This is a genomic window from Mesorhizobium sp. CA6, assembly GCF_020165035.1.
GTDB lineage: Bacteria > Pseudomonadota > Alphaproteobacteria > Rhizobiales > Rhizobiaceae > Mesorhizobium.
On sequence record NZ_JAIUHI010000028.1, the window covers coordinates 1 to 47,869 of the forward strand.

Below are 47,869 nucleotides of genomic sequence, written 5' to 3' on the forward strand. Positions count from 1 at the left end.
AACCGGAGCGGAGCGTACTTAAAGTACGTGAGCACCGGAAGCGCAGGAAGCCGCCATTTGCAGGCCGGCCTCACCTGGCCCTAGGCGGCCCCACTCCCCCATGGGCCATGAAACGCCCCCTCTTCCCCGATGCGCTCGAAGCCGTGCGCGCCGAAGAAGTCACGCTGCGCCTGGATCAGGTTCGAGGTGCCGCGTCCTTGGCGGTAGCTGTCGAAATAGGCGAGCGCCGACGACAGCGCCGGCACCGGCGAGCCGGCTTCGGAGGCGCGCGCCACGATGCGCCTCAGCGACGGATGCGCCTCCTTCATCATGGCGATGAAGGCCGGCGCCATCAGCAGATTGGTGGAAGCGCCGCCTGAACCGAAGGCCTCGGCCATCGTGTCCAGCATCTGCGAGCGGATGATGCAGCCGGCGCGCCAGATCTTGGCGATGGTCGGCATGGGCAGGTTCCAGTTGAATTCCTTGGAGGCGCCGCTCATGACCGCGAAGCCTTGGGCGTAAGCCGCGATCTTGCCGGCGAACAAGGCCAGCTCCAGATCCTTGAGCAGCGCAGCCTTGTCGCCGGAAATCTTTTCGACGCCGATATTGCCGTAGGCCTTTTCCGCCGCCTGCCGCTCATCCTTGATCGAGGACAGCACGCGCGCCGCGACCGCCGCCTCGATCGCCGTCGCCGGAATGCCGAGCTGCTGCGCTTCGATGACCGACCATTTGCCGGTGCCCTTCTGCCCGGCACGGTCGAGGATGATGTCGGCAACCGGCTTGCCGGTCTTGGGATCGTCGGCGGCGAGAACTTTTGCGGTGATCTCGATCAGGTAGGAGTTGAGCCGGCCCTTATTCCATTCTTCGAAGACCTTGCCGATCTCCTTCGGCGCCATGCCGAGGCCGTCGCGCAAGATGCCGTAGATCTCGGCGATCATCTGCATGTCGGCATATTCGATGCCGTTGTGGATGGTCTTGACGAAATGGCCGGCGCCGTCGGTGCCGAGCCAGGCGGCGCAGGGCTCGTCCTTGAACTTGGCCGAGATCGCCGTCAGCACTTTCTCGACGCGCTTCCAGGACTCCTCGGTGCCGCCGACCATGATCGAGGGGCCGTGCCGCGCGCCCTCCTCGCCGCCCGACACGCCCATGCCGATGAAGGTCAGGCCCGAGCCGGACAGCTCCGAGAAGCGGCGCATCGTGTCGCGGAAATTGGCGTTGCCGGCATCGATGACGATGTCGTTGTGAGAGAGCACACCGCGCAGCGCCGCGATCTGCTCGTCGACCGGCTTGCCGGCCAGCACCATGATGATGATCGGCCGCGGGGGCCGGATCGCGGCGGCGAGCTCCTCCAGGCTGTAGCAGGGAACGACCATGCCCTTCAGCGAACCGGCACTCTCGACAAAGGCGTCGGTGCGCGATGCCGTGCGGTTGAAGACGGCGATGCGGTGCCCGTGCTCGGCGATGTTGAGCGCCAGGTTGGAACCCATCGTGCCAAGGCCGATCAGGCCGATTTCGGCTTTTTCCATCGTTTCTTCCCTGCGTTCGGATGCTTGTTGTGGGTTGCGTCCTGGAGAACGCCTTTCCCAGATGAATGACGGGCCTTGGCGGCTGCGTCAACCGTCTCGCCGAATTGTGTCGAGATCGGTGAGACCGAGGGTGAAGACTGAGGGCGAATGGTGAATGGTGAATAGTGAAATGGACAGGCGAACGCCGTCGCGACGCGGAAACGAAAATCGCCTGCTATTCACCATTCACCATTCACTATTCACCATTCACTCTCAATTTCACTCTGCGCGAATATTAATTGGTGCCTCGATCTTCACCACCTCGAAGTCCGAAACGAGGATATCGAGCCGGGCGTCCCAGCGGCCCGGCAGCGGGATGACGAGATTGTCGATACGCCAGGTGCCGTCGCCGGATTTTCTCGCCGGCCGCTTGATCGGCTCGATGCCGGAATCCGGCTTCGACAGCACCAGCGTCACCTCCTTGGCGTCGAGCGGCCCGAATTCGCCGGTCATGATCATCATCGAAGCGGCAACCTCGCCGGCATGGCCCGGCGTGATGCCGAGATCGGCCATCGCCTTCAGCGTGTGGATGTGGATCGAAACCGGTTGCGCGGCGGCGATCGCCAACGCGCGTGGCGGCGGGGTGAAGCGCCAGCCGGCGGCGACGCCGAAAATGGCGAGCGCGATCAGCATCTCGATGCCGATCGAGCGCACCATCCGCCGCTGCACCTCGGTGTCGCCGGCCACGGCGGGCGCTGTCAACGTCCAGCGATTGATGGAGGCCAACGTGAACAGGAAGAGCAGCAGGGTGAGCTTTAGCAGCAGCAGCCGGCCATAGGCGGTATGGATCAACGCTGCCGGCTGCTGCACCTGGATGATCGCCAGCATGATGCCGCTGGCGGCAAGGACAGCCACGACCGGCAGGATCGCGCGCGAGAAGCGCCGCAGAAAGACTTTCGCTTCCGCCGGCTGCTGCCGCAGCGCGAGGCCGAGCGGCGCCAGCGCACCCGCCCAGAAGGCGATCGCGGTGCCGTGCAGGAATACCAGCGGCCGCGTCAGCCATTGCGGTTCGGCGGCGCTGGCGTGACCGCTCGCGGCAAGGGCCGCGCCAACACCGAGCAGTGCTACGGACGCCGCCAGCTTGCGCAAGCCCGACGGTCCGGCAAGAGAAAGCAAAGCCAAGCCGAGCGCGATCAGGCCGAGCAGCACCGTCCAGACGAAGCTCGTCTCGAGCGCGGTCTTCCAGACAGCCGGTGTCGCAAACCGGGCGAGCGGCGCGCCGAGCGCATCCAGCCCCTGCAGGCCGAGCGAAAGCGGCGCTCCGACGAGACCGATAAGAAGCGCCGCGATGACGAAGCGTCGGCCGCGGCGCCGGTCCTCGGCGAGCCAGGCAAGTGCGAACGCGCCGCCGATGCCGAGAAAAAGTCCGGCATAGAGAAACAGCTTGCCGAGCCAGATCGCTACCCGCAGCGTCCAGTCGACGGCCTCACCCGCCACTGGTGCCGCGCTTGGCGCGCCCATGGAAAACAGCGCCGAGCCGCCGACCGGATGACCATCGACCGAAACGACTCGCCAACTCAGCACATGCGTGCCGAATTTGAGCGCTTCGGGATTGTCGATCTCGACGGTCTGGTCCTTGAGGCGGAAGGATGTCAGCGCAAGCTGTGAGCCGTCCGGCCGCACAAGCGTCAGCACCAGCGGCGAGACGGGCTCGCTGAAGGTCAGCGAGAATTTGCCGGGACTTTGCGTCAGCACGGCGCCGTCAGGCGGGTCGGTCGCGACCAGCGCGGCATGCGCCAAAGCGCGGCCGGGCACGACGAGCAGCGCCATCGCCACGAGCATTGCCGCCAGCCAGACAAGCGAGCCGGCAAGCATGCGGTTCATCGAGGAAGGCAGTGCTGCGTTCATGCCGTCATAACTGGAAATGTTGGCGCATCCCGAGGGAGCGCGCCAACAGAGATCATTTCTTCGGCAGCAATTTGATGCCGGGCGCAGGCGTTTCCAAGGCGTCCTCGTCCTGGCCGGCCGCCGGGATCTCGATCCAGCGCTCGGCCGCGTCGCCGCATTCCTGCACCACCGGGAAATAGAGCATCTGGCCGGCCGGCAGATCGGCCGCCAGCGAGGCGCGGAAGACGAATTCGTCATAGAATTCGTCCGGCAGATTGCCGCCGCTCCAGTCGATTTCCTTCACGCCGGTGGTCAAGGCCTCGCCATAGAGCTGGTAGGATTTCTCGTATTTGCCCTTCTTGACCTGCAGCGTCCAGCCGGGCTTGGGCATCGGCTTCACCGCGATGACGCCTTCGGGGATCTGCACACGCACCGCGGTCGTTGCCTTGCCCTCGCAGCCATGCGGCACGCGCAAGACGGCCTTGTAGGTCGAGCCGACGGCCGCTTCCTGCGTTTCGAGCGTGATGTGGGCGAGCGCGGCGTTGGTCCCGAGCGCGCAAAGCGCGCCCGCCGCCAAAACATACTTCTTCATGAATTGTGCCTCTGATTTCGAATTGGCGGATTATTCGGCGTGATCCATGTCCCCCATATCGCCACTGCCCGTCTCGCCCATGCCTTCGACGGCGAACTCGACGGTGACGCTGCCGGCCTTCTCGAAGGTCAGCGTCGCGGGAAATTTCTCGCCCTGCTTCGGCTGCCGCTTCAGGCCGGTGAACATCAGGTGATAAGCGCCCGGCTTCAGCGCGACCTTGCCGCCGGCCGGGATCTCCAGCCCGCCCTCGACCGGCCGCATAGTCATGACGCCGTCCTTGACGCCCATCTCATGCAGTTCGGCCTTTTCGGAGATGTCGGAGGAGATCGACAGCAGCCGGTCCGGCGCGCTGCCGTTGTTGATCACGGTGAAATAGCCGCCGGCCACCTTGGCACCCGGCGGCGTCGCCCGCGACCAGGGATGCTCGATCTCGAGATCGCCGACCTTGAAATCATGCGCCAAGGCGGCGGGAATGCAGGCCAAGAGAAGAAAAAGGCTGAGCACGGCAAGGCCAACGCGCAGTTGGAGGTGAAACGGCGGCGCGCCGCGAAGGGCGAAGGCTTGCGCCTTGGGAAGAAGATTGGACATGGTTGCTCCACGAGTACGGGATCGCGCCGGAATGCGGCCGCGAACAGTGTGATCTTTGGATGAATAGGCCTGCGGAAGGTTCCGCGGATCAGACCATCGCCGGCGGCGCGCGCGGATTAGCCGGAGAGCGGTCGCGGGCGAAATCCTGGTGCCGGAAGGCCGGAAGCTGGAAGGCGACGGCCTCGAAAAGCTGGGTCCTGGCCAGGGCGCCGGCCTCCGGCGGCGGCATATGCGCCGCCGAAACCATGTTGCAGCCGAGCGAGCAGCAGGCCGGCAGATGTTGTTGGTGGGGATCGCCGCCGGGGAGTTTTACAGCCCCTTCATGCGTGCAGATGACGTTGCCGAAGGCGTCGACCTGCGAAGGCGCGCCGAAGGCGAAAGCGCCGAGAGAGGACTGAAGCAATAGAAGCAGCGCCGCGACGAACGCGGCCGGCATGCTCCATCGTCTCAGCCGGATATCCAACGCAAAGCCTCTCCCGGAAACGCGTCGACGGTAGCACGGGGAATGCGCGCGGGAAATCGGCAAAACCGCGCTGCGGCAACGCGGCGCGACGCGCTTGTTTTTATGCATGTCGTTGTCCCAAAACCGCTGCACGCTTCTGGACGACATGCGTGAGGGTCTGTCGAGATTCAGGTCAGGTACGTGAGCACCGGAAGCGCAGGAAGCCGCCCTTCGCAGGCCGGCATCACCTGAATCTCGACAGACCCTAGGCGGGCTGCATCTGCCGCCCTTCGGGAATTGAGGTCAGCAGCGTCTGGCGCGCCGACTTCAGGTGCTTGCGACAGGCGGCGTCCACCTTGCCGGGATCGCGCGATTTCAGCGCCGCGATATAGGCGAGATGCTCCTGGATAGCGACCTCGTTGCGCTGGCGCTCCTCAGCCTTGTTCCACTGATAGTGGTAATGGAAGATCATCGCGATGACATCGTAGAAGTCGACGATGAAGCGATTGTGCGAGGCGCGGTGGATCAGCCGGTGGAAGCGCTCGTCGAGCTCGGAGAATTCGTTGAAGCGCGTGGCGATCTCGCTGGCGAGCTGGCGATGCTCGAGCTCCAGCCGGTCAAGATCGGCCCATACGGCGCTATCTTCCGGCAGCGCGGCGAAAGCCGCCGCCGAACGCAGCTCGAAAATCTCGCGGATCTCGGTCAGCTCCAGCGCGAAGGCGCGTGTGAAACCCTTCAGCACCCAGTGGCTGTTGCGCCGCTTCTCGATCAGCCCGAAGCGCGAGAAGCGGATCAGGAATTCGCGCACGCTGGTGGTGCCGACGCCGATCTCGCGCGCCAGCTCCAGCTCGTTGATCTGCATGCCGGCTTCGGCGCCTCCCGCAAGCAGACGCCGCATGAAAGAGCGCTCGATGATCTCGGCCAGCGAGTCGGTCTCCTCCTCGGGGAAGAAGTCCTCGGACCGCGGCGCCCTGAGCACGGTCTTATTACGCTTGTTCCAGTCGATAAGCCCGGTTTCTTCCATGCGCGCAAGGATGCTGCGCACCGTGGTGCGGCTGACGCCGAGCAGCGTGCCGAGCTCAGGCTCCGACGGCAGGCTCTTGGTCTCGTCGAGCAACCTGAGGCAGCGGTTGAAGGCGTCCTTGTAGACATTGTTGCTTTTCGACATGCCCCGTATCCCCCAACGCTTGCGGCGGCCTGCCGGAAACGCGATATGATCGGTGTTCCTAGAGCAGTTCAGCGTTTCTCGGAATCGCCGAACTGCGCTAAATCTTTGTTTCTGCGCAATTCCGGACGGAAAGCCGCTACGCCCTTTTCCTGGAATTGCTCTGGCGCAAGCCTCCGAAAAGCGGAACGCTTTTCGCCGGCTTGCCAAACGGGCGGCGCGGGCGTCCAAAAGACGAGCGCCAACCGAGCGAAAAAACAATTGACGCAAAATTGTTTTTTCCCGATAAAAGACATTACCTTTAAACGGGCGCAAGTCAATCCGCCCGCATTCCCAGGATCACCCAGGACAGCCGCCCGTGAACGTTGCAAACACCATCCTTCTCTCACCCTCCGATAATGTCGCCGTTGCCAACGGGCGCATCGAGATTGGAACGCCATTGCCGGGCGGCGCAACCGCGACTGCCGTGATCGAGCCGGGCCACAAGGTGGCGATCAAGCCGATCCCAGCGGGCGAAGCGGTTGTGAAATACGCCCAGGCGATCGGCCGCGCCACGCAAGACATTGCGCCCGGCGAGCATGTTCATTCGCACAATCTGGTTTTCGAGAGCGGCCGCTTGCCGGTGGTGCCGCCGAGCGAGGCCGAGCATGCCACCGAGGCCGACCGCAAGCGCACCTTCATGGGCTACCGCCGCGCCGATGGGCGCTCCGGCACGCGCAACTTCATCGGCATCATCGCCAGCGTCAATTGCTCGTCGACCGTCTGCCACGCCATTGCGGACGAAGCCAACCGCACACTTCTGCCGAAATATCCCGGCATCGACGGCTTCGTGCCGATCGTGCACGGCCAGGGCTGCGGCATGAGCGCCACCGGCGACGGCATGATGGTTCTGCACCGCACTTTAGCCGGCTATGCGCGCCATCCGAATTTCGGCGGCGTGCTAATGGTGGGCCTGGGCTGCGAGGTCAACCAACTCACGCTTTACGGCCAGAAGGGCGTGGCCGCGGGAAAGCGGCATTTCAACATCCAGGAAGCCGGCGGCTCGCGCAAATCGGTCGAGCGCGCGATGGGCGTTCTGGCCGAGATCGCCGAGGAAGTGGGCCAGCTGCAGCGTGAGCCGATCCCGGTCTCGGAGATCGTCGTCGGGCTGCAATGCGGCGGCTCGGACGGCATGTCCGGCATCACGGCAAATCCGGCATTGGGCGCCGCCGTCGATATCCTGGCAGACTGCGGCGGCATCGGCATCTTGTCGGAGACCACCGAGATCTACGGCGCCGAGCATCTGCTGGCCTACCGCGCCGCCTCGCCCGAGATCGCCGCCAAGCTTGACGGCTTTGTGAAGTGGTGGGAGGACCATACCGCCAAGCACGGCGCCTCGATCGACAACAATCCCTCGCCCGGCAACAAGCGCGGTGGCCTGACCACGATCCTCGAGAAATCACTGGGCGCGGTCGCCAAGGGCGGCCAGACGCCGCTCAACGGCGTTTTCGGCTATGCCGAGAAAGTCTCGGGCAGCGGCCTGGTGTTCATGGACACGCCCGGCTACGATCCGGTTTCGGCCACCGGCCAGGTCGCCGGCGGCGCCAATGTCATCGTCTTCACCACCGGCCGCGGCTCCTGCTTTGGCTGCCGGCCGACGCCGTCGATCAAGGTCGCCACCAATTCGACCATGTATCACCAGATGGAAGAGGACATGGACGTCAATTGCGGGGTTATAGCCTCGGGCGAGAAGACCATCGCCGGCATGGGCCGCGAGATCTTCGAGCTGATCATCGAGACGGCGTCCGGCCGCAAGACCAAGAGCGAGGCGTTCGGCTACGGCGACAACGAATTCGTGCCGTGGCACCTCGGCGCGACGCTTTAATCAAAGGCCGTTATCGCGTCGGAAGCGCCACCGACAACAGGAGGCGACCTTCACTACCGTGCAGGCTTTTTCTATGGAATAAATATTCCATGTTGACAGAATTATGAAATTATTGTTCCATGCGGATAAGGAGGAACGGGAGCATCCGAGCACTGCCAGGGACGAGCCGAACGGACCCTAGCCCGCGTCGCGCACGGCAGCAGACATCGCTTGCATCGGTCACGGCAATGCTCTATCAAAAAACGGTATCTGTTTTTTATTGATAAAGTTCTGTTTGGGCCGCGCCTATCCAGATGGAGCTTCCGCAACCTTCACCAGGCGACTTAGGGAGGAACCTAATGAAATTCGTGACCAGCCTTCTCAACCGCCGCGCCTTCGTGGCTTTGGCCGCCGCTTCGATGCTCGCCGGCGCGATGCATTCCGCGCCCGCCTCGGCGGCCGACGTGACCATTCCGATCATCGTCAAGGATACCACATCCTTCTACTGGCAGATCGTTCTGGCCGGCGCCCGCAAGGCCGGCAAGGATCTCGGCGTCAACGTGCCGGAACTCGGCGCCCAGGCCGAAACCGACGTCAACGGCCAGATCTCGATCCTGGAAAACGCCGTCGCCAGCAACCCGGCGGCCGTCGTCATCTCGCCGACCGAGTTCAAGGCGCTCGGCAAGCCGATCGACGAGGCTGCCTCCAAGGTCAAGGTCATCGGCATCGACTCCGGCGCCGATTCCAAGGCCTTCACCTCCTTCCTGACCACCGACAACGTGCAGGGCGGCCGCGTCGCCGCTGACGGCCTCGCCGCCGCAATCGGCGCCGCCAACGGCGGCAAGGTGGAAGGCAAAGTCGCGCTGATCACGGCACTTCCCGGCGCCGGCTCGCTCGAGCAGCGCAAGCAAGGCTTCATCGAACAGATCAAGGCCAAGTATCCGGGCCTCGAGCTTGTCGCCGACAAATATGCCGACGGCCAGGCCACCACCGGCCTCAACATCGCGACCGACCTGATCACCGCCAATCCGGACCTCAAGGGCATCTTCGCCTCGAACCTGATCATGGCGCAGGGCGTCGGCCAGGCGATCGCCGAAAACAATCTCGGCGGCAAGGTGGCGCTGATCGGCTTCGACAGCGACGAAAAGCTGATCAAGTTCCTCAATGACGGCGTCATCTCGGGCCTGGTCGTCCAGGATCCGTACCGGATGGGCTATGACGGCATCAAGACCGCCTTGGCCGCCTCGAAGGGCGAGAAGGTCGAGGCCAATGTCGACACCGGCGCGAACCTCGTCACCAAAGACAACATGAAGGATCCCAAGATCGACGCGCTGCTCAACCCGAAGCTCAAGTGAGCAGCGTCGCGACAGTCGTTTCCGGGGCCTCGCGCCCCGGAAACATCCATCGGGGCGATTTGGAAATTCGCCGGCCCGATTTAGGCTCCGCCTTCAAGATGCGCGCCAGACGCATCGCTGCGTACCCAATGGTTGAGGCCAATCTGGGAGGATTGTCATGACGTCGACGGCGCAGGAATTGCATCCGGCCCCCACGCTGGAACCGGGCAGGACGATCCTCGAGCTCAACGGCCTGGAAAAGCGCTACCCCGGCACGCATGCGCTGAAACCTGTGCATCTTGCCTTCAAGGCAGGCGAGATCCACGCGATCGTCGGCGAGAACGGCGCCGGCAAGTCGACCCTGATAAAACTCCTGACCGGCGTCATGCCGCGCACCTCCGGCGAGGTGATCTGGGAAGGCAAGCCGACCGCCTTGGCCACGCCGCATGAGGCGATGGCGCTGGGCATCAACGCCGTCCACCAGGAGGTGGTGCTCTGCCGCCATCTCACCGTCGCCGCCAACATGTTCCTCGGCGAGGAGGAGTCACGCTTCGGCCTCCTGCAGCAGCGCGCCATGGTCAAGGACGCGCAGAAGATCATCGACGGGTTGGGCTTCGACTTGCCGGCGCATGTCATGCTTGGCGATCTCACCATCGGCCAGCAGCAGCTGATCGCCGCCGCCCGCGCTACGGTGCGCGGCACGAAATTTCTGATCTTCGACGAACCGACCGCTTACCTCACCCGCAAGGAGGCCGACCAGCTCTTCAAGCTGATCCGCCGGCTCAAAGGCGAAGGCGTCACCATCATTTATATCAGCCACCGCATGGAGGAAGTGTTCGAGCTCGCCGACCGCGTTTCCGTGCTGCGCGACGGCACTCTGGTCGGCACCCGCAACATTGCCGAGACCGACGAGCCCGAACTGGTCAAGCTGATGATCAACCGCTCGATCGAGCAGATCTACCACAAGGAACATTTCACCCCCGGCGCCACGATTGTCGAGACGAGGAACCTTTCGGGCAAAGGCTTCGAGAATGTCTCGGTGACCGTCCGCGCCGGCGAGATCGTCGGCCTCTACGGCCTGATCGGTGCCGGCCGCAGCGAGTTCGTCACCACGCTTTACGGCCGCCACAGGAAGTCGGCCGGCCAGATTCTCTGGCAAGGCAAGGAGGTCCAGGTCAACTCCGAGCACGATGCGATCCGGCTCGGCATGGCGCTGGCGCCGGAAAGCCGCCGCGACCAGGGTCTGTGCCTCAATTTGCCGGTCGGCATCAACCTCAACCTGCCTATCTACAAGCGCATCTCCAGCAATTTTCTGATCTCCGGCGCCAAGGAGAAGGCCGAGGCCGACCGCCAGATCGCCGACCTGCGCATCAAGACGCCGACGCGCCATGCGCTCGCCTCCAGCCTGTCGGGCGGCAACCAGCAGAAGATCGTCATCGGCAAATGGCTGGCGCATGGCGCCAAGCTGTTCATCTTCGACGAGCCGACGGTGGGCGTCGATGTCGGCACCAAGGCCGAGATCTACCGCCTGTTCTCGACGCTCCTGTCCAAGGGCGCCGGCATCATCCTGATCTCGTCCTATCTGCCGGAAGTCTACGAGCTTGCAGACACGCTGCACGTGTTCCGGCGCGGCAAGCTGGTCGCGACCCACGGTTTCCGCACCGCCAGCCACGAGGACATTTTGGGTCAGGCACTGGCCGAGAAACAAGAAAAGTCGGGAGGACAAAAATGAGCACCGAGGCGATCCCCGCCGAAAAACCCAAGCGCAATTTCAACGCCCTCTTCGGCCTGACGCTGCTTGGCCTTCTGCTCCTGATGTGGATCGTGCTGGCCGTCGCCACGCCGTCCTTCGCCACGACGCTCAACATCACCAACCTTCTGCGTCAGGGCTCGCTGATCGCCATCCTCGCCGTCGGCCAGACTTTCGTCATCATCACCGGCGGCATCGATCTGTCGGTCGGCGCGGTGGTCGGCTTCACCACCGTCATTGTCGCGCTTTTGATCAACGCCGGCTGGCCGATCTGGGCCGCGGTGCTGATCACGCTGCTGGTGGGCGTCGCCATCGGCCTCTTCCACGGCTTCGGCATCGTCAAGATGGGCCTGCCGCCCTTCATCATCACCTTGGCCACCATGACCTCGCTGCGCGGCATCGGCCTCCTGATGACGAACGGCAACTCGATCTCCATCAACAGCGACTCGTTCCAGGCTTTCTCGCGCGGCTCGCTCGCGGGCATTCCCTACCTGTTCTGGATGGTGATCCTGGTCGCCATCCCGTCCTACGTGTTCCTGCACCATACGCGCTGGGGCCGCTACCTGTTCTCGGTCGGCTCCAACGCCGAGGCCGCGCGCCTGTCCGGCGTCAACGTGCCGCGAACCATCTTCATGGCCTACATCCTGTCCGGCCTGCTTGCCGCCATCGTCGGCGTGCTCCTGGCCTCGCGCATCGGCATCGGCAACCCGACGCAGGGCGACACTTATGAGCTGCAGGCCATCGCCTCGTCGGTGATCGGCGGCACCTCGCTGTTTGGCGCCATCGGCTCCGTGCACGGTCCGCTGATCGGCTCCTTCATCCTTTCGACCATCAACAACGGCGCCAACCTGCTCAACGTCAACACCTTCTGGCAGCGCGTCATCACCGGCCTGCTGATCATCGTCATCGTCTACTTCGACGGCCTGCGTCGTCGCGGCAAATGACTCCTACGTGAAACTAACGCGCCGGCCCCGCTCGAGCGGCGCCGGCGCTCTTTGCCTGGATTTGCGATATGAAAGCCGTTGTCTGCCGTTCGCCCGGCGAGCTTGTCCTCGAAGACCGCGCCGGGCCCGGCGCACCGCCGCCCGGCTGGGCGCGCGTTGCGGTCAGCCATGTCGGCATCTGCGGAACCGACTACCACATCTTCGAAGGCAAGCACCCGTTTCTGGCCTATCCGCGCATCATGGGCCATGAGGTTGCCGGCACGATCGTCGAGAAGGGCGAAGGCGTCGAGATCAGCGTCGGCGAGCCGGTCGTCATCAATCCCTATCTTTCATGCGGCAAATGCATTGCCTGCCGGCGCGGCAAGCCGAACTGCTGCGTGAAGATCGAGGTGCTGGGCGTCCATCGCGACGGCGCCATGTGCGACGAAATCCTGGTGCCGGCGCAGAACCTCTACCCGACGAACGGCCTGTCGCTGGCCGACGCCGCGGCGGTGGAATTCCTGGCCATCGGCGCGCATGCGGTACGCCGATCGCTCGGGCTGCCCGGCCAGCGCACGCTGGTCATCGGCGCCGGCCCGATCGGCCTCGGCACGGCGATCTTCGCGCGCATTGCCGGGCTGGATGTCAGCCTGCTCGACATGAGCGCCGAACGTCTCGGCTTCGCCGAGAAGCAGCTCGGCTTTGCCCCGCTGGACAGCTCGAAGAGGCCGGCTGCCGAGCTGGTCCAACAGGCAACAGCCGGCGAAGGGTTCGACCTCGTGTTCGACGCGACCGGCAACACCCAGTCCGTGCAGTCGGCCTTCGCCCATGTCGCGCATGGCGGCACGCTGGTGCTGGTCAGCGTCGTCAAGGACGACATCACCTTCTCCGACCCTGAATTCCATAAGCGCGAGATGATGCTGGTCGGCAGCCGCAACGCGCTGAAGGCCGATTTCGACCATGTCGCAGATTCGATCCGCAACGGCGCTGTGCCGTTGAACAAGCTCGTCACCCATCGCACCACGCTCGCCGGAACGCCGCGCGACCTTGCCCGATGGACGCACGAGAAGTCGGGACTGATCAAGGCGGTCATAGAGGTCGGGTGATAACATGACAGGCGGTGAACTCAGCCCGAATTGACGGAGCGCCGCACAGGTCGACCCCCGCTCCGTCTCGGCTTCGCCGAGCCACCTCTCCCCCGGTCGACGGGGGAGAGGAAGAGTGCGAGCCTTGCAGCCAACGCTCTTCAACCGGACACACTGCTTCTCCGGTCGCCAGCGTGCTCCTTTCCTCTCCCTCCGGAGGGGGGAGAGGTGGCTCGGCGAAGCCGAGACGGAGTGGGGGAAGGCGAGCCTCAAACGCCAAGCCGCTGACAAGTAAGCGACCTGACATCAGCGTGAAGCAGATCAATCACGGTCTCGTATAAAACCGGCACTCCCTACAACACCGACAACTTCAGCTCCACCCGCTCCGCGGGAAAGCGCGATTCCGCGAATTGGATCGGCTCACCGTCGAGCGTGACGTTGACGGCGACGGTGACCAGCACGATCGCGCCGGGCTGCAGATCGAGGGCTGCAAGATCGTCTGCGTCGGCATGGCGCGCCGACAGCACGGTCGAATGCCGCAGATAATCGTTGATGCCGAAGCGCTTCAGTGAGGCGGTGATCGATCCCGTTTCCGCCATTGCCGCCTCGATTCCGGCGAAGCGCTTGGCATCGAACCAGGTCGTCGCGCGCGACACCGCATGACCGTCGGCCTCGCCGCGCGTCTCCAGGCGGATGACGGCAGCGCCTTTGGCGATGCCCAGCGCCTCGGCGATGCGCCGGCCGGCCGGCTCGGTCGACGACGACAGCAGCGCGATATGTCGCTCGCTCGTCTGCCCCTGCAGCCCGGTCGAGAAGCGCGTGCGCGCGCCGATCGGATAGGACAGCCGCTTGCGCGACAACACGAAGGTGCCGCGTCCCTGCTCGGCCCTCAGCACGCCTTCCTGCACCAGTGCTGCAATGGCGCTGCGCACCGTGTGGCGGTTGACGCCATAGCGCTCGGCCAGCGCGACTTCAGGCGGCAGCGCCGCATTCTCGGCGAAATCGCCATTGGCGATCGCCTGCAGAATCCTGTCGGCGATCTGCCGCCATAGCGATACGCCGTTGCGCCTCTCGATGCTGCTTGCCAGCCCGGTCATTTCCCCGCCCCCAACGTCATCACCCCTAACTTTTGCACCCGTTGTCATCCACCCGTCATGGACTCCCGATACCAAGTGAGTATAATTTGTATAGTTGTCTATATCAATAGACAAATTTCTCTATGCGAGGAGCGATGCCATGCGAGGACAGGAAGCGCGCGAGCAGGCCGGGCGGAAAGCCTTGATGGCGACGCTGGCGCATGCCGCGGCCGACGAGATCGCCCGCCTGTGGAACGAGTCGGGCCTGCCCTCCGAAGCCGAGCTTTTGCGCGGCCCCGAAACCGGACTGGTGACGGTGCGCGGGCGGATCGGCGGCGGTGGCGCACCGTTCAATGTCGGCGAAGCGACGGTCACCCGCGCCACGGTGCGTCTGCCCTCCGGCCAGGTCGGCCACTCCTATGCGCTCGGCCGCGACAAGGGAAAAGCCAAGCTAGCGGCGATCGCCGACGCGCTGTGGCGGGACCCGGCGCACCGCGAAGCGGTCGAGACAAAGCTCGCCGCGCCCTTGCGCGCAGCGCTTGCCGCGGCGCGCGAGACAAAGCGCGTCGAAACAGCGGCCACGAAAGTGGATTTCTTCACCATGGTGCGCGGAGAAGACTGATGGATATCGCCACGCAATCGATCGATGGCGGCTTCGCAGAGCCGGTCTTCAACGCCCAGGCGGTGTTCCGCGCCATCATGGACGCGATGGCCCGCCCCGGCACCGTCCAGAACCTGCGGCAGCTCGCTCGCCCGCCGGTGCCGCTGTCGGCGACGGCCGGCGCCGTGGCGCTCTCGCTCTGCGACAACGACACGCCGGTCTGGCTCGACCCGCCGCTGCAGACGGAAGCCGCGGTCAAGGCCTGGCTCGGCTTTCACACCGGCGCGCCCTCGGCAAACACGCCGGCCGACGCACATTTCGCCCTGATCGCCAATCCGAAGGAGATGGCGGCGCTCGATGGTTTTGCGCAAGGCACGCAAGAATATCCCGACCGCTCGACGACGCTGATCCTCTTGGTCGACGATCTTGCCTCGGGCCCGTCGCTGCTGCTCGAAGGTCCGGGGATCGAAAAGACGTCGATGATCGCGCCTCCCGGCATGCCGCGCCATTTCGTCGAGCAGTGGAAGCAGAACACCCAGCGTTTCCCGCGCGGCGTCGACATCATTCTGGCGGCGCCCGGCAGCCTCGCCTGCCTGCCGCGCACCACCCGCATCAAGACGATGGAGGCATGACATGTATGTCGCGGTGAAAGGCGGCGAAGCCGCCATTGCCAATGCGCATCGCCTGCTTGCCGACCGCCGCCGCGGCGACCGCTCGGTACCGGCGCTGCGCCTCGACCAGATCGTCGAGCAGCTGGCGCTCGGCGTCGACCGGGTGATGAGCGAAGGCTCGCTCTATGATCGCGAGCTCGCGGCTCTCGCCGTTACCCAGGCGCGCGGCGATATGATCGAGGCGATCTTTCTGGTGCGCGCCTACCGCACCACGCTGCCGCGCTTCGGCTACACCAATCCGGTCGACACCGGCGCCATGCAGGTCGAGCGTCGTGTCTCGGCCACCTACAAGGACCTGCCGGGCGGCCAGGTGCTCGGCCCGACCTTCGACTATACGCACCGCCTGCTCGATCCAGAGCTTGCCGCCGGCGCCGAGGTCGAGATACCGGCGCAGCGTCTGGCCGAGCCGGAGGCCATGCCGCGCGTTTCGGCGATCCTCGCCCATGAAGGCCTGATCGAAGCCGATGGCGAGATGCCGCTTGACCACGTGCCCGGCGACATCACGCGCGAGCCGCTGCAATTCCCGATGGCGCGCGACATCCGCCTGCAGGCGTTGTCGCGCGGCGACGAAGGTTTTCTGCTGGCGCTCGGCTATTCGACGCAGCGCGGCTACGCCCGCAACCATCCCTTTGTCGGCGAGATACGCATCGGCGAGGTCGAGCTGGAGCTCGACGTGCCGGAGCTGCCCTTCGCCGTGCCGCTCGGCTCCATCCGCGTCACCGAATGCCAGATGGTCAACCAGTTCAAGGGCTCGGCCAAGGCGCCGCCGCAGTTCACGCGCGGCTACGGCCTGGTCTTCGGCCAGAGCGAGCGCAAGGCGATGGCGATGGCGCTGTGCGACCGGGCGCTGCGCGCCACGGAGCTTGGCGAGGATGTCGTCGCCGCCGCGCAGGACGAGGAATTCGTCATCTCGCATTCCGACAATGTCCAGGCCACCGGTTTCGTCGAGCATCTGAAGCTGCCGCATTATGTCGACTTCCAGGCCGAGCTCGGCCTGGTTCGCCGCATGCGCGCCGAATACGAAGCGCGGGAAAACGAGGACAAGGCCGCCGAGGAGAAGCGCGAGGCGGCGGAATGACTTCAGTGTCCGCTACCGGAATGCCCGCCGCCGTCGAAGCCGCCAGTATAGTCGCCGCCACCGAAGGACTCGCCGTACGGAGGTTCCCTTGGCGCGGGGAGAACCATTTTCCGCAGCGCAAAGGTCGCGAAGCCGGCGAACACCAGCAGCAGCACGCCAAGATGCAACCAACCGGTAGAGTCCATTCGGGCGTCCTTCCGCGTCTTGGGCGCCAATTTCATAGCAGAGAGCGGACGTGATCGCCATGACCGACATCGCCACCTACAACGTCGCCTATCTCGATGAGCAGACCAAGCGGATGATCCGGCGCGCCATCCTGAAGGGCATCGCCATTCCCGGCTATCAGGTGCCCTTTGCCTCGCGCGAGATGCCGATGCCTTATGGCTGGGGCACCGGCGGCGTCCAGGTCACCGCCTCGATCATCGGTCCGGATGACGTGCTGAAAGTCATCGACCAGGGCGCCGACGACACCACCAACGCCGTTTCGATCCGCGCTTTCTTCAGGAAAGTCGCCAATGTCGCTGTCACCACCGACACGGCAACCGCCACCATCATCCAGACCCGGCACCGCATCCCCGAGCATCCGCTGACGGCAGGACAGGTGCTAGTCTTCCAAGTGCCGATCCCCGAGCCGCTGCGCTTCCTCGAGCCGCGCGAGACCGAGACGCGCAAGATGCACGCGCTGGAGGAATACGGCCTCATGCATGTGAAGCTCTATGAGGACATCGCCAGGCACGGCCGCATCGCCACCACCTACGCCTATCCGGTCAAGGTCGAAGGCCGCTACGTGATGGATCCTTCGCCGACGCCGAAATTCGACAATCCGAAGATGCACCGCTCGCCGGCTTTGCAATTGTTCGGCGCCGGCCGCGAGAAGCGCATCTATGCGGTGCCGCCCTTCACCGACGTCGTCAGCCTCGACTTCGAGGACCATCCCTTCGAGGTGCAGACCTTCGACCAGCCCTGCGCGCTCTGCGGCGCCGGGAATGTCTATCTCGACGAGGTCATCCTCGACGACCATGGCGGCCACATGTTCGTCTGCTCCGATACCGACCACTGCGAGAAGCGGCGAGCCGACGGCCATCACGGCCACCTTGCTCCCGAGACCCACCTAGCCTCTGAAAAAACGGAGCCGGCCGAATGACCGACGAACCGCTGCTGCGCGTTTCAGCGCTGTCCAAATTTTACGGCTCGCGCGTCGGCTGCGAGAACGTCACCTTCGATCTGTGGCCAGGCGAGGTGCTGGCGGTGGTTGGCGAGTCCGGCTCCGGCAAGACGACGCTGCTCAACTGCCTGTCGACCCGCCTGCTGCCCTCCTCCGGCACGGCCAGCTACCGCATGCGCGACGGCCAATGGCGCGAGCTCTACCGCATGAGCGAGGCCGAGCGCCGCTTCCTGATGCGCACCGACTGGGGCTTCGTCCACCAGAACCCGGCGGACGGCCTGCGCATGACGGTGTCGGCCGGTGCCAATGTCGGCGAGCGGCTGATGGCGGTTGGCGACCGCCACTACGGCAGGATCCGCGCCACCGCCGTCGACTGGCTGTCGCGCGTCGAGATCGACGAGGACCGCATCGACGACGAGCCGCGCGCCTTTTCCGGCGGTATGCGCCAGCGCCTGCAGATCGCCCGCAACCTGGTCACCGGGCCGCGCCTTGTGTTCATGGACGAGCCGACCGGCGGTCTCGACGTCTCGGTGCAGGCGCGCCTGCTCGATCTATTGCGCGGGCTGGTCACCGATCTCGGGCTGGCGGCGATCGTCGTCACCCACGACCTCGCCGTGGCGCGGCTTCTGTCGCAGCGCATGATGGTGATGAAAGACGGCCGCGTCGTCGAAAGCGGCCTTACCGACCGCGTGCTCGACGATCCGCGCGCGCCTTATACCCAGCTTCTCGTTTCTTCCATCCTGCAGGTGTGATGATGGCCACTCCTCTCGTTGTCTCCGATGTCGCCAAAAGCTTCACCATGCATCTGCGCGACGGCGTCACGCTGCCGGTGGTGACGGGTGTCTCCTTCTCGATCCGCGCCGGCGAATGCGCGGTGCTTGGCGGTCCGTCGGGTGCCGGAAAAAGCTCGATCCTGAAGATGCTCTACGGCAACTACGCGGTCGATGAAGGCCAGATCATCGTTCAGCACGGGGGCGGGTTGATCGACCTCGCCTCCGCCAGCCCGCGCACCGTGCTTTCCGTGCGCCGCCATACCATCGGCTATGTCAGCCAGTTCCTGCGTACCGTGCCGCGTGTCTCCGCGCTCGACGTCGTCGCCGAGCCGCTGGTCGAGCGCGGCGAGGACAGGGAAAGCGCGCGGACGAGAGCGCGTGCCCTGTTGGCGCAGCTCAACCTGCCGGAAAAGCTCTGGGCCTTGCCGCCCGCGACCTTCTCCGGCGGCGAGCAGCAGCGCGTCAACATCGCGCGCGGCTTCATCACCGAGCATCCGATCCTGCTGCTCGACGAGCCGACCGCCTCGCTCGACGCGAAGAACCGCGATGTCGTGGTCGAGCTCATCGCCGCCAAGAAGGCGGCGGGGGTCGCCCTGCTCGGCATTTTCCACGACCTCGATGTGCGCGAGGCTGTCGCCGACCGCGTCATCGACGTCACCGCCTTCGCCGCCGGAAAGATCGCCGCATGAAGAAGCTTTCGGAGGCGCCGCTGATCCATCCGACGGCGCAGGTCGAGAACTCGACGCTCGGCCGCTGGACCGAGATCGCCGAGCGCAGCCGCGTCGCCGAATGCGAGCTCGGCGACTATTCCTACATGATGCAGGACTGCGCCGTGTGGTGCGCGACCATCGGCAAGTTCTCCAACATCGCGGCAAGCGTGCGCATCAATGCCACCAATCACCCGACATGGCGGCCGACGCTGCACCACTTCACCTACCGCGCCTCCGATTATTGGGACGACGCCGAGCATGAAAGCGAGTTCTTCGCCGAGCGCCGCGCCAGGCGCGTCACGATCGGCCACGACACCTGGCTCGGCCATGGCTCGACCATCCTGCCCGGCGTCACCGTCGGCGATGGCGCGGCGGTCGGCGCGGGCGCCGTGGTGTCGAAGGATGTCGCGCCCTACACAATCGTCGGCGGCGTGCCGGCGAAGCCGATCCGCGAGCGCTTCGACCGCCGCACCGCCGAGCGCTACCAGGCTTTAGCCTGGTGGGACTGGGACCATGCAAGGCTGCGCGCTGCGCTCGACGATTTCCGCGAGCTGTCGGCGGAGGCGTTCCTGGAGAAGCATGGCGGCTAGGCGCGGTGAATGGTGAATGGTCAATAGTGAATGCAACGAAGCCCTTCTCACCATTCACCATTCACCATTCACCATTCACCATTCACCATTCACCATTCATCATTCACACCGTTGACACATGACTCGGACAGGACGCCATCTCCCCAAGGAGATCGCGATGCTCGCCACAGTCAGACCCTCGCTCGCCGGATTTTTCGAAGGCACCAACCCGACGGCGCCGGTGCATCTCGGCACCCGTTACGATACCTCGGGCAACTTCCTCCCCGAGCCCGGCAACACGGTCGTCAGTCACCTCGTCGGCGGCTCGCCTTCGCAAGCTGCGATCATCGAGGTGCGCGAGCGCATCCGCGCCATGCCGGACGCGGACCGCCTCGCCTTCACGCCGGTCTCAAGCCTGCACATGACACTGTTCCAGGGCATCATCGAATACCGGCGCCGGCTCCCCTACTGGCCCTCCGACGTGCCGCTCGACACCAACATCGACGACATGACCCGCCTCTATCTGCAGCGCCTGGAGGGCTTTGAGGCCTGCCCTCCGTTTCGTATCAAGACCATCGGCGTTACGCCAAACGGCCTTACGGTTGCCGGTGCTTCCACTGAGGACGAGCGCATCCTGCGCCTGTGGCGCAACGCGCTGTCGGTGCCGTTCGGCTACCGCCATCCGGACCACGACGCTTATGTCTTCCACATCACCTTCGCCTATCAGATCCGCCGTCTAGCCGACGAGCGAGCCGCAGCCTGGCAGGATCTGTTCGATGACTGCCTGTCGTTCCTCGAACGCGAGGCTCCTGTGATCGAGCTCGAGCCTCCGGCCTTCTGCAGCTTCAAGGACATGAAGCATTTCGAGGAATTGCTGGTGCTTGGTTGAATCTCCAAGCCTGTGGGACGTAACAAAACTGACATCAATCCGACACCCCAGCTTCATCGGCCTGCGCTAGCGAAGGTTAACAGACCTGCAAAAGCGCGACGGACTGGAGTTTTGGTATGTCAGCATCATCGGCCACGCTTGAGATCCGCGGCGTAACCCGACGATTTGGCAAGAACACCGCCGTCAGCGATATCAACATCTCGATCCCGCGCGGCCAGATGGTCGGCATCATCGGCCGTTCCGGCGCCGGTAAGTCGACGCTTTTGCGCATGATCAACCGTCTCATCGATCCGAGCCAGGGGTCGATTTTTTTTGAGGGCGCGGAGGTTTCCAGCCTGCAGGGCTCGCCGCTGCGGCGCTGGCAGCGCGACTGCGCCATGATCTTCCAGCAGTTCAACCTCGTGCCACGTCTCGACGTGCTGACCAACGTGCTGCTCGGGCGCCTCAACCATCGCTCGACGATTTCCAATCTGCTCGGCATGTTCACGCGCACCGAATGCGCCGAGGCCGTGGCCGCGCTCGAGCGCCTCGACATCGCCCGCACCGCGCTGCAGCCGGCCGGCACGCTGTCGGGCGGCCAGCAGCAGCGCGTGGCGATCGCCCGCGCCATGATGCAGCAGCCGAAGGTGATTCTGGCAGACGAGCCGATCGCCTCGCTCGACCCGCTCAACGCCAAGGTGGTGATGGATTCGCTGCGCGACATCAATCTGCGCGAAGGCATCACCGTCGTCACCAACCTGCACACGCTGGACACGGCGCGCGCCTATTGCACCCGTATCATCGGCATGGCCGCCGGCAAGGTCGTCTTCGACGGCGCTCCGGAAGACCTCGACCGCGATGCCGTGCGCACGGTCTATGGCGCCGATGCCAGCGGCGCCGAGATCTCGGAAGCCATCACGTCGACCGCCGTGACCATCAAGCCGAAGATCACCGCATCCGCCGGACCGCTCGAACCAGCCTTTCCTGGCTACTGAATCCACCGTCCCGGCCCCAGCCGGTGCGGGCAAATCGTGGACTTCAGCAGAGCAACCCGGATCGCCCGCCAGCGTCAAAGGCAAGACTTGAAAAATCAGAACGCCGCCGGCGCGCAGCCGGAGCAACAGGAGAGAGACAAAATGTTCAGGAAGATGGTTTTTGGGGCGGTTTCGCTGCTCGCCATGGCGGCCAGCGCCGCGCATGCCGCTGATATCAAGGAATTCCGCGTCGGCATCCTCGGCGGTGAGAACGAGACCGACCGCCTGCGCAACTACCAGTGCCTCGCCGATCACCTGAAGTCGGAATTCGGCTTCGAAAAGGTGTCGCTGTTCCCGGCCGCCGACTATGACGGCGTTATCCAGGGCCTGCTCGGCGGCACGCTCGACTTCGCCGAGCTCGGCGCGTCCGGTTACGCAAGCGTCTATCTCAAGGACCCGAAGGCGGTCACGCCGATCCTCACCACCAAGCAGACCGACGGCTCGACCGGCTATTATTCGATCGGCCTGGCGCTGAAGTCTTCCGGCATCACCGACATCAAGTCGGCCAAGGGCAAGAAGCTCGGCTATGCCGATCCGGATTCGACCTCCGGCTATCTGATCCCGCTGACCCAGATTCCGAAGGACACCGGCGCTTCCAACGAAACCTACTTCGCCTCCACACAGTTCAACGGCGGCCATGAGAACAACGTGCTGGCTGTGCGCGACGGCAAGGTCGACGTGGCGGTGGACGATTCCTCCGGCATCGGCGATTTCAAGAACGGCTACACCTCCGGCACCTTCCACAAGGAAGTCGCCAAGGGCGCCGTCGACCCGAACGACTTCGTCGAAGTGTGGCGCTCGGGCCTGATCCCGAACGGCCCGCTGGTTGTCCGCACCGCGCTCGGCGACGAGATGACCGCCAAGCTCACCGCTTTCTTCACCGCGCTGCCGGCCAAGGACAAGGCCTGCTTCGAAGGCGTCGAGGGTGGTGATTTCACCGGCTACGTCCCGGTGAAGCCTGACTTCTACAGCGTCATCGTCGAAGCCCGCAAAGCCGCCATCGGCGGTTAAAGGCATCAGGAAAAAGGGCGGCGTTCGAAACGCCGCCCTTTTTGCATGTCCCGATCATGACATCAGCGACACTCCATTCCGACGCCACCCGCCAGCAGGCCGATGCCTGGCGGCGCCAGACATCGCTGCGCCGTTTCTACACCGCGCTTGGCGTCGGCCTGCTGCTTGTCGCCATGTGCGCGACCATGTGGTTCGCCGACGAGGCCAATGCCGGCCATTTCTTCGACCGGCTGCCACACATCCTCGATTTCCTGAGTTGGCTGGTCCCGAAAGACTGGAACGATGTCTGGCGCGCCCTGTTCGACATCGCCTCGCCCAACGACAAGGGCACGCAGGAATTCAATTTCCCGCTTGGCCGCGTCTACATCTGGGGCGGCTTCTACATCCCTGAATATTTCGAGCTGATGCTCACCACGGTGAACGTGGCGCTGGTCTCGACCTTCATCGGCTTCGTCTTCGCCGTTCCCTTCTCCTTCATCGCCGCGCGCAACCTGACGCCGAGCCCGGTCCTGCGGCTCATCGTCAAGCGCTTCATGGAATTGCTGCGCGCCTTCCCCGAAATCGTCATTGCCGGCCTGTTCGCAGCCATCGTCTCGATCGGCCCGGTCGCCGCCATCATCGCCATCGGCCTGCATTCGATCGGCGCGCTGGGCAAGCTGTTCTACGAGATCAACGAGAACATCGACATGCGCGCGGAAGAGGGCCTGCGTGCTGTCGGCGCCAACTGGTTCGAACGCGTGCGCTTCGCCGACCTGCCGCAGGTGTTGCCCAATTTCATGTCCTATACGCTGCTCAGGATCGAGATCAACGTGCGCATCTCGACCATCATGGGCGCTGTCGGCGGCGGCGGCATCGGCGAGGAGCTGAAGCTTTCCATTTCACGCGGCTTCGGCGCCAAGACGCTGGCGCTGGTGCTCCTGCTCTTCGTCACCATCTTCCTGGTCGACCAGTTCTCCGCCTGGCTGCGCCGCAAGCTCGTCGGCGAGCAGGCCTTCCTGATGAGCGCTTGAAATGGCCGCCATAACCGCCTCCGAACTGAGCGCCATCGAAGGCCGCCATCCGCAGATATTCCAGCGGCCGGCCTATAAGCGTTTCTGGCCGCTGCTGCTGATCGCCGGCACCGTGCTCTATCTCGCCTATGCCTTGTGGTTCTTCAGCCTGCCGCAGGTGCTGCGCGAGTCGCATTGGGAACGCCTGCCGCTCTTCCTGTCGCAATGGATCAGCTACGACCTGCAGCCGGAATTCCGGCTCGACCAGCCCGAGATCACGCCGAAATATCCGCGCTTCTCGGCGCTCGGCGAGCATCCTGATCCCGACTGGGTGATCAAGAATCCGGACGGCACCTTCACCGTCCTGATCGACGGCCGGGACAAGTCCGTCACCTTCGACAAGACAAGGGCAACGATCGTCGCCAACGGCCAGACGGTGCCGGTATCGCTCACCGGCGGCAAGCCGGTGGTTACAGGTCCGGTGCCCGACTGGGTGACCGTCCATGACGATGAGATCGTCGCCAAGATGGGCTTTGTCGGCGAGGTGCGCGTCACCGTCGATCGCGTCAAGGTGCGCAAGCGCTTCCTCGGCTGGGCAAATTTCGTCTTCGACACCCGCTCGCCCTTCTTCGGCAAATCGGCCGGCGAGGTCATCTCGCTCATCGCCTCCGGGCCAGAGCTCAAGCCAGGCACCTCGAACCTCGCTTTGGCCGCCGACAACATCTGGAACAACGCGCAGTGGCAGCATGGCGATGTCTGGACGAAGCTCCTGCAGACCATCGTCATGGCCTTCCTCGGCACGCTGCTTGGCGGCATCGTCGCCTTCCCGCTTGCCTTCTTCGCCGCCCGCAACATCACGCCGAGCGGGCTGCTCAGCCAGGTGCTGAAGCGCTTCTTTGATTTCATGCGCTCGGTCGACATGCTGATCTGGGCGCTGTTCTTCACCCGCGCCTTCGGCCCCGGACCGCTGGCCGGCAGCGCCGCGATCTTCTTCACCGAGATCGGCACATTGGGCAAAACCTATTCCGAGGCGCTGGAGAACATCGACGACAAGCCGCGCGAAGGGGTGCTTTCAACCGGCGCCAACGGCTTGCTGGTGCAGCGCTACGGCGTGCTGCCGGAAGTGGTGCCGGTCTTCATCAGCCAGACGCTCTACCAGTGGGAATCGAACACCCGAGGCGCCACCATCATCGGCGCCGTCGGCGCCGGCGGCATCGGCCTGAAACTATGGGAAGCGATGCGCACCAATTCGAACTGGGCCAACGTCTTCTACATGGTGCTGCTGACGCTGCTCGTCGTCTTCATCTTCGACAATATCTCGAACTTCCTGCGCCGCAGGCTGAGCCGCACGCTGCACGATTACAATCGGCTGCAGGCTACGCAGGGGTAACCTTGTGGCGCAGAAGCGCAAGCATCGTCTCGCCTGCGCCAAAGGTCGACCCCCACTCCGTCGAGCTTCGCTCGACACCTCTCCCCCGATCGACGGGGTAGAGGAAAGGCGCCAAGCTGTCCGATCCGCGCCTGTCGTCGAAGGCCGAGGCTTTTTCCTCTCCCGGCGCCAACAGGCTTCCTTTCCTCTCCCTCCGGAGGGGGGAGAGGTGGCTCGGCGAAGCCGAGACGAAGTGGGGGAACCACCTGGCAACCGCTGCCACGGCAAATAGAAAATGGATCAGGCGCAGGGCCCCTAAGCCGCCTTCTTCCACCGGTCCCTGATATGCCTGTACCCCTCGCGATAAACCGCCTCCGGGCTTTCCGCGAAATCCCGCCACACCTTGGTCGCCGCAGCCAGATCCTTCAGTGAGCGCCCGAACGATTCGATCGTCAGCCAGTCGTCATAGCCGCTCTTGCGGATGGCGGAGAACGTCTCCTTCCACGGGATGTTGCCGCGCCCCGGCACGCCACGATCATTCTCCGAAATGTGGATATGGACAACGTTCCGGCGATGCTTTGTATAGGCGCCGATCGGGTCGGCCTCCTCTATATTGGCATGGAACGTGTCGTACATCGCCTTGATGTGCGGCCGGTCGATCGCGTCGATGTGTTCGCACAGGTCGGCCATGGTGTTGACGAGATAGCATTCGAAGCGGTTGAGCGCTTCGAGCCCGATGGTCACGCCCTTCTTGCCGGCATAGTCGCCGATCGCGCGTTGCGAGGCGACCGAGCGCTTCTTTTCGGCGATAGTCGGCCCGCTGCCGGAAAAGGCGCCGAGCGTCGAATGCAGCGGGCCGCTGAGCGTGTCCGCGCCGAGCGCGGCGCTGCAGTCGATCGCCCATTTCATGTAGTCGATGCCGGCCTTGCGCGTCGCGACGTCCGGCGAGATCAGGTTCATCGCCGGATCGCCCATGGCCGAGACCGCGGTGCGCTCCAGGCCGATGCGGTCGAGCATCTCGCCCAACTTCTTGTAGTCGTCGGGCATCCCGACGAAGACGGGTATCTCGACGCCGTCGAAGCCGGTCGCCTTGATGTCTTTCAACAGCGCCTCGTGCTTCCTCGAGACGCTGGTGGTCCACAAGAACATGCACATGCCGATTTTCATCGACACCCCCTCCCCGCTTGCAGCCAGCCATTTGCGTTGGCGGGCCACACTCCCCCTCATCCGGCCGCTCCGCGGCCACCTTCTCCCCGAGGGGAGAAGAGGTCGGCGCCGGCGTTGCTTGTCTCCTCTCCCCTCGGGGAGAGGTCGGATTGCCCCGAATTGCCTTCGCAATTCGGCTGGCAATCCGGGGGACTCGCTTGGACGACGCAGCCGTCCCTACAGCTTCGTCCAGGCCCCGTTTTTCTTCGACGACTTCACGCAAGCCTCGATGAAGGCCATGCCTTCGACGCCGTCGGCGACAGTCGGGAAGACCACATCCTTAGCCGGCTTGCCGCCTTTCCGGCGCGCCGCTCGGATGGCGCGGGCCGCTTCCTGGTAGATGTTGGCAAAACCTTCGAGATAGCCCTCCGGATGGCCCGACGGCACGCGGCTGACGCGCGCGGCCACTGGCATCGCGCCCGCGCCGGCACGCGTCAAAAGCTGCTTCGGCTGGCCGAACGGCGTGTACCAGAGATAGTTCGGGTCTGCCTGCACCCATTCCAGCCCGCCCTTGGTGCCGTAGATGCGCAGCTTCAGCCCGTTCTCGTGGCCGGGCGCCACCTGGCTGGCCCAGATCATGCCCTTGGCCGGATGCTTGTTGCCGACCGGCTTGAAGCGCAGCATCACGTTGACATTGTCGTCGAGCTGGCGCCCCGGCACGAAGGCGTCGAGATCGGCTGAGAGCGTATCGAGCTCAAGTCCCGAGACGAAGCGAGCCAGGTTATAGGCATGCGTGCCGATGTCGCCGAGCGCGCCGCCGGCGCCGGCCTGCTTGGGGTCGGAGCGCCAGGAGGCCTGCTTCTGGCCGGTGGCGGCAAGGTCCTCGGTCAGCCAGTCCTGCGGATATTCCGACTGCACGATGCGGATATCGCCGAGCATGCCCTTGGCCACCATCTCGCGTGCCTGCCGGATCATCGGATAGGCGGTGTAATTGTGGGTCAGCACGAACACCTTGCCGGTCTTTTCGACAAGGGCGGCAAGCTTCTTCGCCTCGGCCAGCGACGTCGCCAGCGGCTTGTCGCAGATGACATGGATGCCCGCCTCTAGGAAGGCTTTCGCCGCCGGCACATGCACGTTGTTCGGCGTCACGATCGCCACCGCCTCGATGCCGTCTGGACGCTTGGCTTCGGCCTTGGCCATCTCGGCATAGGAGCCGTAGCTGCGCGCGGGATCGAGCCCGAGTTCTTCGGCCGATGCCTTGGCCCGCGCCGGATCCGACGACAGCGCGCCGGCCACCAGCACGAAGTCGTTGTCCATGCGCGCCGCGATGCGATGCACCGCGCCGATGAAGGCGCCCTGCCCGCCGCCCACCATGCCATAGCGGATCGGGCCGCCTCCCGCTTCCGATTTCGATGCGCCGACCATTCTTGTCCTCTCTCTTTAGTTCCTCACCCTCCCCCTTGTAGGGAGGGTCGACGCGCAGCGTCGGGGTGGGGTGTAAGAGTCCGCTGCGACTTGGGATTCAACCCCACCCGGACCTGCGGTCCGAACCTCCTCAAGGGGAGCTGCAGTCAAATCCCCATCATCGCCCGCAGCAGCTTTTTATCGGTCGTGCCGGCGGCGAAATCGTCGAAGGCCTTCTCGGTCACCCGGATGATGTGGTGCTGGATGAAAGGCGCGCCTTCTGCGGCGCCGTCCTCGGGATGTTTCAGGCAGCATTCCCATTCCAGCACCGCCCAGGAATCGTAATTGTACTGGGTGAGCTTGGAGAAGATGCCGCTGAAATCCACCTGCCCGTCGCCCAGCGAGCGGAAGCGCCCTGCACGGTTCACCCAGCCCTGGTAGCCGGAATAGACGCCTTGCCGCCCGGTCGGGTTGAACTCGGCGTCCTTGACGTGGAAGGCCTTGATCCGCTCGTGGTAGATGTCGATGAACTCGAGATAGTCGAGCTGCTGCAAAAGGAAGTGCGACGGGTCGTAGTTGATGTTGCAGCGCTTGTGGCCGCCGACCGCGTCGAGGAACATCTCGAAGGTGGCGCCGTCGAACACGTCCTCCGAGGGATGGATCTCGTAGCCGACATCGACCCCATTGTCTTCATAGACGTCGAGGATCGGCTTCCAGCGCTTGCCGAGTTCGCCGAAGGCTTCCTCGATGAGGCCGGCCGGGCGCTGCGGGAACGGATAAAGGTAAGGGAAAGCGAGCGAGCCGGTGAACGACACCGAGGCGTTCAGCCCGAGATTGCGCGATGCCTTGGCGCCGAACTTCATCTGCTCGACAGCCCATTGTTGCCGTGCCGTGGGATTGTTGTGCACCGATGGCGGCGCAAATCCATCCATCTGCGCGTCATAGGCGGGATGCACCGCGACCAGTTGCCCCTGCAGATGCGTCGACAATTCGGTGATCTCGACGCCTGCATCCGCGCAGACGCCTTTCACCTCGTCGCAATACGCCTTCGACGACGCCGCCTTCTCGAGGTCGAACAGGCGCGCGTCCCAGGTCGGGATCTGCACGCCCTTGTAGCCCAGCCCCGCTGCCCATTTGGTGATGGAACCCAGCGAATTGAATGGCGCGGCGTCGCCCGCGAACTGCGCCAGAAACAGGCCGGGGCCCTTCATCGTCGTCGGCATCGGCATCCTCCCTCGTTTGTTTTCGCGACCAAGCATAGCGCCTATTGAAATGAGGGCCAGCCTGTTTGGTCAACCCTGTCGGCGTCTATGCATTGCGCCATTCTGGTATTACCAAATCCCGGAATTCGGTCAAGCGGCCTAAAACCGCGGAGGTGAGCCGAGCTTGCAAACAGATAAGTGGAATTACCACGTAAAATCAGACTATTGCTCGGCTGATAGAGCTTCAGCCGCCCACTTGTTGCCGTGCATGAAAATTTGCTGTAGAGGTCATGGAGGGCCCAATTGGTCGAACCAGTTTCGAGGAAAATGCTGGCAACGCCTTGGGGAGGAATCATACGCCCGCCTCTACTGGAGGCGTCGCGGGGTAGAATGTGACAGGCGAATTCTGGGAAGGATAGACCATGCATCTTTCGACTCACAATTGGATGCGGGCGGAACCGCTGGAGGTGACGCTCAAGCGCATCAAGAAATTCGGCTACGAATCGATCGAGATTTCCGGCGAACCCGAGCAGTACAAGACCAAGGAGACGCGCGCGCTCCTGAAGGAGCACGGCATCCGCTGCTGGGGCTCGGTGACTCTGATGCTCGGCGAGCGCAATCTCGCCGCCAGGGACCAGGGCCAGCGCGAGCGGTCCGTCCAATACGTCAAGGACGTGCTCACCATGGTCAGCGAGCTCGATGGCGAGATCATCACGCTGGTGCCCGCGACCGTCGGCAAGGTCGTGCCGGACGGCACCGAGGCGGAGGAATGGGGCTGGGTGGTCGATGCCACGCGCGAATGTTTCAGCCATGCCAAGAAGGTCGGCGTCAGGATCGCCGTTGAGCCGCTCAACCGCTTCGAGACCTACCTCTTCAACCGCGGCGCCCAGGCGCTGGCGCTCGCCGATGCGGTGAGCCCCGAATGCGGCGTCTGCCTCGACGCCTACCATATCCACATGGAGGAATTTAACGTCTATGACGCGATCCGTCAGGTCGGAAAGCGCCTGTTCGATTTCCATGTCGCTGACAACAACCGCTTCGCAGCCGGCCTTGGCCAGATCGACTGGCCGAAGATCGTGCGCACGTTGAAGGAAGTCGGCTATGACGGCGCGCTGACCAACGAGTTCGTCGCGCCCGTCGACCGCACGCCGGCGGCGCCCTATCCGGAGATGGTCGAGCGCAATCCGGTCGACATCTCGCCCGAGCAGCTCAAATTCATCCAGGACCACGGCTCCAGCGTGCTCACGGAAAAATTCTACACCGACCAGATGCGCATCACCGCCGAAACGCTGCTGCCGCTGATCAAGTAGAAACCTGTCCCTTCCACCCGGCGGGCGGAGGGGCCGAAGGGAAAACATGCGCATCAAGAGCGTCCAGGCCTGGTGGGTTCGTATCCCGATCGAAGTCGCGAAGCAGCATCGCAGCGACTTCGGCCAGGTGACGACGTTCGACGCCGCCATTCTGCGCATCGAGACCGCTGACGGCCTTGTCGGCTGGGGCGAGGGCAAGAACGCCGCCGGCAGCGCCGGCAGCTATGGCGCGCTCGTCCATATGCTTAACCACGAGATCGGCCCGCAGCTGATCGGTTGCGATCCGGCCGACATCGGCATCATCTGGGAAATGCTCTATAACGGCGTGCGGCATGAGACGGCGGCGCATGCCGGCCATGCCATGCCGCAGCTGGCGCGGCGCGGCATGAGCGTGGCGGCGATCAGCGCCGTCGACATCGCGCTCTGGGACATCCTCGGCAAGTCGCTGGGGCAGCCGGTGTGGCGGCTGCTCGGTGGCCGCAAGGTCGAGCGCATGCAGGCCTATGCCTCGGGCGGCTGGGCCTCAGCCGACGCCATCGGCGAGCAGTTGACATCCTACATCGCCAAGGGCGGCTTCAAGGCGCTGAAGATGCGCATCGGCGCCATGGACGGCGCCCCACATGTCTCGGCCGCGCGCGTGCGCGCCGCAAGGCAGGCGATCGGGCCGGATGTCGATCTGATGGTCGACGCGCACGGCACCTATACCGTCGCCGAGGCCAAGCGCTTCATCAACCTCACCGCCGATCTAGACCTTGCCTGGTTCGAGGAACCGGTGACCGCCGACGATAAGCCGGGCATGGCCGACGTGCGCGCCTCGGGATCGACGCCGATCGCCACCGGCGAAAGCGAGGCGACGCGCTATGCCTTCCGCGATCTGGCTGTGCTGAAGTCGGCCGACATCTTCCAGCCGGATCCCGCCTTCTGCGGCGGCATCAGCGAGGCGATGAAGATCGGCACCATCGCCAGCGCCTTCAATCTGCGCTTCGCGCCGCATCTATGGGCCGGCGCGCCCTGCTTCTTTGCCGGGCTGCATGTGTGTGCCGCCTCACCCGCCAGCTTCACCATTGAATATTCGCTCGGCGCCAACCCGATGATCCACGACCTCGTCGAGGAGACTGTCGAGGCGAAGGACGGTATGATAGCGATCCCTGAAAAGCCTGGATTGGGATTCACCATCTCCGAGCGATTCCTGGAGGCGCACGCGCAACGTATTTGACGATGAAAGAAAAGAACCTTCTCGCGGAACTCGCCGCCTATCTCTTTTCCAACTCGGACAAGGAGTCCGGCCGCACGCCCTCCGAGCGAGAGCTGGCGGAACATTTCGGCGTCAGCCGCGGCCAGATCCGCGAGGCGCTCGCCATCCTCGAGGCCATGCGTATCGTCGAGCGGCGCGCCAAATCCGGCATCTATATCGACACCAAGCAGGCGAGCGTGGAAGCGCTGGCGCTGTTCGCCCGCGCCGGCCTGCCGCTCGATCCGGTGCAGATCTACGAGACCGTCGAGCTGCGCAAGATCCACGAGATCAAGGCGGCCGAGCTTGCCTGCTCGCGCGCCACCGAGGAGAACTTCGAGCGCCTGCGCGAGATCCTGAAGGCTTCCGAAGAGCGCATCGCCGCCGGCGAAGGCCTCGCCAAGGAAGACCGCGAGTTTCACCTCGAGATCGTGCGCGCGACCAAGAACAGCGTCTTCCACAACATCTGCAGCGTCTATTACCTGATGGGCGAGCAGCGCCTGCCGATCTATTTCAACGATCCCGAACGCTCGGTGCGCTCGCATGCCGAGCATATCCAGATCTACGAAGCGCTGCTGCGCCGCGACGGCAACCTCGCCCAGGCCCTGATGAATGCCCATTTGCAGGGCGCCGAGAGCTACTGGAAGGGGATCATCGAAGGCCGCGGAATGGAGCCGAAAAGCGCGGCGCTCGAGAAGGCTTGAGCAATTCCAGGAAGGTGTGGACGGTCAGGTTCGGCACCTTTGCCGAAGCCTATCGTCCGAAACTGCGTGAACCTACAGAGACAGGGCAGTTCTCCGGTCCGTGAAACGGGGAAATGCCCTTGAGCATTTTGCATCCAGACGTTTAGCTTGGCATCGCACAAATGCGGAAATGGAACCCATGCGCAAGATCCTGTCGACGTATCCGCTGCACCCACGCGCCACGGCGATGCTGGCCGGCGCCGGGCGGCTTGCGATCGCTTCCGCGCTCGATCCCAAGACGCTGACCGCTGAGGCCCGCGACGCCGACATCGTCATCGTGCGCGCGCCGCTGCCGCCGGAGCTGTTTGCGGGTGCTTCGACCCTGCGCGCAGCGATCCGCCACGGCGCCGGGCTGGACATGATCCCGGTCGAGGCCGCGACCGCCGCCGGCGTGCTGGTGGCGAACGTGCCCGCCGTCAACGCCCGCTCGGTCGCCGAGCATGTGATGTTCACCGCCCTTGCGCTGCTGCGGCGCTTCCGCGTGATGGACCGCGACCTGCGCGCCAAGGGCTGGCTTGCCGGCCGCGAGCACGCCAACTCGACCAGCGAGCTGGCCGGCAAGACGATCGGAATCGTCGGCCTCGGCGCAGTCGGCCAGGCCGTCGGCCACATCGCCGCGCACGGCTTCGACCTCAATGTCGTGGCGACCACGCGCAGCCTGCGTCCGGCGCCCGAGCGTGTCGGCTTCCTGTCGATCGACGCGCTGGTCGAGCAAAGCGACATCGTCGTGCTCTGCTGTCCGCTGACGCAGGAGACGCGCGGCCTCATCAGTCGCGAGCGCATTGCCCGCATGAAACCCAACACGCTGCTGATCAATGTCTCGCGCGGCCCGGTGGTGGATGATGAGGCGCTGATCGAAGCCCTGCGTGCCGGCCGCATCGGCGGCGCTGCGCTCGACGTTTTTGCGACCCAACCGCTGCCGCCGAACCATCCCTATTTCGGCTTCGACAACGTCATCGTCACCCCGCATATGGCCGGCATCACCGAGGAATCGATGATGCGCATGGGTGTCGGCGCCGCCGGCGAGGCCTTGCTGGTGCTCGCCGGCAAGCTGCCCGTCAATCTGCGCAATCCGGAAGTTATCGAGCACTATCGCCGGCGTTTTCCGGTCGGCGAATAGTTCCGCGGCGAGCATCGCGACGGCGTAGACCTGAGATGCGGGCCAGCCTTTCCGGACTTGCATCCTGATGGCCTGCGCAGTCACCGGCCAAGCAAAGCCTCGACCGCGGCGGCAACGCGCAGCAGATGTCTGTCATGCCCGTGCTTGCCCACCAGCATCAATCCGGCCGGCAGGTTCGTGCCGGGCATCAGCAGCGAGATCGCGCAAAGGTCGAACTGGTTGGCGACCTGCGTGTTGCGCAAGAGCAGTCCTTCCGTCTTGTCGCGCAGAGCTTCGTCGCCGGCCATGGCGGAGATGGACGGCGCGACCATCGGCACGGTCGGCAATGCCAGAACATCGACCGTCTCCAGCCGTTCCGCCATGGCCGCCACAAGCTCGGCGCGCCGGCGGATCGTCCGGATGTAGGCCGAGGCAGGGACAGCCAGCGCGCGCGCCAATGGCCCGGTGACATGCGGATCGACCGGCACAGAGGCGCCGCCCGCCAGCCAATCGGCATGCACCTCCGCGCCTTCCATGGACGCGATCGTCCCGCGCCTGGTTGCTGCGCGCATCTCGGCGATAAGATCGTCGATGGACAAATCGGCGGCGCGGGGGCCGGCTCGTCCGATCCTGTCGATGCAGGCCTCGAAAGCTTCGGCGACCTTCGCCTGCGTTTCGCCGAACAAGACGCCGCGTGGAATGCCGACGCGCAGGCCGGCGAGCGAAACCGGCTGAAGCGCCACCGGCTCTTCCCCCGCCATGATCGCATCGGCGATCGCGCAATCGGCGACGCTGCGGGCAAGCGGACCGATCGAATCCAGCGTCATCGACAGCGGAAAGGCGCCCGTCAAAGGCACGCGCCGCGCCGTCGGCTTGAAGCCGACGACGCCGTTGAGCGAGGCGGGGATGCGCACCGAGCCGCCGGTGTCCGAACCGATCGAGATGTCGCTTGTGCCCTCGCCGACCGCAACGCCGGCTCCAGATGACGAGCCGCCCGGGATCAGGCCGACATCGGCAGCGTTGCCCGGTGTGCCGTGATGCGGATTGTCGCCGATCGCGGTGAAGGCGAACTCGGTCATGTTGGTCTTGCCGAGGATGACCGCGCCCGCCTGGCGCAGTCTTTGCACGATCGCTGCGTCCCGCGCCGCCGGTTCGGCGCTGGCGCGGATCAGCGATCCGGCCCTCGTCGGCTCCCCGGCGACGTCGAACAGATCTTTGATCGAAACGATGCGCCCGTCGAGCGGCCCAAGGCTGACGCCGGCCTTGCGGCGGGCATCGGACGCATCGGCTGCTGCCCGCGCGGCCTCGGCATAGAGCTTCGTAAAGACCTTCTCGTCGGCCGCCCGATTGGCAAGACGTGACAGGATGATTTCAAGACGGTCGCGGATGGATTGCATTTTCGATGTCGGGCCTTGCAAAATTGCAACGTCTTTTAAGCGTGCGGCCTGGTCTTGGCCGGCGAAGAGATAACCCGGCAAGTGTGCCTTTGCACCCTGCCAGCGATGGAAAGATGCTGATGCTGTACAAAGGCAGCTGCCACTGCGGCAAGGTGGCGTTCGAGGTCGAAGGCGAGCTCGGCATGGCCGTGCGCTGCAATTGCTCGATCTGCTCACGCAAGGGCGCGCTTTTGTGGGCCGTGCCGCATGAAAAGCTCAATCTGGTCGCCTGGGGCGACGACCTCGGCCGCTACACCTTCGGCAAGGCTCAAATCGCGCACCGCTTCTGCCGCACATGCGGCATGCACCCCTTTGCCGAGGACGTCGGCCAGGGCAACGAACGGTCGGCCTATGTCAACATCAACTGCCTTGACGATGTTGATATCACCGCAATCGAGGTGTTCGAGTTCGACGGCCGCTCGGCTTGAAGCCAATTAACGGCCCGACGCTCCTGAGAGCCGCCGGGCCGATGCTCGCAAGGGCGAGCGGGCTGGCCTATTCTGCGGCCGGCTTGGGCCCCATCAGGAAGGCCGCCAGCAAGGTCGCCGGCTAAGTCCGACTTCTATCCGGCGTGCCGCAGACTCACACCGCTGCCTTTATCGAACATCACCACCTTGTCGGGGTTCCAGGCAAAGCGCACCGGCTCTTCGATAGCCACGTCGGTCCTGGCCGGCACCGTGGCCCGCAGCATCGTGTCGCCGACCCTGAGCGTCAGGATCTTTTCCACGCCATGGTTCTCGACATCGTGCACGCGTGCCTCGACCGGAGCCCCGCTCTCCAGATAGACGTCCTCCGGACGGATGCCGAAGACGAGCGGGCGACCGTCGGCCGCGCCGCTCGTCCTGCCCCCGCCAAAGCTCTTGGCGCCAATTGTGAGCGGCAGTTCGAAATTCACCGGCGCCATCACCGCGCGGTCGTTGACCAGCCTGCCGTCGATGAGGTTCATCGGCGGCGAGCCGACGAAGCTCGCGACATAGGTGTCGCGCGGATTGTTGTAGATCTCATGCGGCGTGCCCGTCTGCACGATGCGGCCATGGTTGAGCACGCCGACCTTGTCGCCCATCGACATAGCCTCGATCTGGTCATGCGTGACGAACAGGAACGTGGCGCCGAGTTGCATCTGAAGGTTCTTCAGCTCCGTGCGCAGCGCTTCGCGCAGCTTGGCGTCGAGCGCCGAGAGCGGCTCGTCCATCAGGAACACGCGCGGCTTGCGCACGATCGCTCGGCCGATCGAGACGCGCTGCATCTCGCCGCCGGAAAGCCGGTCGGTCTTGCGGTCGAGCAGATGTTCGATCCTGAGCGTGCGGGCGGCGCGCGCGACACGGTCCTTGATCTCGGCATCCGGCAGCCGGCGGATCTTCGGCTTCAGCGGAAATTCGAGGTTCTGCCGCACAGTGTAGCGCGGATAAAGCGAATATTGCTGCAGCACCAGCGCGACGTCGCGCTCGGCCGCGCCCCAGTCGGCGACGTCGACGCCGTCGATGAGAACCTGCCCCTCGGTCGGCTTATCCAGTCCGGCGATCAGGCGTAGCGTCGTCGTCTTGCCGGCGCCGGTCTCACCAAGCAGCACGAAGAACTCGCCGTCGGCTATGTCGAGGTTCAGACCCGTCAGCGCGGTGTGGCTGCCGTATTTCTTGGTGATGTTCTTCAGTTCGATATGGGCCATTACAGCCTTACTCCCAGCGACTTGCCGCTTGCCGTGTCGAAAAAGTGCGCCTGCTCGGGATCGATGCGGACATGGACTTTCTCACCGGGGCCCGAGACGTAGCCCGCCTTGGTGCGGGCGCGCAGCATCGTGGAGCCGAGCCTGAGATCGACAATGTCGAAGGACCCGAGCGGCTCGATGATGCTCGCCTCGACTGGCATGTAGCCGGGCGCCGCATCGTGTCGCACGAGTACGCCCTCCGGGCGGATGCCGAGCGTCAGGCCGCCATTGGCTGCATGCCCGTTGAGCCTGGACAGGAGCTGGCGCGGGAACTCGAAGCCAGCCGGCGCATCGCCGACGGTTACGGAGGCAGTGCCCGCCTGATCCGCGACATTGACCTCGGCGATGTTCATCACCGGGCTGCCGACGAACTGCGCCACGAACAGGTTTGCCGGATGCGAATAGACCTCATCCGGCGTTCCGACCTGCTGGATGAACCCTTCATGCATGATGACGATGCGGTCGGCGAGGCTCATCGCCTCGATCTGGTCATGCGTGACATAGATCGTGGTCGACCCTTGCTTGACGTGCAGGCGCTTGATCTCGGCGCGCATCTCCTCGCGCAGCTTGGCGTCGAGCGCGCCGATCGGCTCGTCCATCAGCATCGCCTTCGGGCGCCGCACCAGCGCACGACCGATGGCCACGCGCTGCATGTCGCCGCCCGAGAGCGCCGACGGCCTCTTGTCGAGCAGATCGGTGATGCGCAGGACCCGGGCGACCTCGCGCACGGACTTGTCGACTTCGCCGCTGCTCATGCGCATTGCACGCAGCGGAAAGGCGACGTTCTCGAACACCGTCATGTGCGGGTAGAGCGAGAAGGACTGGAACACCATGGCGATGTCGCGGTCCGCCGCCTTGAGGTGCTGCACCGGCTTACCGTCGATCAGGATGTCGCCCTGGTCGATCGTCTCCAGCCCTGCCACGGCGCGCAGCGTCGTGGTCTTGCCGCAGCCCGACTGGCCGAGCAGCACGATGAACTCGTTGTCGGCGATGGCCAGGTTCAGATTATGGATGACCTGGACGGCACCGAAGAATTTCTCGATGCCGCGAAGTTCGATCTGCGTCACTGGCGGGCTCCCTCATGCGTCGCGGCGCCGGTTTCCTCGCTCTGCTCCGGTGCGATCTTGGACGTGATGTTGAAGCCGATCAGCCCGATCAGGATGATCGTCACACCGTATGAATGCAGGCCGAGGCTCCATGGTTGGCAGAGCGCTACGATGCCCAGCACCATGAGGATTTGCGAGGCCGGCAGCAGGTACTTCTCGTTGGTGGAGCGAAAACTCATTTGCGGATTGCTCCGAACGTCACGCCGCGAAGCAGATGGTTGCGCAGCAGGAAGGTGAAGATTGCGACCGGCAACAGGAACAGGAAGGTACCCGCCGCGATCGTCGTCCAGTCCGGCAGGCCGGAGCCAATCTGCGAGGGGATGAAGGGCGGCGCCGTCTGGGCGCGCCGGTTGGTCATGATCAGCGCAAAGGCGTATTCGTTCCAGGCAGTGATGAAGCAGAACACGGCAGTCGCCGCGATGCCGGTCGCGGCCTCGGGCAGCACGATCTTGAAGAAGGCCTGCATCCGGGTGTAGCCGTCGACGAGTGCTGCCTCCTCATACTCCTTCGGGATCTCGTCCATGAAGCCCTTCATCAGCCAGACCGAGAAGGACAGGTTAAAGGCGACGTAGAGGATGATCAGGCCGATATGCGAATCGTTGAGGCCGACCATCCGGTACATCAGGAACATTGGGATTGCGACCACCACCGGCGGCAGCATGCGGGTCGACAGGATGAAGAAGAGAAGGTCCGCCTCGCCCGCGATCTTGAAGCGTGAGAAGCCATACGCGGTGAAGGTTCCCATGCCCACAGCGAGCACCGTGCTGATCACAGCCACGATCAGGCTGTTCATGAACCGGTCGGGATATTGCGAAAGCTGCACGTCCTTGCCGACCTTCAGCACCCGCTCGCCGCCGTCATAGATGCGTTTTTCCCACCAGGGCGCGGCATCGTAGACTTGCGGATCGACGGGCTTCTGCATCTGCACGCGCTTGGTGAAGAGCCGCACGAACGGCGTCACCTCAGGCTCGAACAGCACGGTGGGCGGGACGCTGACGGCGAGCTCCTTCGGCTTGAAGGCCGTCGAGGCGATCCAGTAGATCGGTGCCAGGAAGATCAGCGTCGCGATCAGCACCGCGGCGATGGCGATGCGATTGAAGGCGACCTCGGAAGAAGTGCGGACGGCGGCCATGTCAGCGCTCCTTCACCTTGTTGAGATACTTCACGTAGAGGTTGGTGATCGCCAGCACCATGATCAGCACGATGTAGGCCAGCGCGCAGGACTTGCCCGTATCCCACTGCTGGAAGGCCTGCTTGTAGAGCCGGATCGCGATCAGCTCGGCGGTCGGCTGGGTGGTCATGGTGTAGGCAATGTCGAAGGTCTTGAAGGCTTCCATGGTGCGGAAGATCAGCGCGATCAGAAGGATCGGCGAGACCAGCGGCAAGGTGATGCGAGTGAAGGTGTACCACCACCCGGCGCGGTCGATCGCGGCCGCCTCGTAGAGATGCTGCGGCACGGCCGAGAGACCGGCGAGCGACAGCAGCATGACGAAAGGCGACCACATCCAGATATCGGTGATCGCGACCGCGTAGAGCGCGCTGTCGGGATTGGAGAGCCAGGCGAAGTCGCCAAGGCCGAAGACATAGTTGATCGGTCCCCAGGACGGGCTGTAGAGCAATTGCCAGAACAGGCCGACGACCGCCGCGGACATCATCATCGGCAGCAGCAGCAGCGTGGTGATCAGGCCCTTCATCGGAAAGCTGCGGTTGAGCAGAAGCGCAAGGCCGAAGCCGACGATCATCTGCCCAGCCACCGAAACGATCACGTATTTGGCGGTGATGACGAAGTTCGACCAGATATGATCGTCGCTCAGCAGCTCACGATAGTTCTGCAAGCCGACGAACTGCCAGGGTTCGCTGCGGTTCGCGGCGAAGTTCGTGAAGGAATAGCCGAGCGAATAGATCAGCGGGAAAATGTTGAAGACGATCAGAAAGACCAGCGTCGGGATGATGAACAGGTTGCGGATGGTCAGATCGGACCAGCCGCGAGCGGCGGCCCTGGACGCTGGATCAAGATTGGTAAGGGCTACCGAAGCCAACTTTGTCTCCTGAAAACAGGAATGCCGGAGGGGGAAACCTCCTCCGGCATTCTGACTGCGATGCTTACTTGTAACGATTGTACTTGGTGAAGGTCGCCTTCCAGTCGGCGGCCGTCTTGTCGAGCGCCTCCTGGGCGGTGCCTTTCCCGCCGACCACGAACGGATAGATGTTCTGGTTCAGTTGATCGAGCACTTCGGCGTATTCAGGCGTTGCCCAGAAGTCTTTGACCATGAACATCGTGTCGTAGAACGCCTTGTTGTAGGGCGTCGCGTTCTGGAAGGCTTCGGACTTCAGCACGGCCTGGCTGCAGGTGTAGCCGCCGAGCTCGGCCCACTTCTTCTGGGTCTCGTCCTTGATGAACCACTCGAGGAACTTCATCGCCTCGTCCTTGTTCTTCGAATACGAGACGACCGAGATGCCCTGGCCGCCGAGCGCGGCGAAGCGCTTGCCGTCCGGGCCGGCCGGATTGGCGAAGAAGCCGGTGACGTCGGCGTAGGGGTTGGTGGCCTTGTTCACCAGCGGCGGGAAGAAGGCGAAGAAGTTCATGCTCATCGCGGCCAGGCCGCCGGTGATCGCCTGGTTGTCTTCCACGAAGAAGGTCTTGCCCCAGCCGGGAGGCGTGAACTTGTAGAGTTGCTTGTACATGTCGAGGCCGGCGGCGGCTTCCTTGGAGTTGGTGATGCCGTCGACCTTGTAGGTCGCGTAGTCGCCGAGATCGCCGCCATAGCTGAAGATGGCGCTTTCGACGCCCATCGCCATCGCGTCATAGGAATTGTCGGTGTAGATGGCCACGCCGTAGCGCTTCTGATCCGGACGGTGGAAGAACTCGGCGATGTCGCGCAGCTGCGCATAGGTCGTCGGCACCGCGAGGTCGTAGCCGTATTTGGCCTTGAAGGCTTCCTTCTCCTTCGGGTCCTCGAACCAGTCCTTGCGATAGGACCAGCCGATCGCGTCGCCTTCCAGCGGGATTGCCCAGTACTTGCTGGAACCGCCCGGGTATTCGGCGTAATACTTGATGGTCGCGGGCGCCATCACGTCGCCAAGCTTGTGCTGGTTGAAGAAGTCGGTCAGGTCGACATAGTGGCCTTGCGTCGAACCGGCGCCCAGCCATTGCGAGTCGCCGACGACCATGTCGTAGGCGTCGCCATGCGCGTTGAACTCGGTGAAGGCCTTGGTCTGGAAGTCGGGCCACGGCGTCGTCTGAACGGTGACCTTCACGCCGGTTTCGGCCGTGTAGTCGTTGACGAGTTCCTGCAGGTAGTTCGCCGGGTCCCATTCCGCCCAGAAGATGGTGAGTTCCTTATCCTGCGCGCGGACGGATGTCCCGCAGGCAAGCGCCAGCCCAATACCAGCAATCACGCTGGTCATAATCTTGCGCATAGTTTTCCTCCCTTGTGCGCATTCTACCGTCTCATGCGAGCCGGCGGCGAAGCCGGCCTTGGTAGTTCCTCCTGTGATGGCACCTCTCCGGTCCAGGCCTCCCACCCTGTCGGAAATGGATCGCAGCCTTCACTTTGATCCGCTTTATCGGTCCTAAATCTGGTATTACCAATTCCCGCTTGACGTCAAGCGCTTTCTTGGGAGGCTAGGAGCAGACGAACGAGCCCACCATTATGGCATCTGCCTGTTTTCCCTTGTTTTTCCTACTCCTTGATACGCCGACCCCTTGTGAGGGCCAGCTCACCCCATTTAACATTCAAAATCGTCCTCACAATCTGGTCGAACCAGATTTACTCGATCGTCGCCCCAGGCGCCGCAGCCATTCCTGCCGATTTCGCCTCCGATTCCGCCATTGCGGCGCGCACCAGCGCGCCTGCCGCCCACTGCGCGACCGACATCATCTCGGCGCTGTTCAGCCCCCAAATGTCCTTCAGCACCGTGACCACCTCGACGCCGAACATCAGCGACAGCGCCTGGGCAAGGCGCGTGAGCTGGCGCGGCTTCAGGCGCCCCTTGAGCGGCGCGATCGCATCCTTCAACAGGTCGACGCGATGACCGCGAATGAAGGCCGGCTCGGATCCGAGCGTGCCCGCCTGGCGCTGCGCCCATTGATCGAGGGACAGTTTCAGCGCCGCCTTGAACGTCGCCTCGAAGGCTTCGATGCGCGGCATCGCGGTCGCGAACAAATCTGCCACGCGCCGCTCGGCATCGTCGGACGTCGACTTCCAGGTAAGGATAGGGCCGAGCCCTTCATCGACCACGGCCTGCACCAGCGCCGCCTGGCTCGGGAAATACCGGTAGGCGGTGGCGCGCGACACCTCTGCCGCCTCCGCGACCTCGCTGACCGAAGGGGTCATGCCGGATTGCATCAGCCTCGTCGCCGTTTCCAGCATCAGCCGCTTTGTGCGGGCGCGCGGCCCCTTCTCGGCGGCCGGCGCCTGTGCGGCGTCATCGATGGAGGCGGCTTGTTGACGTGAGACATCCATATCAATACGATACGCGCGTCTCAAAAATTTGCAATGGCGCAATGCCGGTCAATAACGGGTCCCCACCAGCGACGAGGCTTTGCCGAGAAGCTTAAGGGTGGGCCAAAAAATACGGTCCCCACCAGCGACGAGGCTTTGCCGAGAAGCTTAAGGGTGGGGCAAAAAAGGCCGGCGGCAAAGCCAGCCATGCCGGACGGGGAACCGCGGATGAAGCGCATCTATGTGATCGGCACCGCCGACACCAAAGGCGAGGAACTCGCCTTCCTGGCCGATGCCGTCGCCAAGGCCGGCGGCGCGGTCGTCCGTGTCGATATCGGCACGCGAGGCGCGACCGTCCCGGTGGATATCCCTGCCAGCGAGGTCGCCGCGCATCATCCCAAGGGAGCCGGCGCTGTTCTCGGCATCGACGATCGCGGCACCGCCGTTGCCGGCATGGGCGCGGCCTTCGCCAATTTCATCCAGTCATGTGACGACCTCGCCGGGGTGATCGGCATCGGCGGCGGCGGCGGCACCTCGATCGTCACCGCCGGCATGCGGGCGCTGCCGCTCGGCCTGCCGAAGATCATGGTCTCGACATTGGCCTCCGGCGATACCGCGCCTTACGTCGACATCTCCGACATCATCATGATGCCGTCGGTCACCGACATGGCGGGACTGAACAGGCTCTCCCGCATTGTGCTGCACAATGCCGCCCAGGCGATCGCCGGCATGGCCGCGAAGCCCGCCTCGGCCGCCGCCGGCAAGCCGGCGCTGGGACTCACCATGTTCGGCGTCACCACGCCCTGTGTGACGGCGATCGTCGACCGATTGCGCCCCGACTATGACTGTATGGTCTTCCACGCCACCGGCACCGGCGGCCGCTCGATGGAGAAGCTCGCCGACAGCGGTCTGCTGGCCGGCGTCCTCGACATCACCACGACTGAGGTCTGCGATTTCCTGTTCGGCGGCGTGCTGCCGGCGACCGAGGATCGCTTCGGCGCGATTGCCCGCACGAAATTGCCCTATGTCGGCTCGGTTGGCGCGCTCGACATGGTGAACTTCTGGGCGCCGCCGACCACTCCGGAAAAATATCATGGACGGCTCTTCTACGAGCACAATCCCAATGTCACGCTGATGCGCACCACGGCCGAGGAATGCCGCAAGATCGGCGAATGGATCGGCGGCCGCCTCGCCCGATGCGACGGTCCGGTCCGCTTCCTGATCCCGGAAAAGGGCGTATCGGCGCTGGATATCGAAGGCGGCGCCTTCTTCGACACGGAGGCCGATGCGGCACTGTTCGACGCCATCGAGCGCACGATCGAGCCGACCAGGGGCCGCACCGTCACTCGCCTGCCGCTGCACATCAACGATCCCGCCTTCGCCAAGGCCGCGGCCGAAGCATTTCTCGACATCGCCAAGAAGTGAGACAAGACAAGCATGGCTGCCATTCCGCGCAAGGAAATCCTGGAAAAATTCCGCAACATGATCGCCGACGGCGTGCCGATCGTCGGCGGCGGCGCCGGCACCGGCCTGTCGGCCAAGGCCGAGGAAGCCGGCGGCATCGACCTGATCATCATTTACAATTCCGGCCGCTACCGCATGGCCGGGCGCGGCTCGGCCGCCGGCCTGCTCGCCTATGGCAACGCCAACGAGATCGTCAAGGAAATGGCCTATGAGGTGCTGCCGGTGGTGAAGAAGACGCCGGTGCTGGCCGGCGTCAACGGCACCGACCCCTTTGTCATCATGCCGCTGCTGCTCACAGAGCTGAAGACGATGGGCTTTTCCGGCGTACAGAATTTTCCGACCGTCGGCCTGTTCGACGGCACCATGCGCCAGAGCTTCGAGGAGACCGGCATGGGTTTTGGGCTCGAGGTCGACATGATCGCCGAGGCGCGCAAGCTCGACCTGCTCACCACGCCCTACGTCTTCAACCCCGACGAGGCGCGCGCCATGACGAAAGCCGGCGCCGATATCATCGTCGCCCATATGGGCGTCACCACCGGCGGCTCAATCGGCGCCACTTCGGCGAAAACGCTCGACGCCTGCGTCAAGGAAATCGACGCCATTGCCGATGCCGCGCGCTCGGTTCGCAAGGACGTCATCCTGCTTTGCCATGGCGGGCCGATCTCGATGCCCGACGACGCGCGCTACATTCTCGAACGCTGCGAGGGCTTGCATGGCTTTTACGGCGCAAGCTCGATGGAACGGCTGCCGGCGGAAGCGGCGATCGCCAGGCAGACGGCGGATTTCAAGGCGGTCGCGCTTCGCGACCGGAAGACAGAAGCAAAGAAAAGGAAGGGATGAGGCAATGGGCGACAGGAGCATGGTGTTCGTCTATCCGAAGGATGTCAGCGCCTTCGGCTTCGACTGGGGCAAGCTGTCGCTGACCGTCGCGCCGGAAGTGAATGGCGCCGAACGCTTCTCCGGCGGCGTCGTCGACTTGCCGCCGGGCCAAGGCCACACCCGCCACAACCATCCGGGCGCCGAAGAGATCATCTTCGTCATCTCCGGCAATGGCGAGCAGATGGTCGAGGATGAGAAAGGCAATCCGGTGGTGGCGGAAGTCGGCCCCGGCTGCACCATCTATGTGCCGGAAAGCCGCTTCCATTCGACGCTCAACACCGGCGACCAGCCGATGCAGCTCTTCGTCGTCTATTCGCCCGCCGGACCGGAGCTGGCGCTGCGCGACCTGCCTGATTTCAAGCTGCTGCCGGCGGGTCAGTAACAGTCTTTGCTTCTCCCCATTCTACGGGGAGAAGGTACCCGAAGGGCGGATGAGGGCAGCGCCGACCTTCTCCTTAAGAAATCCCGCCCCTGTTCCACCCACGTCCGCGGTCGCCGAACATCACATAGCCGGCGTCAGTGACGGCCACCGTGTCCTCCAGCTTGATGAAGCCGCGTGTCGGATGAAGCATGGTGGTCTCGACCGACAGCACCATGTTCTTCTCCAGCGGCTTTGCCGCATAGGTGCCCTCATAGGCGACCGGGTGATTGGTCATCAGGAACGGCGCCTCATGCGTGATCAGCCCCATGCCGTGCGCGAAGAAATCCGTGTAGGCCGCGACCTTGGATGCCTTCAGAACGCTCTCGGCATGCGCGATCATGTCGCCGCCCAGTATGCCGGCCTTGACCTTGGAAAAGGCCGCCTGCTGCACGGCTTCAACTTCAGCCAGAAGATCCTCCAATTCCGCATCCGGCTCGCCAAGCACGCCCATGCGGCAGAGGTCGCCGATATAGCCGTGATAGTTGCCGCCGGAATCGATCGACAACACCTCGCCCTTCTTCCACGCCTGGCTGGACGCCGCGCGGTTGTGGCTGGAACCCAGCGTCAGCAGGCAGTATTCGAAATGCGCGCCGCGATTGGTCTCCTCGCGCCTCAGCCGCTCGATGATGTCGGTCTTGCTGGTGCCCTCCCGCGCCCAGCCAATCGTCGCCAGCATGGAATCGGTGATCAGCTCGGAAGCGATGCGCAGCTGTTCGAGTTCCGCCTCGGTCTTGATGGCGCGCATACGCTCCAGCATGTCGGTCGCGTCGATCAGCTTTGCATCCGGCAGCGCCTTGCGGATCAGCGTGTAGGCGTCCGACGGCAGGAAGGCCGGCTCGATGCCGATGCGGGCGGCTTGCTTGCCGATCTGTTTGAGATGCTCCACCGCCAGATTGGCGGCATCGAGCGTGCCCCAGCAGGCGGCATGCAAGGTCGGCGTCCAGAACGGATGATTCTGATGTTCGCCGCCTTCCATCTTGTTGCCGATATATGCCGCATGTTCCGGCCCGCCCTTCTCGTAAAGGACGATCGGCAAATAGCGGCTGTGACCGATCGCATCCATCGCCGCGAAGAAGATGAACTTGTAGCCGCCGAGCAAATATTGCGTGTTATGTTTGGAGGTGGCGAAGAGCACGTCAATGCCGGCCTCTTCCATCAGCCGATCCACCCGCGACTGATCGAATGGGATATTGCTGACCTCGGTTTTGCCCGGAGCGATGTTCATCTGCCTCTCCCTGTTTTCATCGGCCGCAGGAGCGCCGAAAGTCATGATGTATGGCTGTTGGCCAAATCTGCATCTTTTTGGCCACTCTGGTCCAGCCAGAATTGATCACTTTCCCGCCAAAGCCGGTTTCCGTCCAAATCCCGATCGCGCTTGTCTGTAATCTGGTCCTACCAGATAAGAGCATGAGAGCCTCCGTCGGCTGGCTGGTCCAGCGGACGGAAATTTCAAAGCCAAGCCATGATGCGCCAAATCCGTCTCTGGCGAAACCTTTGCCAAGGGCCATAATCACCGGATTGCCGCGCCTGCCACGGCGCGAAGAGGGGAGTTTGAGCGATGTCCGAATTGACGATTTCACGCCGCGGCCTATTGGCCGGCTCGGCGCTGCTGCTGGCCTCCACTGCGCTTCCGACCATCGGCCTTGCGCAGACGCCCAAGAAGGGCGGCCGGCTGATCGTCGCCGCGGATTCCGAGCCGCGCAACCTCAACCCGGCGATCGTCGCCTCCAATGGCGTCTTCTTCATCTCCAGCAAGATCGTCGAGACGCTGGCCGAAGCCGCCTTCGACGGCAAGGACGGGCTGCAGCCGCGGCTGGCGCTTTCCTGGGAAGGCGCTGCCGACGGCCTGTCGGTGACCTTCAAATTGCGCGACGGCGTCAAATGGCATGACGGCAAGCCCTTCACTTCCGCCGACGTCGCCTTCTCGGCGCTGCAGATCTGGAAGCCGCTGCAAAATCTCGGCCGCACCGTGTTCAAGGACCTGGAGGCCGTCGACACGCCGGACGCCCTTACCGCAATCTTCAAGTTCGCCAAGCCGACCCCGTTCCAGCTGATCCGCAACGCGTTGCCGGCGCTGTCGAGCGTCGTGCCGAAGCACCTCTATGAGGTGGGCAAGATCGAGGAGAACCCGGCCAACAATGCGCCGGTCGGCACCGGTCCGTTCAAATTCGCCGAATACAAGGCGGGGCAATATTACCGGCTGACAAGGAACGACGCCTATTGGGGCAAGGACGAGCCCTATCTCGACGAGATCGTCTACCAGGTGCTCCCTGATCGCACGTCCGCCGCAGCGGCGCTCGAGGCGGAAGAGATCCAGCTCGCCGCCTTCTCCGCCGTGCCGCTCGCCGACCTCGACCGCATTTCCAAGGTGCCAGGCCTGAAGGTCATCACCAAGGGCTATGAGGGGCTGACCTACCAGCTCGTCGTCGAGATCAACCACCGCCGCAAGGAGCTGGCCGATCTGAAAGTGCGGCAGGCGATCGCGCATGCCATCGACAAGGATTTCGTCGTCAAGACGATCTTCCTCGGCTACGCCGCGACCGCAACCGGCCCGGTGCCGAAGAACGATCCGCAATTCTACACCGCCGACGTGCCGACCTATCCTTTCGACGTCGTCAAGGCCAATGCGCTCCTCGACCAAGCCGGCTACAAGCGCGCCGACGACGGCAAGCGCTTTGCGCTGAAGCTGTTGCCGGCGCCTTACTTCAACGAGACGAAGCAGTTCGGCGATTACCTGCGCCAGGCACTCGCAGCGATCGGCATCGACGCCGAGATCGTCAACAACGACTCCACCGCGCACATCAAGGCCGTCTACACCGACCACGCCTTCGACCTCGCCGTCGGCCCGCCGGTGTTCCGCGGCGACCCGGCGATCTCGACCACCATCCTGGTGCAGAGCGGCATTCCCGACGGCGTGCCCTTCTCCAACCAGGGCGGCTACAAGAACGCCGAGCTCGACGCGCTGATCGCGAAAGCATCGGAGACACTCGATCCGTCGGCCCGCACGGAGCTCTACAAGGAATTCCAGAAGAAGGTCGCGGCCGATTTGCCGCTGATCAACGTCGCCGAGTGGAGCTTCATCTCTGTCGCCCGCGATACGGTCGGCAACATCGCCAACAACCCGCGCTGGGCGGTATCGAACTGGGCGGACACCTATTTGGCCGGCTGATCTCCTTGCGGATCGGCTGCCGGGGTGCTCAGCTTTGAGAATGAGAGTTCCTTCGCGCCCCCCTCTGTCCTGCCGGACATCTCCCCCTCTAGGGGGGAGATT

The 47,869-nt window shown here is 64.1% G+C and carries 46 protein-coding genes; 26 read left to right on the forward strand and 20 right to left on the reverse strand.

The genetic code is table 11. The annotated features are described in order from the left end of the window. Positions 1-80: 80 nt before the first annotated feature. The 6 genes from gndA to LB526_RS28055 all read right to left on the reverse strand — a co-directional run bounded on the left by gndA (position 81) and on the right by LB526_RS28055 (position 6,161). Positions 81-1,568, reverse strand: a complete 1,488-nt coding sequence (gene gndA / locus LB526_RS28030; protein WP_318013291.1) for an NADP-dependent phosphogluconate dehydrogenase — start codon at positions 1,566-1,568, stop codon at positions 81-83. A 195-nt stretch (positions 1,569-1,763) separates the two neighbouring features. Continuing rightward, the gene (locus LB526_RS28035) at positions 1,764-3,326 is read right to left on the reverse strand and encodes a copper resistance CopC/CopD family protein (RefSeq protein WP_411968270.1); all 1,563 of its coding nucleotides are present in this window, start codon (positions 3,324-3,326) and stop codon (positions 1,764-1,766) included. 118 nt (positions 3,327-3,444) lie between these two features. After that, complete coding sequence (locus LB526_RS28040) at positions 3,445-3,963, reverse strand: YcnI family protein (RefSeq protein ID WP_224630484.1); 519 nt, start codon at positions 3,961-3,963, stop codon at positions 3,445-3,447. Between the two features lie 30 nt (positions 3,964-3,993). Next, positions 3,994-4,551 carry a copper chaperone PCu(A)C gene (locus LB526_RS28045; protein ID WP_224630485.1) on the reverse strand — a complete coding sequence of 186 codons (558 nt, stop codon included), beginning with the start codon at positions 4,549-4,551 and terminating at the stop codon, positions 3,994-3,996. 88 nt (positions 4,552-4,639) lie between these two features. Next, the gene (locus tag LB526_RS28050) at positions 4,640-4,987 is read right to left on the reverse strand and encodes a DUF2946 family protein (RefSeq protein WP_224546239.1); all 348 of its coding nucleotides are present in this window, start codon (positions 4,985-4,987) and stop codon (positions 4,640-4,642) included. Positions 4,988-5,258: 271 nt separating this feature from the next. Continuing rightward, complete coding sequence (locus LB526_RS28055; RefSeq protein ID WP_095769222.1) at positions 5,259-6,161, reverse strand: GntR family transcriptional regulator; 903 nt, start codon at positions 6,159-6,161, stop codon at positions 5,259-5,261. Between the two features lie 355 nt (positions 6,162-6,516). Between LB526_RS28055 and LB526_RS28060 the strand changes: the two genes are divergently transcribed. The 5 genes from LB526_RS28060 (at position 6,517) to LB526_RS28080 (ending at position 13,114) form a co-directional block, all read left to right on the forward strand. Then, on the forward strand, positions 6,517-8,022 hold the full coding sequence (locus LB526_RS28060) for a UxaA family hydrolase (protein WP_224606821.1): 1,506 nt from the start codon (positions 6,517-6,519) through the stop codon (positions 8,020-8,022). A gap of 338 nt (positions 8,023-8,360) precedes the next feature. Next, positions 8,361-9,356, forward strand: a complete 996-nt coding sequence (locus tag LB526_RS28065) for an ABC transporter substrate-binding protein (RefSeq protein WP_095769220.1) — start codon at positions 8,361-8,363, stop codon at positions 9,354-9,356. A 157-nt stretch (positions 9,357-9,513) separates the two neighbouring features. Next, positions 9,514-11,067 carry a sugar ABC transporter ATP-binding protein gene (locus LB526_RS28070; protein WP_224532064.1) on the forward strand — a complete coding sequence of 518 codons (1,554 nt, stop codon included), beginning with the start codon at positions 9,514-9,516 and terminating at the stop codon, positions 11,065-11,067. Next, a complete protein-coding gene (locus tag LB526_RS28075; protein WP_224532065.1) occupies positions 11,064-12,029 on the forward strand; it encodes an ABC transporter permease in 966 nt (321 codons plus the stop codon). The genes LB526_RS28070 and LB526_RS28075 overlap by 4 nt, the downstream gene beginning before the upstream one ends. 68 nt (positions 12,030-12,097) lie before the next feature. Then, a complete protein-coding gene (locus LB526_RS28080) occupies positions 12,098-13,114 on the forward strand; it encodes a zinc-binding alcohol dehydrogenase family protein (protein ID WP_224532066.1) in 1,017 nt (338 codons plus the stop codon). A 332-nt stretch (positions 13,115-13,446) separates the two neighbouring features. Here the strand turns inward: LB526_RS28080 and phnF are convergent, their stop codons facing one another. Next, positions 13,447-14,190, reverse strand: coding sequence for a phosphonate metabolism transcriptional regulator PhnF (phnF, locus tag LB526_RS28085; RefSeq protein WP_224532067.1), 744 nt, complete (start codon positions 14,188-14,190; stop codon positions 13,447-13,449). Positions 14,191-14,329: 139 nt separating this feature from the next. Between phnF and phnG the strand changes: the two genes are divergently transcribed. From phnG to LB526_RS28100, 3 genes are read left to right on the forward strand one after another with little or no spacing between them, the layout of a single operon-like run. Further along, a complete protein-coding gene (phnG, locus tag LB526_RS28090; protein ID WP_140845185.1) occupies positions 14,330-14,791 on the forward strand; it encodes a phosphonate C-P lyase system protein PhnG in 462 nt (153 codons plus the stop codon). Beyond that, entirely contained in the window at positions 14,791-15,402 is a 612-nt protein-coding gene (phnH, locus tag LB526_RS28095) for a phosphonate C-P lyase system protein PhnH (RefSeq protein ID WP_224532068.1), read from the forward strand. The genes phnG and phnH overlap by 1 nt, the downstream gene beginning before the upstream one ends. Before the next feature lies 1 nt (position 15,403). Then, positions 15,404-16,519, forward strand: a complete 1,116-nt coding sequence (locus LB526_RS28100; RefSeq protein ID WP_224532069.1) for a carbon-phosphorus lyase complex subunit PhnI — start codon at positions 15,404-15,406, stop codon at positions 16,517-16,519. A gap of 2 nt (positions 16,520-16,521) precedes the next feature. On the opposite strand, the gene LB526_RS28105 is transcribed toward LB526_RS28100, so the two are convergent. Further along, positions 16,522-16,704, reverse strand: coding sequence for a hypothetical protein (locus LB526_RS28105; RefSeq protein WP_224532070.1), 183 nt, complete (start codon positions 16,702-16,704; stop codon positions 16,522-16,524). Between the two features lie 59 nt (positions 16,705-16,763). Here LB526_RS28105 and LB526_RS28110 point away from each other — a divergent pair, with 59 nt between their 5' ends. The 9 genes from LB526_RS28110 (at position 16,764) to phnE (LB526_RS28150) (ending at position 25,028) form a co-directional block, all read left to right on the forward strand. Next, on the forward strand, positions 16,764-17,663 hold the full coding sequence (locus LB526_RS28110) for an alpha-D-ribose 1-methylphosphonate 5-phosphate C-P-lyase PhnJ (protein WP_224532071.1): 900 nt from the start codon (positions 16,764-16,766) through the stop codon (positions 17,661-17,663). Continuing rightward, on the forward strand, positions 17,660-18,436 hold the full coding sequence (phnK, locus tag LB526_RS28115) for a phosphonate C-P lyase system protein PhnK (RefSeq protein ID WP_042640728.1): 777 nt from the start codon (positions 17,660-17,662) through the stop codon (positions 18,434-18,436). The genes LB526_RS28110 and phnK overlap by 4 nt, the downstream gene beginning before the upstream one ends. 2 nt (positions 18,437-18,438) lie before the next feature. After that, positions 18,439-19,146, forward strand: coding sequence for a phosphonate C-P lyase system protein PhnL (gene phnL / locus LB526_RS28120; protein ID WP_095769302.1), 708 nt, complete (start codon positions 18,439-18,441; stop codon positions 19,144-19,146). Further along, entirely contained in the window at positions 19,143-19,757 is a 615-nt protein-coding gene (locus LB526_RS28125) for a DapH/DapD/GlmU-related protein (protein WP_224630486.1), read from the forward strand. Before phnL ends, LB526_RS28125 begins: the two co-directional genes overlap by 4 nt. Before the next feature lie 157 nt (positions 19,758-19,914). Next, the gene (locus LB526_RS28130) at positions 19,915-20,625 is read left to right on the forward strand and encodes a DUF1868 domain-containing protein (protein WP_224630487.1); all 711 of its coding nucleotides are present in this window, start codon (positions 19,915-19,917) and stop codon (positions 20,623-20,625) included. 116 nt (positions 20,626-20,741) lie between these two features. Continuing rightward, the gene (phnC, locus tag LB526_RS28135) at positions 20,742-21,599 is read left to right on the forward strand and encodes a phosphonate ABC transporter ATP-binding protein (RefSeq protein ID WP_224610815.1); all 858 of its coding nucleotides are present in this window, start codon (positions 20,742-20,744) and stop codon (positions 21,597-21,599) included. A 141-nt stretch (positions 21,600-21,740) separates the two neighbouring features. After that, positions 21,741-22,649: a phosphonate ABC transporter substrate-binding protein gene (phnD, locus tag LB526_RS28140; protein ID WP_095769301.1), complete on the forward strand. Its 909-nt coding sequence runs from the start codon at positions 21,741-21,743 to the stop codon at positions 22,647-22,649. Between the two features lie 56 nt (positions 22,650-22,705). Next, positions 22,706-23,659: a phosphonate ABC transporter, permease protein PhnE gene (gene phnE / locus LB526_RS28145; RefSeq protein ID WP_224630488.1), complete on the forward strand. Its 954-nt coding sequence runs from the start codon at positions 22,706-22,708 to the stop codon at positions 23,657-23,659. Between the two features lies 1 nt (position 23,660). Further along, positions 23,661-25,028, forward strand: a complete 1,368-nt coding sequence (gene phnE, locus LB526_RS28150; RefSeq protein ID WP_224630489.1) for a phosphonate ABC transporter, permease protein PhnE — start codon at positions 23,661-23,663, stop codon at positions 25,026-25,028. Positions 25,029-25,322: 294 nt separating this feature from the next. On the opposite strand, the gene LB526_RS28155 is transcribed toward phnE (LB526_RS28150), so the two are convergent. From LB526_RS28155 to LB526_RS28165, 3 genes are all read right to left on the reverse strand, one after another. Next, positions 25,323-26,174 (reverse strand): sugar phosphate isomerase/epimerase family protein, encoded by an 852-nt coding sequence (locus LB526_RS28155; protein ID WP_224630490.1) that lies wholly within the window; start codon positions 26,172-26,174, stop codon positions 25,323-25,325. A gap of 216 nt (positions 26,175-26,390) precedes the next feature. Continuing rightward, positions 26,391-27,578: a Gfo/Idh/MocA family protein gene (locus LB526_RS28160; RefSeq protein WP_224630491.1), complete on the reverse strand. Its 1,188-nt coding sequence runs from the start codon at positions 27,576-27,578 to the stop codon at positions 26,391-26,393. A 146-nt stretch (positions 27,579-27,724) separates the two neighbouring features. Next, positions 27,725-28,780 carry a sugar phosphate isomerase/epimerase family protein gene (locus LB526_RS28165; protein WP_224630492.1) on the reverse strand — a complete coding sequence of 352 codons (1,056 nt, stop codon included), beginning with the start codon at positions 28,778-28,780 and terminating at the stop codon, positions 27,725-27,727. A 401-nt stretch (positions 28,781-29,181) separates the two neighbouring features. On the opposite strand from LB526_RS28165, the gene LB526_RS28170 reads away from it, so the two are divergent. From LB526_RS28170 to LB526_RS28185, 4 genes are all read left to right on the forward strand, one after another. Then, positions 29,182-30,069 carry a sugar phosphate isomerase/epimerase family protein gene (locus LB526_RS28170; protein WP_224546195.1) on the forward strand — a complete coding sequence of 296 codons (888 nt, stop codon included), beginning with the start codon at positions 29,182-29,184 and terminating at the stop codon, positions 30,067-30,069. 46 nt (positions 30,070-30,115) lie between these two features. Then, a complete protein-coding gene (locus LB526_RS28175; protein ID WP_224610806.1) occupies positions 30,116-31,285 on the forward strand; it encodes a mandelate racemase/muconate lactonizing enzyme family protein in 1,170 nt (389 codons plus the stop codon). Positions 31,286-31,287: 2 nt separating this feature from the next. Beyond that, positions 31,288-32,004 carry a FadR/GntR family transcriptional regulator gene (locus LB526_RS28180; protein ID WP_140545878.1) on the forward strand — a complete coding sequence of 239 codons (717 nt, stop codon included), beginning with the start codon at positions 31,288-31,290 and terminating at the stop codon, positions 32,002-32,004. Positions 32,005-32,182: 178 nt separating this feature from the next. Beyond that, positions 32,183-33,163, forward strand: a complete 981-nt coding sequence (locus LB526_RS28185; protein ID WP_224630493.1) for a hydroxyacid dehydrogenase — start codon at positions 32,183-32,185, stop codon at positions 33,161-33,163. 80 nt (positions 33,164-33,243) lie between these two features. Here LB526_RS28185 and LB526_RS28190 read toward each other — a convergent pair whose 3' ends face one another. Beyond that, positions 33,244-34,539, reverse strand: coding sequence for an amidase (locus LB526_RS28190; protein WP_224630494.1), 1,296 nt, complete (start codon positions 34,537-34,539; stop codon positions 33,244-33,246). Between the two features lie 119 nt (positions 34,540-34,658). Between LB526_RS28190 and LB526_RS28195 the strand changes: the two genes are divergently transcribed. After that, positions 34,659-35,006: a GFA family protein gene (locus LB526_RS28195; RefSeq protein WP_224630495.1), complete on the forward strand. Its 348-nt coding sequence runs from the start codon at positions 34,659-34,661 to the stop codon at positions 35,004-35,006. A 134-nt stretch (positions 35,007-35,140) separates the two neighbouring features. Here LB526_RS28195 and LB526_RS28200 read toward each other — a convergent pair whose 3' ends face one another. The 7 genes from LB526_RS28200 to LB526_RS28230 form a co-directional block, all read right to left on the reverse strand. Next, positions 35,141-36,244: an ABC transporter ATP-binding protein gene (locus LB526_RS28200; protein ID WP_095769199.1), complete on the reverse strand. Its 1,104-nt coding sequence runs from the start codon at positions 36,242-36,244 to the stop codon at positions 35,141-35,143. Continuing rightward, on the reverse strand, positions 36,244-37,350 hold the full coding sequence (locus tag LB526_RS28205; RefSeq protein WP_140845151.1) for an ABC transporter ATP-binding protein: 1,107 nt from the start codon (positions 37,348-37,350) through the stop codon (positions 36,244-36,246). Before LB526_RS28205 ends, LB526_RS28200 begins: the two co-directional genes overlap by 1 nt. Next, complete coding sequence (locus tag LB526_RS28210) at positions 37,347-37,568, reverse strand: hypothetical protein (RefSeq protein ID WP_095769197.1); 222 nt, start codon at positions 37,566-37,568, stop codon at positions 37,347-37,349. Before LB526_RS28210 ends, LB526_RS28205 begins: the two co-directional genes overlap by 4 nt. Then, entirely contained in the window at positions 37,565-38,521 is a 957-nt protein-coding gene (locus LB526_RS28215) for a carbohydrate ABC transporter permease (protein WP_095769196.1), read from the reverse strand. Before LB526_RS28215 ends, LB526_RS28210 begins: the two co-directional genes overlap by 4 nt. Position 38,522: 1 nt before the next feature. After that, positions 38,523-39,428, reverse strand: a complete 906-nt coding sequence (locus LB526_RS28220) for a carbohydrate ABC transporter permease (protein WP_095769195.1) — start codon at positions 39,426-39,428, stop codon at positions 38,523-38,525. A 64-nt stretch (positions 39,429-39,492) separates the two neighbouring features. Beyond that, the gene (locus tag LB526_RS28225) at positions 39,493-40,809 is read right to left on the reverse strand and encodes an ABC transporter substrate-binding protein (protein WP_140845147.1); all 1,317 of its coding nucleotides are present in this window, start codon (positions 40,807-40,809) and stop codon (positions 39,493-39,495) included. Positions 40,810-41,159: 350 nt separating this feature from the next. Next, positions 41,160-41,855 carry a TetR/AcrR family transcriptional regulator gene (locus LB526_RS28230; RefSeq protein ID WP_224630496.1) on the reverse strand — a complete coding sequence of 232 codons (696 nt, stop codon included), beginning with the start codon at positions 41,853-41,855 and terminating at the stop codon, positions 41,160-41,162. Positions 41,856-42,062: 207 nt separating this feature from the next. On the opposite strand from LB526_RS28230, the gene LB526_RS28235 reads away from it, so the two are divergent. Genes LB526_RS28235 through LB526_RS28245 form a run of 3 tightly spaced genes read left to right on the forward strand, consistent with a single transcriptional unit; the run spans position 42,063 to position 44,559 of the window. Further along, the gene (locus tag LB526_RS28235) at positions 42,063-43,259 is read left to right on the forward strand and encodes a Tm-1-like ATP-binding domain-containing protein (RefSeq protein ID WP_224630497.1); all 1,197 of its coding nucleotides are present in this window, start codon (positions 42,063-42,065) and stop codon (positions 43,257-43,259) included. Between the two features lie 12 nt (positions 43,260-43,271). Beyond that, positions 43,272-44,138, forward strand: coding sequence for a phosphoenolpyruvate hydrolase family protein (locus LB526_RS28240; protein ID WP_224630498.1), 867 nt, complete (start codon positions 43,272-43,274; stop codon positions 44,136-44,138). A 4-nt stretch (positions 44,139-44,142) separates the two neighbouring features. Then, on the forward strand, positions 44,143-44,559 hold the full coding sequence (locus LB526_RS28245; protein ID WP_224630499.1) for a cupin domain-containing protein: 417 nt from the start codon (positions 44,143-44,145) through the stop codon (positions 44,557-44,559). 73 nt (positions 44,560-44,632) lie between these two features. On the opposite strand, the gene LB526_RS28250 is transcribed toward LB526_RS28245, so the two are convergent. Then, the gene (locus LB526_RS28250; RefSeq protein ID WP_224630500.1) at positions 44,633-45,823 is read right to left on the reverse strand and encodes a M24 family metallopeptidase; all 1,191 of its coding nucleotides are present in this window, start codon (positions 45,821-45,823) and stop codon (positions 44,633-44,635) included. 333 nt (positions 45,824-46,156) lie between these two features. Between LB526_RS28250 and LB526_RS28255 the strand changes: the two genes are divergently transcribed. Further along, positions 46,157-47,767, forward strand: coding sequence for an ABC transporter substrate-binding protein (locus tag LB526_RS28255; protein WP_224630501.1), 1,611 nt, complete (start codon positions 46,157-46,159; stop codon positions 47,765-47,767). Positions 47,768-47,869 lie beyond the last annotated feature (102 nt).

Excerpts from the sequence above, each read along its gene's own strand:
- LB526_RS28155 (WP_224630490.1), bottom strand. The coding sequence starts at position 26,174 with ATGAAAATCGGCATGTGCATGTTCTTGTGGACCACCAGCGTCTCGAGG.
- LB526_RS28110 (WP_224532071.1), top strand. The coding sequence starts at position 16,764 with ATGACCGACATCGCCACCTACAACGTCGCCTATCTCGATGAGCAGACC.
- LB526_RS28245 (WP_224630499.1), top strand. The coding sequence starts at position 44,143 with ATGGGCGACAGGAGCATGGTGTTCGTCTATCCGAAGGATGTCAGCGCC.
- phnL (WP_095769302.1), top strand. The coding sequence starts at position 18,439 with ATGGCCACTCCTCTCGTTGTCTCCGATGTCGCCAAAAGCTTCACCATG.
- phnG (WP_140845185.1), top strand. The coding sequence starts at position 14,330 with ATGCGAGGACAGGAAGCGCGCGAGCAGGCCGGGCGGAAAGCCTTGATG.
- LB526_RS28040 (WP_224630484.1), bottom strand. The coding sequence starts at position 3,963 with ATGAAGAAGTATGTTTTGGCGGCGGGCGCGCTTTGCGCGCTCGGGACC.
- LB526_RS28125 (WP_224630486.1), top strand. The coding sequence starts at position 19,143 with ATGAAGAAGCTTTCGGAGGCGCCGCTGATCCATCCGACGGCGCAGGTC.
- LB526_RS28160 (WP_224630491.1), bottom strand. The coding sequence starts at position 27,578 with ATGGTCGGCGCATCGAAATCGGAAGCGGGAGGCGGCCCGATCCGCTAT.
- LB526_RS28080 (WP_224532066.1), top strand. The coding sequence starts at position 12,098 with ATGAAAGCCGTTGTCTGCCGTTCGCCCGGCGAGCTTGTCCTCGAAGAC.
- LB526_RS28235 (WP_224630497.1), top strand. The coding sequence starts at position 42,063 with ATGAAGCGCATCTATGTGATCGGCACCGCCGACACCAAAGGCGAGGAA.
- phnC (WP_224610815.1), top strand. The coding sequence starts at position 20,742 with ATGTCAGCATCATCGGCCACGCTTGAGATCCGCGGCGTAACCCGACGA.
- LB526_RS28065 (WP_095769220.1), top strand. The coding sequence starts at position 8,361 with ATGAAATTCGTGACCAGCCTTCTCAACCGCCGCGCCTTCGTGGCTTTG.
- LB526_RS28175 (WP_224610806.1), top strand. The coding sequence starts at position 30,116 with ATGCGCATCAAGAGCGTCCAGGCCTGGTGGGTTCGTATCCCGATCGAA.
- LB526_RS28035 (WP_411968270.1), bottom strand. The coding sequence starts at position 3,326 with ATGCTCGTGGCGATGGCGCTGCTCGTCGTGCCCGGCCGCGCTTTGGCG.
- LB526_RS28100 (WP_224532069.1), top strand. The coding sequence starts at position 15,404 with ATGTATGTCGCGGTGAAAGGCGGCGAAGCCGCCATTGCCAATGCGCAT.
- phnE (WP_224630488.1), top strand. The coding sequence starts at position 22,706 with ATGACATCAGCGACACTCCATTCCGACGCCACCCGCCAGCAGGCCGAT.
- LB526_RS28075 (WP_224532065.1), top strand. The coding sequence starts at position 11,064 with ATGAGCACCGAGGCGATCCCCGCCGAAAAACCCAAGCGCAATTTCAAC.
- LB526_RS28105 (WP_224532070.1), bottom strand. The coding sequence starts at position 16,704 with ATGGACTCTACCGGTTGGTTGCATCTTGGCGTGCTGCTGCTGGTGTTC.
- LB526_RS28255 (WP_224630501.1), top strand. The coding sequence starts at position 46,157 with ATGTCCGAATTGACGATTTCACGCCGCGGCCTATTGGCCGGCTCGGCG.
- LB526_RS28050 (WP_224546239.1), bottom strand. The coding sequence starts at position 4,987 with ATGCCGGCCGCGTTCGTCGCGGCGCTGCTTCTATTGCTTCAGTCCTCT.
- LB526_RS28195 (WP_224630495.1), top strand. The coding sequence starts at position 34,659 with ATGCTGTACAAAGGCAGCTGCCACTGCGGCAAGGTGGCGTTCGAGGTC.
- phnF (WP_224532067.1), bottom strand. The coding sequence starts at position 14,190 with ATGACCGGGCTGGCAAGCAGCATCGAGAGGCGCAACGGCGTATCGCTA.
- LB526_RS28185 (WP_224630493.1), top strand. The coding sequence starts at position 32,183 with ATGCGCAAGATCCTGTCGACGTATCCGCTGCACCCACGCGCCACGGCG.
- LB526_RS28250 (WP_224630500.1), bottom strand. The coding sequence starts at position 45,823 with ATGAACATCGCTCCGGGCAAAACCGAGGTCAGCAATATCCCATTCGAT.
- LB526_RS28240 (WP_224630498.1), top strand. The coding sequence starts at position 43,272 with ATGGCTGCCATTCCGCGCAAGGAAATCCTGGAAAAATTCCGCAACATG.
- LB526_RS28230 (WP_224630496.1), bottom strand. The coding sequence starts at position 41,855 with ATGGATGTCTCACGTCAACAAGCCGCCTCCATCGATGACGCCGCACAG.
- LB526_RS28045 (WP_224630485.1), bottom strand. The coding sequence starts at position 4,551 with ATGTCCAATCTTCTTCCCAAGGCGCAAGCCTTCGCCCTTCGCGGCGCG.
- LB526_RS28215 (WP_095769196.1), bottom strand. The coding sequence starts at position 38,521 with ATGGCCGCCGTCCGCACTTCTTCCGAGGTCGCCTTCAATCGCATCGCC.
- LB526_RS28055 (WP_095769222.1), bottom strand. The coding sequence starts at position 6,161 with ATGTCGAAAAGCAACAATGTCTACAAGGACGCCTTCAACCGCTGCCTC.
- LB526_RS28225 (WP_140845147.1), bottom strand. The coding sequence starts at position 40,809 with ATGCGCAAGATTATGACCAGCGTGATTGCTGGTATTGGGCTGGCGCTT.
- LB526_RS28180 (WP_140545878.1), top strand. The coding sequence starts at position 31,288 with ATGAAAGAAAAGAACCTTCTCGCGGAACTCGCCGCCTATCTCTTTTCC.
- LB526_RS28170 (WP_224546195.1), top strand. The coding sequence starts at position 29,182 with ATGCATCTTTCGACTCACAATTGGATGCGGGCGGAACCGCTGGAGGTG.
- phnK (WP_042640728.1), top strand. The coding sequence starts at position 17,660 with ATGACCGACGAACCGCTGCTGCGCGTTTCAGCGCTGTCCAAATTTTAC.
- LB526_RS28070 (WP_224532064.1), top strand. The coding sequence starts at position 9,514 with ATGACGTCGACGGCGCAGGAATTGCATCCGGCCCCCACGCTGGAACCG.
- LB526_RS28130 (WP_224630487.1), top strand. The coding sequence starts at position 19,915 with ATGCTCGCCACAGTCAGACCCTCGCTCGCCGGATTTTTCGAAGGCACC.
- LB526_RS28190 (WP_224630494.1), bottom strand. The coding sequence starts at position 34,539 with ATGCAATCCATCCGCGACCGTCTTGAAATCATCCTGTCACGTCTTGCC.
- phnH (WP_224532068.1), top strand. The coding sequence starts at position 14,791 with ATGGATATCGCCACGCAATCGATCGATGGCGGCTTCGCAGAGCCGGTC.
- phnD (WP_095769301.1), top strand. The coding sequence starts at position 21,741 with ATGTTCAGGAAGATGGTTTTTGGGGCGGTTTCGCTGCTCGCCATGGCG.
- LB526_RS28200 (WP_095769199.1), bottom strand. The coding sequence starts at position 36,244 with ATGGCCCATATCGAACTGAAGAACATCACCAAGAAATACGGCAGCCAC.
- LB526_RS28210 (WP_095769197.1), bottom strand. The coding sequence starts at position 37,568 with ATGAGTTTTCGCTCCACCAACGAGAAGTACCTGCTGCCGGCCTCGCAA.
- phnE (WP_224630489.1), top strand. The coding sequence starts at position 23,661 with ATGGCCGCCATAACCGCCTCCGAACTGAGCGCCATCGAAGGCCGCCAT.
- LB526_RS28165 (WP_224630492.1), bottom strand. The coding sequence starts at position 28,780 with ATGCCGACGACGATGAAGGGCCCCGGCCTGTTTCTGGCGCAGTTCGCG.